This is a genomic window from Clostridium lapidicellarium, from assembly GCF_041224415.1.
Lineage (GTDB): Bacteria > Bacillota > Clostridia > Clostridiales > Clostridiaceae > Clostridium_B > Clostridium_B lapidicellarium.
Genome location: NZ_JBGFFE010000014.1, coordinates 1 through 57,671, shown reverse-complemented (window position 1 = coordinate 57,671; position 57,671 = coordinate 1). Strand labels below are relative to the sequence as shown.

The following is a 57,671-nucleotide window of genomic DNA, read 5'->3' as shown; positions in this document are numbered from 1 at the left end:
ACTGCTCATTACAGGCAGGGGATAACCTGACATTCTCGCTTCCGAAGCAGCAGACGTAATCGCTTTTGCATACTGCTCCACATTCGAATTATCATTAAACAGATGTCCTATACCTATTCCCAAATTCAACTTGAGGCCTATTTCACCCATTTTTTCATTCATACTTATTCCATCCTCAATGAATTTTATTTTCTCATAAGAAATATTGTCCACAAAATCTTTAAAATCCCTTATAGTAAATTCTTTAATTTTATCCCTTAAAGATGGTTTATCAGCACCTGCACCTTTACTGTCCTTTGAAAAAATTTGTCTTCCATTTTTTTCAACCAGCACTATATTCAAATGGCTATCTTTTATGATAACTCTGGAAGAGCCACTGCCATTCCTGGCAATTACCTCTATATACAGACCCATTGCATCTTTTTTTAATTTTAATTTAATTATATTTTTATCTATTATGGCAAGTGCACTTTTCAGGCTTTCATCTGAAACATCTTTCAATACCTGCAGTCTGTATTCCGACTTACCTATAACCAAAGAGAGGGCAGCTGCCGTCAGGATCCCCTTTTTATCTGTACCTGGTATTCCCACTTCTTTACCATTTTTAAATATATTTTTATCGACATATATATCCAGTTCATCCACATCTTCTTCCAGAACTTCCCTTGCCTTGGCAACAGCATAAGCTACTGCTACCGGTTCTGTACATCCTAAAGCCGGTACTACCTGATCCTTCAATATACTTACCAATAATTTATAATCTTTCACAGATAAAAACCTCCTCTTATAATTAATATTCATGTATAAACTAATATGTAAGCACTTTTCATGCCAATGCTTCAAGCCCAATTATCCAATATTAATTCTCAATAATGATAAAAGAATGAAAGCACGCTATTTTATATATATGCTTCCACTCTCCTGGCAGTTTAAATCTGCTTCATATATCAAAAATGATAACTAATTCTCATTTTTGATAAAAATCAGCTTTTATCCATTTTTCTGTACAAGGTGGCCGGACTTATTCTCAATTTCTTAGCTATAAGCTTTTTAGAATCGGTATCCGAGCCATATTTTTCTATAAAATTATTTATAATTCTTTTTTCATACTTCAACACCATATCTTTAAGACTATCACCTTCCAAAACATTGCTGCTGCCTTCACCAGTCCTTCTCCCTATGGTCTCAGAAGTTATCAAATCTTTTTTTTCAAAATTCATGGCGTATTCTATAAGGTTTTGAAGTTCCCTGACATTTCCAGGCCAGGAGTACTCCAAAAACATTTCTTTTACCTTTTGAGAAAACCCTTTTATATTCTTATCATATATGTTGTTGTACCTATCCAAAAAATACTGTGAAAGTTCCAGTATATCATTTCCTCTCTGCCTGAGAGCAGGAATTCTTATTGGAATCACATTCAGCCTGTAAAACAGGTCTTCTCTAAACTGGCCTTTTTCCACCAGATCATACAGATCCTTATTCGTAGCTGCTATTATCCTAGGGTTTACTTTTATCGTACTTACACCGCCTATACGCATAATCTCTTTTTCCTCTAACACCCTCAAAAGTTTTACCTGCATGTGTAAAGGCAAATCCCCTATTTCATCCAAAAATATAGTACCGTCTTTTGCTATTTCAAACTTTCCCATCTTTCCGCTGTTGCTGGCACCAGTAAAAGCTCCTTTTTCATATCCAAACAGCTCGCTTTCCATCAGCGTTTCAGGTATGGCACCGCAGTTTATAGGCATAAATACTTCATTTTTTCTATAGCTCTCATAATGTATGGCCCTGGCAAACAGCTCTTTCCCCGTACCACTTTCACCCAGAAGCAAAACGGGCATATCTTTTTTTGCCACCTGTTTTACCTGATCCTTAACCTGGGTAAAAATGCTGCTGCTTCCTATTATATCTTTAAATCTAAACATGGAGTTTTTACCATCTATTTTAAATACAGATTGCTGCAATTTATTAAAATCTTTAAAAGTTATTACCGCCCCATATATCTCCCCATTGGAAATTATAGGTCTTACAGACAATAAAAAATTAAATCTTGATTTATTAAAATCCAAAGTTACAGTTTCCTCTTCTATATAATAATTGCTGGGTTGAAATTTATCCACTATTCTCTTGGGAATTATTCTATCTACATCTTTATTTACAAGGCAGGTTTCTTTCAATTTAAATTTTTCCTTTATATACCTGTTTAAACTCAATATTCTATTATGATTGTCTATGGTTATAATTCCCTCATTGACAGAATCTATTATGGTTAAAAGTTCAGTAGACTTGCATTCTAATTTATGATGCATCTTTTTTTCTTTTATCCTAAAAGAAATAAGTTCCCCCATCCTCCTGTCAAAATTCTTATAGCTGTCTCTTTTTTTTAAAAACATATCCTTTTTACTTTCATCAAATATTATCATAGCTATGACGCCCTCTGCCCTGCCATCTATAATTATCGGGAAACACACTTCTGCCTTTTCATCACATTGGGTCTTTGTTTCACAGACTATACATTCACTGCAATTTCCTGGATTTTCAATAAAATATGATTTCCCACTTTTCAGACATTTTTCAAACACGGAATTTCTAGGCGCATTCAATCCAACTTTTTTTTTAAGTTTTCCGGTACCTGCTACCCTCAAAAGCTCTCTGTTCATAATAGTAATATCGATGTCAACTACTGCCTTGATGGTTTCCGCTATATCCTGCAAATCATTTTTTATCTGTTCTATCACAGAAAGTTTCCCTCCTCTTTTTGAACTCACTACCTTTATCCAATATCAAGGTTATCATACTACTATTTTATAACATATTAAAGAAGGATAAAAGTATCCATACAGCTTTTACCCTTCTTCAGATCAATTATTATCCTTGTATATATCGTGACCAAACCACTTTACAGAAAGTTTAGATAGAGTACCGTCCTTTTTAAGCTCATCCATTGCTTTACTTAAAGCCTGGTGCAATTTTTTGTCTTTCTTATTCACTCCTATTCCCACAGGTTCTTTAGTAAGCTTGTCTTTAAGTATGGTGTAATCTTTCCTGCCCTTTGCCACGTAATATTCACCAACTTCGGAATCACATACCAGGGCGTCAATTCTGCCTATATTGACCTCGTGAAAAGCTTCCGTTATTTTATCATATTTTTTAATTTCCTTAACGCCGTTTACGCTGCCAGCCGCCTGTTCACCAGTACTTCCAAGCTGAACTCCAATTATCTTGTTTTTCAGATCCTCTTTGGTATTTATAGATTTGTTTCCTGATTTAACTACAATTATCTGTCCTCCATTTATATACGGGCCTACAAAATCTATGCTTTTTTTCCTCTCATCGGTTATACTGAGCGTAGCCAATATGGCATCAAATTTCCCGGATTTCAATGCTAAAACTATTCCATTAAAATCCGTTACCACAGGATTATATTTCACTCCCAGCTTTTTGGCAAGCTCTTTCCCCAGATCTATATCAAACCCTTCCAATTCATTCTTGTCATTTCTAAATTCCATAGGCGGATAGGAATCATCCAATCCTATAGAAAGCTTGCCGGAATCCTTAACCCTTTGAAGTGAATTATCCACTCCGCTGTTGCCGGACGTACTAGATCCACAAGCTGTAAAAAGCGTAAATGCCATAATTACGCTCAGCATTATTATACCTATTCTTTTCATATTTTTCCCTCCAATTATTTTTAATAATTATACATTAAATATTATAAATATGCAAGAACAAATTTTTACCTTCCATCACTTGAAATTCTCACAAGATAACCATTATAATATTATATAGACAAAATTCTATCAAAAAATTATTATCAATACAATATTTGCTTTAAGAATACTATATAAAACATATCAAGGAGATAAAATATGAGTTCTATAAAAGATTTTTTTTCAAAAGAATCTACAAAGAGAATACTTTTTTTTATTGCTTTAATCATTTTTTTCTATTGGTCTAGATCCTTTTTTGACATATTTTTGCTTACTTTCTTATTTTCTTACATAATGAACAGTTTACAGAATCTTCTACTTAGGAAAGTCCATAAAGTAACTTCGGCAAAAGAAAAATTGACTACTTCAATCCTCTATATACTCTTGTTTTTATCCATAGGAATAATTATTGTGAAAATAGTTCCGCAGATCGTAAGCCAGACAAAATATATAATAAACAACATATCAAGCAGTATATCAAATACTAAAACAAATCCTAAGTCCAATACGATTGAAAGCTACATAATAAATATATTAAGTGAAATCGACATAAAAAGCTATTTGAAATCGGGAGTAAACATGTCCCTGCAACTTGCTGCAAATATTGGAAAATGGAGTCTCAACACATTCATTTCCATAATACTCAGCCTATTTTTCATGCTGGAAAAGCATAAAATTATTTCCTTTGTGCAAAAATTCAAATACAGTAAGGTATCCGGATTATATGAATATCTGTGCTTTTTTGGCGAAAATTTTCTAAACACTTTTGGCAAGGTAATTCAAGCTCAGATTCTGATAGCTTTTATCAATACCATTATCTCAGTAATAATGCTTTACATATTGAACTTTCCCCAACTGGTCACTATAGGTTTCATGATATTTATGCTGAGTTTGATACCAATAGCCGGAGTACTCATATCTCTCATTCCACTGTGTATTATTGCCTTCAGCATAGGTGGTATTACTAAAGTAATATACGTGTTGATTATGATTGCAATAGTCCACGCCATTGAGAGCTATATTTTAAACCCCAAGTTAATGTCTTCCAAAGTGCAGCTGCCTATATTTTTCACTTTTATAGTACTTATAGTTTCCCAGCACCTCATGGGCATATGGGGACTTCTCATAGGTATCCCCCTGTTCATTTTCATATTGAACCTGCTGGGTGTAAAAACAGATGAATAAAAGGACACGAATTTTTCAGGAAATAATTCTTGAAAAATTCGTGCCCTTATTTCTTAACTTTCTAATCAAACATATTATCTGGACAAAGCTATGGGATCTCCCTCTTGTATCCAGCCTTCCTTAATTACTTTTGCAAATACACCTTCCCTTGGCATGATACAATCCCCAACCTGCCTGCGTATAGCACATCCTCTGTGACATTCCTTCCCAATCTGTGTAATCTCTAAAGATACATCTCCCACTCTAAGCACAGTTCCTACTGGAAGTTTATATAAGATAATCCCCTCTGTTGTAATATTTTCCGCAAATTTTCCGCTGGATAGATTCTTTACTCCGAGGTTTTTCATCTTATCAATGCTTTCCTTTCCGAGCAAGCTTACCTGTCTGTGCCAATTCCCAGCATGGGCATCATTTTCCAGTCCGTTGTTTTTTCTAAACAATCCCCTGCCTATGGGCTTTTTTATCTCACCCTTTTTTTCACTAATATTTACTGAAACAACTTTAGCCATAGTACTACCCCCATTACCCAGAATATTTCTAAAGTTTTCTCTTAAATAAACCAGACTTACCCCCGCTTTTTTCAACAAGCATCACATCTGATATCACCATTCCCCTATCTACGGCTTTGCACATGTCGTATATGGTTAGGGCTGCCGTGCTGGCCGCCACAAGTGCTTCCATCTCAACTCCCGTTTTTCCGGAAATTCTTGCAGAAGCTTCTATGTCAATTTTAGATTTTTCAAAATCCAGCGTAAATTCTATATCACATCCGGTTATGTTGATGGAATGACACATGGGGATTATATTTGCGGTATTTTTTGCAGCCATTATTCCCGCCACCTGGGCTACAGAAAGAACATCCCCTTTTTTTGCCTTCCCTTCCGCTACAATGGAAAGAGTCTCCCTCTTCATATATATGGAGGCTGCAGCTGCAGCATGTCTATTGGTATCTTCCTTTTCACTTACATCTACCATTTTCGCTCTGCCCTGTTTATTTATATGAGTTAATTCCATAAAATACTTTCTTCCTTTCTATCACAATAGCTAACTTGTACACCTATTTTGCGCATTCAGAATCCCATCCCATCAATATGTCAATGCCATGGGGAAGTGCAGGCAGTATGAATTGAAGATTCTCCACTGCTCCCTTAGGACTTCCCGGAAGATTTACAATAAGGGTATTCCTCCTTATGCCGCACACTGCCCTGGAAAGCATTGCCCTTGGAGTTATCTCCATAGATCGCATCCTCATTGCCTCTGCTATTCCAGGGACATTTTTTTCTATAACTTTCAAGGTGGCTTCAGGAGTGACATCTCTATTTGAAAATCCGGTACCACCGTTTGTCAGTGCTAAATTCACCTTTAATTTATCACAAACATAGCACAATTCCCTTTTTATATCTTCAATTTCATCGGGTATTATCCTATAATACACGACTTCATATTTAGATTTATTCAATATATTTTCTATTTCAGGTCCGGTCTTATCTATCCTTTTTCCCTGGGAACCCCTGTCACTTATTGTAATTACAGCAGTTTTTATCATAATACAACCTAAAAGGTTTTCAATTCTCCTTTCAACAAAATTTTTAAAATCAAATTATTTTTTTACCTCATCATAATCAACATCTACAATTTTTTCCTGTGAAATGCCAAAAGGATGTTTCTTCCTTCTGGTAAAACCATTCATTCTTTTATTTTTAGGTTTATTTATTTTTCTATTTTTAAGATATTTTCTTAATTTAACGAAAGTAAATAAGGCAACTCCAGCCACTACAATCCACGGTATTATCCTTATGAATATAACCACAGCAATTAGCGCCAGTAGAATTTTACAAACCGTAGAAAATTTTTTAAATATAAAATCCATCTTATTCATCCCTTTATACCTTTGTATTTACTTCTATAAATTGATTATAACATAAAATAATTTTTAATAAAGTATTATTTTCTTTTCTATTTAGAACCTTTATTTAACACTGTCCTTGCATTTCTAAAAGCTGCAAAATCTTCAATCACATCAGGTCTCACATGCACAAAATCTATAAAATCCTTCAAATACATTATGGTCTGATTATTAATTGTATGTTCCACTTTTTCCGTCTGCTCCAGTACATCTTCTGATATGCCGATAACTTTTAGAAAACTCTCCACAATATTATGCCTCTTCAACAAATATTGCCCCATATTTTTGCCTTCCTCTGTAAGTATTATTATACCATATTTCTCATACTGTATAAATTTTAATTCGGCAAGTTTCTGAATCATCTTTGTAGCCGAAGGAGGTTGCACATTTAGAGATTTTGCCAATTCATGAATTCTTGTAAAGCCCTCTTTATGTGCCAATCTATAAACCATTTCCAAATAATCCTCCATAGATGCTGTTAAAACATCACATTCCCTTTTCATATACTCACTGAAAGTAAAGAAATCTCCGTCTGTCATATTATTCTCCTATAAATTGCTATTTTTTACGTATATTTTGTATTTCCTTGATAAACTCTTTTATATCGCACCGTATCAAAATCACTAAGCTGAAAGGTATAACACATATAAACACAATAAAGATTATCTGTAATACATTCTTAATTAACATTTTCGATTTCCCAGTTTCAAAAATGAAACTCCTCCCCATTACAGCTGGCTAAATAAAAGATTATATGTACTATATATAAATAATATGCTTTAAAATTTTCACATATACTAAATTCCAATAATACTTTTGAATAATGATAAAGGGGCTTTCGGCACTGTAACTGTCGAAAACCCCCATTACTTTTGATCAAGCTCCTCCGTTATCAAATTCCTCTATCAGATTATGATTCAGCAGATCATCGGAATACTGCAATTCTTTTGTATACTCATCCTTCTCTTTTTTAAGTTTTGGTGTTTCATTTACTTTAGCACCAGTTTGCATATTATAATAAGTATCGGACCATGATACATATAAATTTTCACCATCTATAAAGGAACCATTTCTGAAAATGACTTTCTGACTATCTCCATTTAGCATGTCCTTACCGAACATATATTTTCGAGGTAAATTATACATATTTGCCAGTGTAGGATATAAATCCATCTGACAAGTATATTTGTGATTTACCCCTGCATATTGGTCATTCGGAAAATGAAGCAGCAGAGGCACTTTTTGATACTTAAACCACGTATAGTCATTATTGCTTTCATTTTCAAATTTGAAGAGCTGCTGGGCATTGTCCTTAGGAATAGCAAAATGATCCCCATACAAAGCTATGATAGAATTTTGCATTATACCGTCTTTTTCAAGGTTATCCAAAAATTCTCCCAACTGCGCATCCGTATAATGAATGGCTTTTAAATAATTCCCAATAAATGTTCCTTCATATTCTCCCACATTGAAACTTCCATACTTATCTACTGCTTCAAATGGGAAATGACTTGTAAGTGTAACTATGAAAGAATAATAAGGCTGCTTGAATTTCTTCATTTTTTCCAGAGATTGATTTAGAAATGATCTGTCACTTAACCCCAGACCTATTTTTTCATCTATGTTAAAACTGTGTTCTCCAAAGAAATCATCAAAACTCTGAGCTTTATACATGACATTCCTGTTCCAGAATCCCTCACTGTTTCCGTGCAAAGCCGCAGTATAATAATTCTTATCTTTCAGGGCACTTGCCAGAGAATCATATTTATTGCCGCTGTATGTATAGTAGGCAGCTCCCGATTGCGCAGGGTAAACAGAATTGTTAGACATCAGTTCCGCATCTGAAGTGTTTCCCCCTGCAACCTGATAAAAGTAATTGTCAAAATACAGGCATTTGTTCACCCACCTATTCAAATTGGGCGTTATCTCCTGTCCATTCACCTTTTGATTTATTACAAAGCCCTGAAGTGCCTCAACTTGAATCACTATCAAATTTTTGCCCTCTCCTATACCCTTAAAATTGGTCTCATCCGTAGAATTATTATTTTCCTTTAAAAATGCCTTGATATCCTTTATTCTCTGTTCTGGCAAGGATTTTGAGTTTTTTATAGCAGTATTTATATAATTATAGGAGTCAACTAAGTGGAAATTTACATTTCCTATTATGTTGGTTAAATATATTCTATTGCTCATAGCTGTAAGCAAAGTAGGCTGTTCTTTGGAAACCCTGTAAAAAACGACAGCATTCATTCCAATTCCAACCACAAATATTACCAGAAAACTCACTAGCCTCCTGATTAAAGGCCTTGCACTCTTTTTCTTCCTCTTATAAATTTTCTCCAATGGAAGCAGTATAAATAAGTCCAAAAAATAATAAAGATCCTTTGCATTGGCGACACTACCCACACTGGAAGACACTCCCTGCAATAGCTTGGCATTTCTTATAGCAGCTACAGTAGTTATATCTTTAAAATACCTATAATACATCAAATCCGTCACAAGTATCGCACTTATTACAATATCAACTATATACAAAAAACTTATTCTGTTTTTTTCTTTAAAAAGTAATGAAAAGCTGAGCAATATCAATATTGATGCAGCTATCGGAAAAACCACAGCTTTGTTCAGGTAACCTGAAGATATGTCCTTTTCATAAGACATAAGTTTTACATAAATTATACAGCAAAATAGGATAATATCTATATTATTGAATAATAAGTGAAATATCCCATCGAATACCTTACCCTTCTTAGCATTTATAAACCTCATTTCTTTTCCTCTCTTCTAAACAATCACTTTATCTCAAAACTTTAAATATAAAACTTTAATTTTAATTTTACATCATTTACGTGACACTTAAATGACAGGTTTTTTAACATTCTGTTAACAAACCCATAATCTAATATTAATAAAGTGATTTTTAGATCCGTTGGATTTAAACGAAATTTATTCACCATGCCTTCATACTTTATCCATAATAAAATAAAATATAACTCCTCTTTCCGTATTTTTTACTCCATATTCAAATCCATGTAGCTCCAGTATATTTTTAACTATGGCAAGGCCAATACCAGTACCGCCCAGTTTTCTGTTCCGAGATTTATCTATCTTATAAAAATTGTTCCATATTTTAGTTATATCCTCCACCGGTATATTTTTCCCCGTATTCTCTACGGATACAATAATTTTGTCCTTTCTGTCCGCTATGGCAAAAATTATATTCCCACCTTTCTCTGTATTTTTTATGGCATTGGTGATGAAATTATCCATAACCTGCTCCATTTTGTCCCAGTCGGCATATACCTTGACCCGTTTTATCATTTTAAAATCGACTTTTATATTTTTATCCTTTATCACCTTTGAAAATTTTTTGAATACATAGGTTATAAGTTCATCCATAAAAAATATTTCTCTATCCAGTTTAATTATACCGGACTCAAGGTGGGACAATTTCAGCATATCCGATACTAAATTTGCCATTTTATTGCTTTCATCTATTATGACATCAATATAACTGTCCTTTTCATCACCTTCAAAAATATTATCTTTTAATCCTTCTGCATACCCTTCTATTAAATTTATGGGGGTTTTAAGCTCGTGGGAAATAGAAGCTACAAATTCTTTCCTGACCTTTTCTATTTTTCTTTCCCTTTCTATGTCCTTTTCCAGTTTCAAATTCGCCTTTTTAAGTGAAGTCAATGCTTTATCCAGATTATAAGACAGAAAATTCAACGTGTCAGCCAAATTTCCTATCTCATCTTCATTTTTTACATCACATTTTTCCGAAAAATCAAGAGAAGCCATTTTCTTTGCAGTGTTATTCAATTTGACCAAAGGCTTTGAAACCATATTGGTATATATGAGGGAAAGTAACAGTATCAATATGACAGCCCCTATGTAAAAATAAATATAAAATTCCCTTATTACAGAAGATGCCTCATCTACCGGCTGAAGAGAAGTGACTGCAAATATTATCTCTTCCCGTTTATTATCCGGGACAGCAGTGAGAATATTTTTTCTACCATGAATTTCCCTATCGGTAATTACAGTTACGGATTTGTTATATTTTATCATATCATCTAACGAGTTAAAATTTCTTACCCATTCCACTATAATATCATTTATTATTTTTATTCTTGCCGCATCATAACTTTCATTGTCTAATTTCGTGATAAATTTTATTTTCCCCTCTCTATTCATTATAACCAATTTAGCATTATTATTTTCTTCAAAATTCCTTATAATTTCTACTACTTCATTTTCATCTTTTGTCTTATTGTACATTGTTTTAAACTTCTGTGTTTCACTTTGAATATTTTTTTCCTTTTTATTTATGTAGAACTTACCAAAAAAAAGCGATTGGAAAACCAAAGTGCCGCTTATAAAAATTATAAAAACCAATGCAGTTATTATAAATAACTTCCAGGTTATATTTTTCCTTATTTTTAATAAAAACTTATTTTCCCATAAAATGTTTCCCTTTTTCATCATTTTTTACCTCAAATTTATATCCAATCCCTCTAACTGTAGTTATTAAATAAGCTTTGGCTCCCAATTTTTCCCTCAATCTTTTAACATGGGTATCAACTGTTCTGAGATCCCCACAATAATCCAGTCCCCATACAGAATCCAAAATTTTTTCTCTGCTCAAAACTATGTCTTTATTTTTTATTAAATAGTATAGCAATTCAAATTCTTTTGGTGAAAGATATACACTTTTTCCATCTACCTTCACCTCATGTCCCTCTTTGTCAATAAAAATGCCTCCATAAATATTCTTTTTTACAGTGCTGTCTTCATCATAAACTCTTTTCAGAAGTGCCTTTATCTTGGCCACCAAAATCTTAGGGCTTATGGGTTTAGTCACATAGCTGTCCGTACCAAGTTGAAATCCCAGAAGTTGATCTTCATCTTCAGCTCGTGCGGTAAGCATAATTATTGGAATATTTGAAATTTTTCTAAGTTCCCTGCAAGTTGCCCAGCCATCCATTATAGGCATCATTATATCAAGTACCACTAAATCCACATGGTTATTTTTAAATTTCTCAAGAGCATCCCGCCCATTTTCAGCTAAAATAACATTTAGCCCTTCATGCTTTAAATATGCCTCTATGAGAACCCTCATTCTCTCTTCATCGTCTACCATTAAAATAGTTCTACTCATCTACATATCTCCTATTGTAAAGTTTTTTCCACTTTAGAAATTTATTTATTCACATTAACATAATATATGAAATGCGGTGATTTGTACAGATTAATCAAGCACACCAAATTTAAAATAAAATTATAACAATATTGTGAAAAGATTGCCCCGAAATTTAATTTTGAGGCAATCTTCTTAAATATAAAACTTATCAATTTTTCTTATCAAGGTAATTATTATAAATCTGCTCAAGATATTTTTCAGGTTCAGGCATGGGATAATTCTTGCCTTTTTTCCTCAATTTCTTATGCTCATTATAGCGTTTGACTATCCTGTCCCAATCCTCCGGATAATTTTGCCTAAATGCTTCTGCAAAATTTTCCAGACTGGAATCTTCTTTCAAGCCAGCAAATATCTTATCAACTTTATCAGACTTATCCTTTATTAACTGTGACTTTGAAACATGTATTTTTCCCATAATATAATCAACCCCTTCCTACATTCTATATTCTCCCCAACTTTAAGCAAATCCTCCAATATTCATAAAATTTAAAAAGATGTTGAAATTACAAATCCAATTTGTTCTCTATAATATAAGCCGTAGCATAAAACATTGCTATAATAAAAATCAGAGATACAGAAATTTCCGCTATATTTAAACTAACACCCGAAATAAAAGGGTTATTGGTATTGACAATGGCATTTCCAAAATTTGTCCAGGATTGTCCGCCTTCATTATTAAATATTTTCAACATAAAACCCTGGGGAAATACGTTGGAAACAGCATTTTCTACTTTAACCTGTATAATGCAAAGTACTACAAATATTATAAATGTACCCAGTTTACCCAATTTCCTGTTTTTAATAGCAACTCTCCCCAATGCAAGAGATAAATACACGGTAAGTAAAAATGAAATATACACAATTAGAACCACAAATATTGAATATGCTATAAATTGTGGAGTTACAGCACTTAAAAGCCGGCCAAAAGTTATCTTCAAGCCAAATGTGAAACCCTGGGTAAGATTCAGCATTTCAACCAGTATAGCTGTAAACAGGAACAGGAAAAATAATACTATAAGGCATTGTAAAATAGCCGTTATTATTTTATTAATCAATATGTTCTTTCCACTTTTAGGTGTGGTGAAAACAAGATAAGCGCTGCCCTCATATATATCCCTGCTGAATAATTTTATATTCCATACTATAACAATTATCTCAGCTACAAAGCTTATAACAAGGTTTAAAAAAATTATGATATTTGAATCCCATAGATTTATTCTTGTGAGCAACAGTAAATTTAAAATTATTATTGTACATATCATTATTACAAAATCTTTAAAGCATCCCTCAAGATCATATTTTACAAATTTAAACATTACCTGAACACCTCTCTGTATATTTCATCTATGGACATCTTTCTTTCGGACCTCAATTCCTCTGCATTTCCAAACAATACTATCCTGCCTTCAGATATAAATGCAACATCGTCAAATAATCTTTCGATATCACTTACCAAATGAGTAGTTATGAGTATGGAACTCTCCTCGGTATAGTTTTTAAGTATCGCATCCAATATCTTTTCTCTGGTAGTAGGATCCACTCCTCCTAAAGGCTCATCCAGCACATAAAGTTGAGATTTTCTAGACAGCACTAATGTAAGATACAATTTTTCACTCATCCCTTTGGATAATTCTCTAACTTTGCTGTCTTCACTTAAATTCATAAATTTCAACATTTCTCCTGCCTTTTCCTTGTCAAAATCATCATACATGTCGTCAAAAAAATTTACAGCATCGCTTATTCTCATCCATTTGTAAAGATAATCCCTGTCAGGTAAATAGGAGACCTGGGCTTTTGTCTTTATTCCCGGCCTGTTGCCATTTATAAGTATTTCCCCGGAACTTGGCCTTAATATTCCCGCTATTATTTTTAGGAAAGTGGTTTTTCCACTTCCATTCGGCCCCAAAAGCCCCGTTATTCTCCCTTTTTTAATTTCCAAATTGAGTCCATTTAAAGCGGTTTTCCTAAAATAGGACTTCTTTAAATCAGTACACTTCAATATAGTTTCCATTTTTAAATATCCTCCCGTATATTTTCTCTTACAATTTCAACTATTTCTTTTGGTGAAAATCCCAGTCCCTTCATATCTCTCATAAAATTACAGAGCACATCCTGTGCCATTTCCCTTTTTAAATTATTTATAACCGATATATCGCCGCTTACGAAAGTACCCATACCTCTCTGTTTATAAGTGATACCCTGTCTTTCCAATTCCCGATAGGCTCTTTGAATAGTATTTGGGTTTACTTTGAGCTTTACGGACATCTCCCTTACAGAATGCAATTTATCTTCGGGTTTCAATTGCTCACTTACTATTCTTCTCTTTATATCATTCATTATTTGAACATATATTGGTATATTGGGTTCAAATTCACTGTCCATTTTTTCACCTCCACGTCTGAACTAATATCTTAGTGTTATATTATCATAATACACTAATTATATAGTAATATCAACCTCAATTTTTATGATGTTTGTCCACAAATCACCTATTCTATTCTTTTCAAAAATAAAAATAATTTTCAACAGATACTATACAAATAAAATGCTGTCGTTAACTATGTAAGAAATAACTCCCTTTTTGTGTCCTGGAAATATAACAGATCTTATTTTTATCTTTCCCACATTGATTTCATCTCCATCTCTAAGTTTTGCATAATTTGCATTTTCAATATGAAAACATATCTCTTTAGATCTTCTTATAGATATATCTGCCGAAAAATAAATATCGGCATTCTTAAACAAATTAATTCCTCCCATGTGATAGAAGCTGGGATACGTTAAAAATATACCACAGACAGACTGAGGATGAATATCTATTTTTTTCAATTCTCTATTTATAACAGACGGCATAAATCCAGCATTAAAACATATAGTGGTATCACAATCAGAATATATAAAGAAATTAGAAATCAATGTTCTCACTACATATATATTTCCCGTCAACTTTTGTGTTTTCCCCAATTTAAACAATATATATTCCCTCCTACTTACAATTCCATCATATCATTTTTACGCAATAAAATACATTCTTACTGTAGCATATCCTCCTTTTATTAATTTATACATCCACATTAAAAATCAAAAATCACATCTACAGTTGATCATAATATCATTATCAAGTAATTCTTAGTTTCAGGTGGAGTTTGCTTATAAGAAATACTTTTCTCCACCCGGACCTTATTAGCAGCATTCTTAGTGTCTTCAGTACTTAGAATACGTTATCCTTTAGGGGGAGAACTTATCCAGGCGCGCAAGCAGTGCTTATCTCCCGTTTTGAGAAGCCGGGAGTATTAGCAATGGTAGCCTTTGTATTAATTTAATAATTTACATGCAAAAGCCAAAACTTTATATTTTTATCACTCCAGCCTAGATCCCAAGGTACTCTATTTCTATCTGTATTATGGCAACTTACAAGAGAATATCCTCTGGAGTCCGCACCTGTAACCATGGAAATATGAGTTATATCCCCTTTTTTTTCATATGCTATAAAATCTCCCGGAAGAAGTTTATAAGAATCTCTATAGACCTTTTCATAACTTCCATGAGCTACAACCGATGCCCTTCCGCTGTATATCATATAATTTTTAAATCCATCTGCATTTAGCCAGGAGCTGGTTGCCCCCGAGCTGTCATAATTCCATGCGGAATTTTTTTTGAATTTTCCTCCCTCATGCAGTACCTGGGATGCAAAGTTGGCACAATCACCGCCTTGAGAATTATAATTTCTGTATTTTTTATTATAAGTATACCCATATTTTTTTTCCGAAGCTATACCGCAGTACCTATCTGCATATTCCACAGAAGATTTTCTTCTCTCCGTAATACCCGAAAAGTCCCTCCTGTTCTGCAATAATATATACCGTTTTACAGAATCCATTTTCAAATTATCCAAATTAAGGGAATCTGCAAAAGGATCTTTATACCACTCCTTTGTAATAATCCACTTACCGTTTTTCTTTTCCATATTAAGTACATGTAAAGTTCCTATTCTACAGCTGTTTACTAATTTGGGCGTATCTTCATATACATATCTGTATTCAGTTGAACAAATTAAATTTACAGAAAATTTATCACCCTTATCTTTTATCCTTTTAACTACGACATCCGGCAGAATTTCTACAAATTTTACCCCCTGTTTATCTTCCCAGTTCTTTAAATATTTCATTTTTTTCTCTTCATGGTCATAGGCCCAGGCTCCATATTTCGTACTCTTGTCATAATAAGGCTCTATAAATTGTAAATTTCCATTTAATATGGCTCTATTTCTATTTTCAAATATCTGTTTAGTAGAATTTATAATCTCATTTTTCACATCACTTTCTTCTCCCAGTACACCCTTAAAAAAGCATGAAAAAAATATGACTAAAATCATTATCGTGGACCTAAAAACCATTTTTGTCAAGGAATGTTTCATAAGCTATACTCCTCATATAATTTTTACAATTATTGTGCCCAATTGTATAAGCATTCATCCCACAGTTAAAACTGATGGACTTTCTACCAAGCTTTTGTAAATTCTAGTAGAAGTTTCATATTTATTTCAGAATCTTCCCTATAATGTTTTTTCTATAGCTTCTTGTCGATCCACTCAATATATTTTTTTACATCTTTATCACTGCAGGGAGCACCTTTGTACCAGCAATCTCCATTTTGTCTTTTACCGCCGAAATATCTGGCTTTTAAAATTATCTCAGGTCTGTATTCAAAATGCAAAGTATCAAAATGGCTCCATTTTCCACCCCACACAAAATTATTTTTCTCAAATACTTCTACAATTTCCCTCGGATATTTTTTTATTCGCAGACTTCCTTCCTCTCTTGACACCCACTTCCAATAATCTCTTCTGTCCCTGGCAAGGTCAATTGCTATCCCGAAAGAATGGGGACTCAACATATTCGTTCCCGAAATATATCTGTAATTGAAAGTACCGCTGCTGGGAAACAGACATTTTGCTATATTTCCCTTTTTTTGCGAGAGGGGAATAAGCTCTTTCATTGCCCTTTCAAGAGATAATGAAGCATTATTGTTTCCGTTGAATTGAAATCTTCTGTAGCCTAAACTGGCCATTTCCAGGTTTGATTCCACAGAATTCTTATCATTGCCATAGATTTCCTTCAAAAGAGAATAAACCCTAAACCTGCCAGGATCAAAATTTTTTTCCGCAGCTCCATTTACAGCCCCCAATGGATATGGCTGTTCCATCATGTCCTGTAGATCTGTATTTTGGAACTTTTCTTCAGAACTTTTCTCTTTTTTGTCATCGTATAAAATCCTTTTACCTGATTTCATAATTACATATACCCTGCCGCTATTATCCTTTTCCACATCCGTAATATATTCTGGATAGGCCATCATGAGACACAGAATGTCCTGCTTTAATACAGTATCGTAATCAGCAGCTCCAGCTTTTTCATGTATGCTAAGGCACATGCATGTCAATATAAAAAATACAATTATTTTTTTTCTCATAAAATAAATCACTCCAATTTTACAATTATCAACAATTATTGTATGTACATATATTGACTTTATGCATAGTAATTATAAGTATCACTATTTATCTTGTGCTATTTGCATATAAAATATATTTGCAAATAGCACACTTATCATGTAAAATTGGTATGAAGCTTATTTTAAAAACAAATTATCAATTTGGAGTGTTAAACTTGTCAAAAGAAGAAATTTATAAATTAAAAAAAGAATTAGAAAAGCTGATTTATCAAAATATGAGCAAAGACAAGATTAGAAAAACAAGCAGCAGACTGGATAGAGAGCTGGAAAAATTTTTATTTGAAAACTTAGGAGGCGCCGCAAAGCATAAAAAATAATCTGTTTTACTGGATTATTACACTGCATACAGCAGTGCCTATCGTCTCCATTTTTATGAAATTGAAGGCGATAGACATGATGCAAGCCTTTAAAATCAATCTGTTTAGCTGCATTTTACCATTTCTCTATATTTAACCCTCTTTCTCAAATATTCACTCATGGTTTTATATTCTATAATCTCACCGTTCTTTTCTACCATTATGGCATCTACATAGGCATTAGCAGTATCAATGCAGGTAAAAATCACTTTATCATGGGCCAGTGCAGTACGCCTCAGTTCAAAACCCTGTCTACTGCTGTCATATCCCTGAGTCGGTATATTGATAACCACATCTACCTTATTTTCTTTAATATATCCCGGTGCATCTTTTATGTCAACCTCAGTACATTTTATACCATTTTTATTTAAAAACTCACAAGTACCTGCAGAGCCTAAAATATCAAAGCCCAATTTATCATATTTTGCTATTATATGAAGAGAATCTTCCTTGTCCCGATCATCTATGGAAACATATAGGTTCCCACTGTGAAAGATTTTAAAACCCGCTGCTTTAAAAGCCTTATACACAGCTTTATTTTTATCAAAATCAATTCCAAGAACCTCCCCTGTGGATTTCATTTCAGGTCCGAGAGCTACATCCACACCTGGAAGCTTCTTGCTGGAGAACACCGGCATCTTTACGGCATAAATATCACTGAACTTATATTCATCCTGCTTGTAGCCAAAATCTCTTATCCTCTTCCCCAGCATGATCTGCACAGCTATCTCCACCATTGGAATATCCGTAACCTTGCTTAAGATTGGCACAGTTCTCGAGGCCCTTGGGTTTACTTCTATTACATATATCTTATCTCCATCATACGCATACTGTACATTTAAAAGTCCTTTCACCTTTAATCCTCTGGCTATTTTTACCGTATAGTCTTCTATCTTTCCAAGAACCTTTTCAGGAAGATCATCTGCAGGATATACTGCAATACTGTCTCCGGAATGTACTCCTGTCCTTTCCACATGTTCCATTACCCCCGGAATTATTAAATCCTGACCGTCGGATATTGCATCCACTTCTATTTCTCTGCCCAAAATATATCTATCTACGAGTACTGGATGCTCTTTTGACAGATTTACTGCATCTTTTAAATACTGGGATAATTCTTCATGGTTGTACACTACCTTCATAGCCCTTCCGCCAATCACATAAGAGGGCCTTACAATAACCGGATAGCCTATCTCATCAATTAACCTGTCTGCTTCTTTTAAACTGGTCACGGAACCGCCTATGGGGGAATTGATATTCAATTCCTTTAAAAAGACCCTGAATTTTTCTCTGTCTTCAGCCAGATCTATGGACTTAAAGGAAGTTCCAAGTAATTTTACCCCTGCATCACTTAATTTCTTCGATAAATTTAAAGCTGTCTGTCCGCCAAATTGTACTATAACCCCGTCCACTTTCTCTTCATTTATCACATTCATCACGTCATCTATATACAGCGGATCAAAATAAAGTTTATCAGAAATATCAAAATCCGTACTTACAGTCTCAGGATTGTTGTTCACTATAATCGACTTATATCCAGCTTTTTTTATGGCCCATACACCATTTACGCAGCAGTAGTCAAATTCTATTCCCTGTCCTATCCTAATAGGTCCGGAGCCTATTACAAGTATTTTTTTATCATCCGACACTGTGTTGTCATCTTCCAGATCATAGCAGGAATAGTAATAGGACGTCCTTGCTTGAAATTCACCGCTGCAGGTGTCAACCATCTTGTACACTACTTTTATCCTGTTTACTTCCTTGATCCTCTTTAAATCTTCTAATTTCATGCCCATAAGCTTGCATATATATTCATCCGTAAATCCCATAATTTCAGCCTGCTGTATGGTATCCACATCTGGAGCGTTATTTACTAGTTCATTTTCCATATTCACTATATTTTTTATTCTATATATAAACCACTTATCAATTTTGGTTATCTCATAGAGCTCATCCACACTCATTCCCTTTCGAAGAGCTTCCGCCACTGCAAACAATCTCTCGTCATCCTGCATCTTCAGTTTATCAACTATTTCTGGTACACTTAGATCTTCAAGTTTGTCCAGTTTGAGTCCTATTAGCTTTCCCTCCAAACTTATCACGGCCTTTAAAAGTGCACTTTCAAAACTCCTGTCTATAGCCATGACTTCTCCTGTAGCCTTCATCTGGGTCTTTAAAGTTCTATCTGCAGTCTTGAATTTATTGAAAGGCCATTTTGGCATTTTAACTACACAATAATCAAGGGTTGGTTCAAAAAGGGCACTTGAGTTCCCTGTAACATAATTTTTCAATTCATCAAGTGTATAACCCAAAGCAATTTTAGCTGCAATTTTGGCTATGGGATACCCTGCAGCCTTGGAAGCCAATGCACTTGATCTGCTCACTCTCGGATTTACTTCTATGACCATATATCTGCCGCTGTTGGGATCCAGTGCAAATTGTATGTTACAGCCTCCTTCTATCTTCAAAGTTCTTATTATTTTTATGGCAGATCTTCTGAGCATCTGGTATTCCCTGTCATTTAGAGTTTGAGAAGGCGCCACAACTATACTGTCACCGGTGTGAATACCTACAGGATCCAGGTTTTCCATGTTGCATACTACCATACAGTTGTCTTTTTTGTCCCTCATTATCTCATATTCCAGTTCTTTCCATCCTGCCAAACTCTGCTCCAAAAGTATTTGTGTTATAGGACTTTCTTCCAGTCCATTTTTACATATTTCCAGATATTCTTCATAATTGTTTGCAATTCCACCACCAGTACCTCCAAGTGTATAGGCAGGTCTTATTATAATAGGAAGGCTGATTTCATTCAAAAATTCCTTGCACTCATCTAAATTAGTGGCTATGGTACTCACAGCCACAGGCTCTCCTATTTTCTCCATAAGATTTTTAAAGCTCTTTCTGTCCTCTGCATTTTCTATGGATTTTACTTTTATTCCGAGTAATTCCACATTGTATTTTTTTAAAATTCCGGCCTTGTTAAGTTCCATGGCCAAATTCAGGGCCGTTTGTCCACCAAATCCCGCTAAAACACCATCCGGTTTTTCCCTTGCTATTATTTTTTCCAATGATTCAACAGTAAGAGGTTCTATATAAGTCTTGTCTGCAATATTTTTATCTGTCATTATAGTTGCCGGATTGCTGTTTACAAGAACTGTTTCTATTCCCTCTCTTTTTATTGCCTCACATGCCTGAGTCCCTGAATAATCAAACTCAGCAGCTTGGCCTATTATTATAGGTCCCGATCCTATTATCAAAACTTTTTTCAAGTTTTTCCTCAACGGCATTGTATCACTTCTCCTTGTTTATTTATACTATAGAGTCATATATCTTAAAAACTTATCAAATAAATAATCTGTATCCTTAGGCCCTGGAGAACCTTCCGGGTGAAATTGTACTGAAAATATAGGAAGGGTTTTATGTCTTATTCCCTCTACAGTATTGTCATTTAAATTCAGATGGGTCACCTCAATAATATCTTTATCCAGGCTTTCTCTTCTAACGGCATAGCCATGATTCTGAGACGTTATAAAGGATTTGTCAAGGTCCCTGTCATATACGCCATGATTACTGCCTCTATGTCCAAATTTCATCTTATAGGTATCTCCACCCAGTGCAAGAGCCAGTAACTGATGTCCCAGGCATATCCCGAATACCGGAATGTTTCCAATCATCTTTTTTATAGTAGGCATAATTTTACCTAAATCTTTGGGATTTCCCGGACCATTGCTCAAAAGTATACCCTGGGGATTTATCCTCTCTATATCCTCATAGGAAGAATCATAGGGAAATACGGTTATATCGCAATTTCTGCGTTTTAAATTTTTCATTATATTTATCTTGGCACCAAAATCCAGAAGTGCCACTTTAGGTCCGCTTCCTTTAATATTCTTTACAGATGGGGTACTTACCTGCTCAACCAGATTTTTATCATCACAGGAATCCAGCATATTTTTAATCTCATTTATAGGTTTGTTCTTATTGCATATCACACATTTCATAGTACCTTTTGACCTTATCTTTTTTGTTATGCTTCTGGTATCTATGCCGCTGATACCCACTATATTATTTTTTTTCAGAAAATCTGTAAAGCTCTCCCTGCTTAAATAATGGGATGTATCAGAATAGGCGTTTTTCAACACCACTCCCTTTACCTGTGCTTCTCCAGACTGGCTAAAATCCTGGTTGACGCCATAATTTCCTATATATGGGTAACAAAAGGTAATTACCTGACCTCTATAAGAAGGGTCTGTAAGTATCTCCTGGTAACCTGTCATTGAAGTATTGAAAACCAGTTCCCCTGCAGTTACACCATTTCTTCCTACAGCTTTCCCCATAAACACGGTTCCATCTTCCAAATACAATATGGAATTCATAATATTCCTTCTTTCTAAATATTACTGCATAAAATGATTCCTAGGCTAAAGTTGCCACCATGACTGCCTTTATAGTATGCAATCTATTTTCTGCTTCATCAAATACTATAGAATGTTCTCCCTCAAATACTTCTTCTGTAACTTCCAGTGCTTCATAGCCAAATTTTTGATATATATCCTCGCCCGTATTTGTCTCTCTATTGTGAAAGGCAGGAAGACAGTGCATGAATTTCACATCTTTATTTTCACAGGATTCAACAAGTTTACCGTTTACCTGGTATGGCATCAAAGCTTCAATTCTGCTTTTCCACAGATTTCTATTCTCCCCCATTGAGAGCCACACATCTGTATACAAAACATCTGCTCCTTTTACGCTGCCGTATATATCATCGCTTATGGTAATATTTCCTCCATTTTTTTTCGAAATCTTTTTACATTCCGCCACCAGTTCATCTTCAGGAAACAGCTCCTTTGGAGTTATAATTTTAAAATCAACTCCCATTTTTGCCGATCCAATCATAAGTGCATTTGCCATGTTGTTCCTTCCGTCGCCAATATAGATAAAATTTACATCTTCAAGTGGTTTATCAACATGTTCTTCTACAGTCAAAAAATCTGCTAGTACCTGGGTAGGATGATCTTCGTCTGAGAGTCCATTCCACAGTGGTACTCCTGAATATTCAGCAAAAATTTCCATATTTTTCTGTGAAAATCCCCTGTATTCCACTCCGTCAAACATCCTCCCCATTACTCTGGCCGTATCTTTCACCGATTCTTTTTTACCCATATGGCTTCCCGTAGGTCCTATATAAGTTACCGATGCACCTTCATCATATGCCCCTACCTGAAATGAACATCTTGTCCTTAAAGAATCTTTTTCAAATATAAGAGCAATATTTTTTCCCTGCAGTCTCTTTTTTTCTTTCCCATTATGTTTTTCTTCCTTGAGTTTTTTAGAAAGATCCAGCAGATATCTTATCTCTTCTCGTGAAAAATCCCTGAGAGTTAAAAAGCTCCTTCCCTTTAAATCAACCATAAATATTTCCTCCTAATATCATTTTTTATACGCATCAAATCCAAACCATTTTACCGAGAGCTTAGAAAGTGTTCCATCCTTTTTCATGTCCCCTATGATTTTATCCACTTCTTTTTTCAGTGAATCATCATTTTTTCTATAGGCTATTCCCATAGGTTCCCTGCTCAATTCTCCGGGAAGCATTTTAAACTGACCCTTTTTCTTCTGAATATAGTATCCGCCAACCTGCTTATCGATTATAGCGGCATCCACCCTGCCTATGGACATATCTTGAAAAGCCTCAGTTATCTTGTCATACTTCTTCAGTTCCTTTACTCCTTTAATTCCATCTGCAACCTTTTCCCCCGTAGTTCCCAATTCGCAAGCTGCAACTTTTCCTTTTAAATCATTTACCCCTTTTATATCCTTCCTTTCATTCTTTACAGTAATGATCTGTCCTCCATTTATATATGGCACAGAAAAATCTGTGTTTTTCTTACGCTCATCAGTTATACTTATGGAAGCAACGGCAGCATCAAATTTATTTGAATCAAGGGCCAATATAAGTCCGTTAAAATCCATCACCAAAAAATTTGCTTTGACTCCTAATCTTCTGGCAACTTCATTGGAAAAATCCACGTCAAATCCCACCAGTTTACCACTGCCATCTCTAAACTCCATTGGAGGATACCCTTCTTCCGTCCCTATAGTGATTTTACCGGACTTTTTAACTTTATTCAGCAAATTTGAATTTGCATCGTTCATATTAGTTTGCCCACATGCTGTAAATAATACAATACCAAAAATAATTACAACCGCAGCTGCCATTATCTTCTTCATTACCAATCCCCCTAAATTATAATCTATTGATATATTTTATAATTATACATAAATATTAATAATAATGCAATATGTTTTCATATATTTGATGAAATTATTTATTGTAAAAATTTAGGCTTGAAAATAGAAGAGGGCTTCCTCGTAAAATAAGATCTGCAAGGAAGCCTGTATCAGCTTAAATTCAACTATTATCTTTTAGAATATAATCTTTAAGTATAACTGCCTTTATTTTATCATAGCTTATACTGTCTGGCAGAGATTCTTTAACGGGCTTTAACCTGTCCATGCCTATCTTTTTTATAACCTGTACAATCATATTTTCTTCTTCTTTCGAAAACAGGCTGTCAAAATTCATTTTCACATTGAGTTTGTTTCCCTGTTCCACATACTTCATTATATGCGATAATATTGTAGATACGGTAAGACCTCTTTTACTGGAGATCTCATCTATTCCCATATTTTCATCAAGCATGTTTACGGTAATTTCAAAAGTTTTCAACTTGCCATTTTTTCTGCTGCCGACTTCTGAAAGATTCCCTTTAAAGTACCAGTTGGATTTTATATTGTTTTTTTCTACATATTCCCTGACAATTTTTAAGAATATGTCACCATATTTCTTGAGTTTCAATTCACCAACTCCGGATATATCAAGCATCTGCTTTGAAGTTACAGGGTATCTGCTGCTAATCTCCCTTAAAGTGGTATCAGAAAATATTAAATAAGGAGGTACTCCCTCCCCTCTGGCTATTTCCCTCCTGCAATTCCTGAGCAATTCAAACAAATTACTGTTTACAGTTATCTTTTCCACCTTCGTAGGTTCCTTCAAAACCACTTTTTCCTTTCCCTTCAGTATTTTCACAGAATTAGAATTCAATATCACTGTTGGATATTCTCCTTCTTTTAAAGAAATATAGCCCTGAGCTATAAGTGTGTTTATAAAATTTGAAAGTCCATTTTTCGAATAATTTTTCATTATCCCATAAGTGGATATCTTGTCAAATCCATATTGAAGCACCTTTTTCTGGGTAGAACCTCTTAAAACGTCCACTATCATATTTACACCAAACTCCCTCTTCATTCTGTAAATACAAGAGAGCACTTTCTGGGAATCCACAGTTTTATCTACATATTTTCCCTCTCTTATACAATTGCTGCAATTTCCACATTCATCATAATCGACATGCTCGCCAAAATAATTGAGTATATATTTCCTCAAACATCCATTATAATGGACAAAATCAACCATAGATTGGAGTTTTTTATATTCATTCATCCTTCTGGCCGGCGACTGTATACTAGTCTCTATCAAATACTTCTGGGTGATTACATCCTGAGGTGAAAACATGAGTATGCATTCACTTTTTTCGCCGTCACGTCCCGCCCGTCCTATTTCCTGATAATAGCTTTCTATATTCTTCGGCATATTATAATGTATCACGAATCTCACATTCGACTTATCTATTCCCATTCCAAAAGCATTAGTGGCAACTATGACGTCTACCCTGTCATAGACAAAATCCTCCTGATTCTTCTTCCTATCTTCAGCTGACAAACCTGCATGATACTTTCCAACTGATATTCCATTAGCTTTAAGTTTTTCATATAAATTATCTACTTTTTTTCTAGTAGCCGAATATATTATGCCCGACTGTCCCAAATTTGCCTTGATATAATCAAGTACATATTCAAATCTATTTCCAACTTTCAAACAGCATAACTTTAAATTTTCCCTGTCAAATCCAGATATGAACACAGCAGGATCTTTCATATGTATCTGTTTCACAATATCTTCACGCACTTCATCTGTAGCAGTAGCCGTAAATGCAGTAACCACAGGCCTTCTAGAAAAGCACTCTATGAACTTCCAGATATATGTATAACTTACCCTGAAATCGTGCCCCCATTGAGATACACAGTGAGCTTCGTCCACTGCCACCTGTGAAACAGGCAGGTTTTTGATAATACTGCAAAAATCAGGAGATTCCAATCTTTCCGGGGCTACATACAATATTTTTACACCTCCATTTTTTAAGGAAGAACATATATTTAAAATTTCATCCTGAGCAATGGAACTGTTTATATAAGCAGCTCTTATCCCAAGTGTCTTTATACTGTCCACCTGATCTTTCATAAGAGAAATGAGTGGGGATATTACAATGGTTATACCTTTAAAAAGAAGTGCCGGTATCTGATAGCACAGGGATTTACCTCCGCCTGTAGGCATTATAGCCATAGTATCTCTTCCATTCAATATGCTTTCAATTACCTCATTTTGATCTCCCCTGAAATTATCATACCCGTAATATTTATTTAAAACTTTCAAGGCGCTGTTATTCAATTATTTCACCTCTATGTATACTGTTATTTTTCAAACAAATTATAACATATAAAGCTGTTATCCGTCTTGAAAAATGTATATAAAAATATTATTTAATTTAACGAATATTATCTTGATATATGCACTATAATTCACTATAATGGATACTATGAATTGTAATCAAGAGGTTATTCGGCAAATGCACCTTTAAAGTATAAATTACTATATAATTGATAGCAATATTAATCTATTAACATCATATAAGATCTGCTTTGTTAACAGAGTCTTTCATCCCAAAAGGGACGGAGGGCTTTTATAGTGTCAATATTTTAAAATAGGGGGAGAGTGGAATGAAACAAAATGCATGGGATTTAGCTGTAATTTTATTTGGACTATTTTTAATTTCATTTGCTTTAAATGCCTTTCTTGCGCCGCATAAAATCGTACCAGGTGGAGTTTCCGGACTTGCAATTGTACTGGAATCTGTAACGCATATAAAGAAATCAATAATTATGGGTCTTTTCAATATACCAATTTTCATAATAGGGTTGTTGACACTTGGGAAAAAATTTGTACTAAATACAGCTTTAGGAGCCTTTCTTGTTCCGATATTAGTAGAATTAACCAGCAGCATTACTCCCTTTACACATGATATTCTACTGTCATCCCTATTGGGCGGGGTATTTACAGGGGTCGGCGTTGGAATGCTTTTAAGCAAGCAATCTTCCGTAGGAGGTACAGATACCATAGCTAAAATCATATGCAAATATGCCCATAAACCCGTAGGTAAAGTAATGATGAGCTTAGATATGTCCATAGTAATACTAACCTGTTTTGTCTTTGGTATAGAAAAAGCTCTATATGGCATGGTTACAGTATATTTAATCGGAAGGGTCACAGATATATATATCAAGGGATTTACTGATTCCAAATCCGTATTTATAATTTCAGATAAAACTGAAGAAATCAACGATTTAATCTTGACCAAGCTACATGGGGGTACTACCAAAATTGAGGCAAGAGGCGGATACACGGATGATAAACGTGATATATTAATGTGTCTCGTCACAAATACAGAACTTGTAAAGCTCAAGAGGATAGTGAGAGAAGTCGATGTAAATGCCCTGGTCCTAATACAAAATTCCTACGAAGCCTATGGAAAGGGATTTGGTGCTGCTTAATCAGAATATGCATTGGATAAGAGTGGACTTGTGTCCACTCCCTTATTTTAAGCCATACCTTGCATTATGAAATATTCAACTCAAAACCAGACTTTTTTTTAAAAACCTTATTCCATTTCTTATCTCCTCAAAACTCAGATGCCCATATCCCATCAACACCATATTATGCTTCTTATAATTATCTTTATCAAAATAGTAAAAGGATACAGGGTAGACTTTAACCCCTTTTTCCAGAGCTCTATCTATCAATTCAGGCTCATCAAACCTGCTTTTCACCTGAAGTACAACGTTGAGTCCTGCTTTATCACCATAGATAGCGGCATTTTCTCCAAATTCATTTTTTATACAGTCTGTAAGAAACTGCTGCTTTCTAGCATATATGTTTCTCATTTTCCTGAGATGAGCTTCAATAGTCCCTCCTTCATAAATTCTGCAATTGTCAGCTGATGAATTTTGGATGCAGTTTGATTTATAAAGCTTCCTTCTTCAATAAAAAGCTTCATTATGCTTTCAGGTAAAATCATATATCCAACATGCATTCCGGGAAAAAGAGTTTTTGAAAAAGTTCCAAGATAGATCACTCTATTTTCATTATCCAGGCTTTGAAGTGAAGGTATTGGATTTACATTATATCTAAATTCGCTGTCATATTATAATACTCACCAAGCAGGTCGCATAATATAGCCATCAAAGTCTGTGTCCCTGCACCTACAATTATCTGTTCAGAAGAACAAGCCACCCCTCTTGAACTTTTGACATAATCTGCAATCTGATTTCTCAATTCAAATTCACCTCTGGGATCCGAATAGGTCAATATGCCTATATTTTCTTTTTTCATAATACCCTGCTCAATTTTTCTCCAGCTCGCAAATGGAAAACTGCTGTGCTCCACCGAGCCGGGTTTAAAATTATAGGAATATGGCCTCTCATCTATATGAATACTTCTCAGCGGTTTGAGCTTTAAGGGTATATTTTCTCTCTTGACGGTTTTTATCTGTTTATCTATAGCTCCCACATAATAACCACTGCCCTTTTTACTATAAATATAGCCCTCACACAACAGCTGATTATACGCCGCCTGAACTGTGTTTCTGCTGATACAAAGCCTGTTCTTAAGCTGTATTATAGATTCCAATCTATCATCTTTTTTAAGTATACCTTCCAGTATAGCTTTTTTGTAGCATCCATATATCTGAATATACAGCGATTTTTCACTGTTCTTTTCAATGAACACCGGTATTTCCATAAAATCATCCCCATAATTTTTATAAAAATTATACCTTTTTATAGTAACAATTATATAGTAATATTGTATCAAATATATATCACATGTAAAGGAGAGCGTTTTATGATAAAAGAAATACTGTTACTTGGAAATGAAGATCTATATAAGAAAAGCCTTCCTGTTGCGAAAGAGGAAATGGATGCAGTAAAGGAGACTGTTTCGGATTTGCACGATACCTTAATTGATTTCCGCAAAAAATATAACGCAGGAAGGGCAATTGCAGCGCCGCAGATTGGAATATTTAAAAGGTTGATATACATGTATATCGACAAACCCATGGTTTTTATCAATCCCATACTTAAATTTGACAATAATGAGATGATGGAAGTTGTGGATGACTGCATGTCCTTTCCAAACCTGCTGGTAAAAGTCAAACGATATAAAAAATGTACCGTGATGTACAAAGATATAAATTTCATGGATAAAACAATAAAATTTCAAGGAGATCTATCGGAACTGATACAGCATGAATATGATCACCTCGATGGAATACTGGCAACAATGAGAGCCGTAAACAACAGATCCTTCTATCTAAAAAAATAAGGGAATATAAAAATGAAGTGCTGTAAAGCTACCCTGATGAGTAATTTTACAACACCATTTTTAAACTTCTATAAGGCCCTCATATTTACCACATCATCAAACACCCAAAAGGTTTGCCACCTTTGCCTCATTGAATCCCACAAGATACTGTCCGTCTATAACTATAACAGGAACGGATCTGTATCCCTTCTCCATGAGCTGCTTTCTTGCATTTGAATCCGTGCTTATATTGTGTTCTGTAAAATCTATATTGTTTTTTGTAAAAAACTCCTTTGCACTATGACAATATGGACAGGTACTGGTTGTAAATATATCAACCTTACTCATAAAATCATCTCCTTGTAATATTTCCCTTTCGGTTTTATAATATCACACCTGATAAAATCTATCAATAGATTTTAATAATAATTATTATAAAATATTAATTATGCTTTGTACAAATACTATATATCACTGGATTAATATATGATCTTATAGAAATTTATGAAACTATAATTTTAAAAATTTATTCAACTATCCGATTACTTGAAACCAATATTTATTTCTCCCGTAGATTTTTTTCTGCAATTTTCTGTCCCATTTCAAAAGCCTTTTGGCAATCTATCGGAAATTGCGCTTGTTTATATACAGCCTTTTCTGTCTCCGAAAATTTAGAGGATTCATATTTGCTGTAGTTTGAAAACTGGTAGGTATTATTTACATATAAAACTTCCGGTTTCATCCCCAAAATTTCTTCCGCAAATAATTGTCCGGCTTTTACATTAGTATCTATACCTGCCTTGTGCATACTTTCTGCGCTCATATTCATTGTATAGATAAAACCGCTTGGTATTTTTTGGGTATAGCCAGATACTATCTCTCTGCTGTATAAATCATACGGAAAGAAAAATCGTTCCAGAAACGCCTGCATTCCAGATGTTATATTATAAAAATAAATCGGTGTACCAAAAACAATTCCATCCGCAGCAGATAATTTTTCCAGAATAGGTGTTAAATCATCTTTTTGAGCACATTTACCGTGGAATTTTCCGCCTATCATTTTACACGCAAAACAACTGACACAACCCTTGTATTTCAAGTCATACAAGTTAACAAGCTCTGTTTCTGCACCTTGCGATGCGGCTCCTTCCGCTGCTTTCTTCAGTACAGTACCCGTATTCCATTTTTTCCTCGGACTGCCATTGACAAAATATATCTTCATGATTTTTTCTCCTTTGCCATTGAGATCTACAGTTTCAATTATAACACTTTTCGAAACACAGCCTATCAACTACATTACGGCCTGTAATTGCCCATCGTCTTTCCAAAACCCGTATTGCTTCAATAAAATAAAAGGGTTTCAGGTTTATCTGAAACCCTTTGCCTATGCAGGGTCGGTGTCCCACAATTAGCACCCTGTGCTAATCGCTTTGTCCATTTTGTATATGCAAAATAAGCACTGGTCAAGTGATTCTCAGGCTTAGATGGAACTTGCTTATGAAAAAAATTTTTTCATAAGCAAATCACTGCAAACCTAAGAATCACCTTATTCAGACGTGCGACAGTGCTTACCTCCCACTCTATGAAACGGGGAGTATCATCAATGGCAGCCTTCGGATAAATTTCCTAACGGAAGTCATGATCTGTATTATCATCCACTATATTTGCGTCACCATTTGTGTTTACACGAGCCTTTTCTCTTTTTAGTTTTTCATCCACTTTCCTTGTTTCTTTAACTTCACGTTTATGAGCAGATACCTCTCCAGTTACCACAGTGTGTTTACCTACATTGACCTGCTCTTCACTGACTGGAATGCGTATGGTTTTTTCATCACTAATAGGCGTATCACTGGATTTATTATCTACTGGTCTTCTTTCTATAACAACTTCTTCATGAGTAACTGGAACATCGACTGTTTTTGGTTCTTCAACAATTTCTTTGCTCAGCTCAACCTCACCCTTTGGAACTTTGCTTTTATTTATATCAAGCTCTTCCTTATGAAGCGTAAGTTTTTCCCTATCCTTACTTTTCTTCTTGTTATTATCGTCACTGCCATTGCCTAAAACATTGTCAAATAAACCTTTCATAAAATATTACCTCCTAAAATACATATTTTCAATTCATTAATATTTTATCCCCGATGAAGTAATATATCCTTTATGAAATATGGAGTTAAAGTAAATTGCTTACAATATTTTTGACGACAAAATGGCAAAAAATCAGTAGTTTAAAACCAATGCTAAAATTTAATAGTTTTAGATTTTTCTGTAAAAAAATAGATAACAGTAGTTGCTGTAACACACATCCAAATATTATTCAAATCTAAGGGCATCTATTGGTTTAAGGTTAGAGGCTTTATATGCTGGAAATATGCCAAATACAATACCCACAACCATGGAAAAGGAAAATGAAAAAATTACCACAGGTATTGAAAATGCTACTGAAACTCCAAAGGCAGCTACTGTCTTTCCAATTAAAATGCCAAATATCACACCTATTATACCTCCCAGTGAACTCAGAACCAGGGACTCTATCAAAAATTGAATCATTATATCTTTTTTTGTTCCACCAAGTGCCTTTCTTATTCCAATTTCCTTAGTACGTTCTGAGACAGATACCAGCATGACATTCATTACTCCTATTCCTCCCACTATAAGTGATATGGCAGCTATTCCCCCAAGCAAATAAGTCATGGTACTCGTTATTGAACTCATGGTATTCAGCAGTTGTTTCTGACTCATAACCCTGCTTATGCTATTATCTGCGGACTTGAAATAATTATTTAAGTAGGTATTTACTTCATTTGTAACCATCTCTACATTCTGATCACTTGAAGATTTTATATACACACTTTGCACATTTCTACTGCCAGCAAGACTTATGGCCGTAGATGAGGGTACAATCACCATGTCATCTGTGTTATTTCCCATAGAACTTCCTTGTGATTTCAACACTCCTATGACATTATAGGTATTTCCGTTTATACTGATGTCCCTGCCTAAGGGATCATTGAATCCATAAAGCTGAGCTGCAATATCAGATCCCAGAACTGCCACCTTATTTCTGTAATCTACATCCAGATCGGCTATAAATCTACCTTCTGAAAGTGTCATATTTCTCACATCCATAAAATTCGGCGTAGTCCCAGTTACAGAAGTACTTTGAGATTTTGTATTGACTTTAACTGCAGCACTGGCATTAATGGCAGGTGCCGCCTCGGCAATTCCCTGTAAATCCTGAATATTTTTTACATCCTCAAGGGTAAATTGCTTGGTTCCATTGTTGTTGGTAGTATTTGCCATAATAAGATTAGTTCCGAGAGCCTGAACCTGAGAAGTTATCTGTTTTGTAGATCCGCTTCCCATACCTACCAATACTATGACGGAAGAAATTCCTATAATTATACCTATCATGGTGAGAATGGATCTCAATTTATTGCTTATTATATTTTTTACAGCTAGCTTTAAAGTCTGAAATAATTTCATATATTAATCAATCCCCCTCCATGTATAATTTCCCGTCTTCCAATTTTCCATCTTCCATGCTCACAATCCTCTTTGCCTGCTTTGCAACTTTTAAATCGTGAGTTATCAATATTATAGTCTGACCATTTTTATGGAGTTCTTTCATAGTACCCATTATTTTCTCACTTGTCTTTCTATCCAAAGCACCTGTCGGTTCATCTGCCAGTATAATTTTCGGTCCTCCTGCAAGTGCCCTTGCAATAGCTACCCTTTGCTGCTGTCCACCTGAAAGTTGATTTGGCCTATGATACTCTCTTCCTTTAAGTTTTACCTTTTCAAGACACTCCATAGCCCTTTCCCTGCATTTTTTCTCACTTATTCCTCTGTACAAGAGAGGTACTTCTACATTTTCTACAGCATTCATTTTGGGAAGCAGATTAAAATTTTGAAATATGAATCCTATCTGCTTATTTCTTACGTCAGCTAATTCAGATTCACTCATCTCATTTATATTTATACCATTTAAAATATAGTATCCAGAATCACAGACATCAAGGCATCCAATTATATTCATAAGTGTAGACTTTCCGGAACCGGATGGACCAACAATTGAAACAAATTCGTTCTCAGATATACTCAAATTGATATTATCCAGTGCCTTTATTTTAGTATCTCCCATAGTATAGTACTTGCACAGATTTTTAATTTCTATCATAGAAGTTCTCCTTTCACGTGTATTCCGATTTTATCCCATAACTAATTTGTTCCTCTATTTTGGCTTGCACCATTTCCACCTTGTCTAGAATTACCTATTTCTCCGCTTCTCATCATTCCGAATCCACTTCTGCTTTTTGTTGAAGATTGACTTCCGCTTGAACTTTCAGTCTGAGGTAATTGAACTTTTTGTCCTTCTGTAAGCCCTCCGACTATTTGAACCATCTTTCCGTTATTAATTCCTATCTGAACTTGCTGCATTTTTCTTTTTCCATCGTCAGAAGACAGTATTACAAATTTTTTACCATTCATATCTCTTATTGCTTCTATAGGCACAGCAGGTACATTATTTTTTGATGCCGTTACTATGGAAGCTTCTGTAGACATTCCGGATTTTATGTTGTTTATTTTATCAAAATATATAATTACATTAAAAGTTGACACCCCATTTGAATAGGTTCCCTGCTGACTTATATCCTTGATAGTACCTGTAAAGCTGGTATCTGGAAATGCATTGACTTTTATATTGGCCTTTTGTCCAATTTTTAGATTTGGAACATCAGTTTCATCTACGGATATTGTGGTATAGAAATTCTTGTCATCAAATATGCCCAAAAGATCCTGATTTGGATTTACACTATCTCCTGCACTTACATTTACCTGACTTATTATTCCGTCATAAGGAGCTGTTATTGCAGCACTTCCATTTTCAAAAGCAACAAGTTCCTGTCCTGCAGTTACCGCCTGATCTTTGCTTACAAGTACCTGAGCTACAGTATCTGTTCCCCCGGCTTTAATTGTTCCACCATTCAGGGGCATAACACTTCCCGATCCGGAAACTGTGCTCTCAATATTCTGCTTAGTTACTCGAGCTTGTGAATACTGTAATTTATTGTTTCCGGATTTTTTTGTAGTATTTTTATATACTACAGCGCCTACTGCTATTATCACTATTATTATTGGAATAAGTATCTTTTTCACGATATAATCCCCTTCTTTCCATCAAATTTGTTTTTTATCTAAACTAAATATAAGTTTAGATTTCTTCTGTCACAGTTTTGTTACAATATTATTAATATTTTTTGACATAAAAATGCCCCTCCCAAGTAAACAAGTTTTTATTATTTCACCTGTCTACCTAGAAGGGAGCATTACCATTAATTGCACAACAGACTTACAATCAATTAAAGAGAGTGTTTTTTACAAGCTTTTAGAACAATTCCAACAAGGTCACGGATTATTTAAATAACTTTCCGCTTATTATCAATTTTTGTATTTCATTTGTTCCTTCGTATATCTGGGTTATCTTAGCATCCCTCATCATTCTTTCAACTTCATATTCTCTCATATATCCATTTCCGCCAAACAGCTGTACTGCCTCCGCTGTCACATGCATGGCCGCATCTGTGCAGGCAATTTTAGCTTTGGCTGCAGGTATTGAATATGGCTTTCCCTCTTGTTTGTCTATGGCTGCCTTGTATAGTATATATTTAGCTTCTTCTATCTCAAGATCCAATTCTGCCATTTTAAATGCCAGATACTGCTGCTTAAACAGCGGTTTGCCAAATTGAATTCTCTGCTTCATATACTGCTTTGCACGTTCAAAAGCTCCCTCTGCTATTCCAAGCCCCTGAGCAGCTACTCCTATTCTTCCTCCATCCAATGTACTCAATGCTATTTTAAGTCCCTTTCCTTCTTCAGGCACCAAATTTTCTGCCGGTACCCTGCAATTCTCAAATACAAGCTCCGACACCTGTGCTGCCTTTATTCCACACTTGTCCTCAATCTTACCTATTGAAAACCCAGGATATCCCTTTTCTACTATAAATGCCGACGATCCTCTGGGACCCTTGCTTTTGTCCGTTATTCCAAATACAAGGAATGTCTCCGAAAGGGGTCCATTTGTAATAAAACATTTGGTACCGTTTAATATATAATAATCTCCCTTTTTCTCCGCAGTAGTTGTTGCTGCAGACGCATCAGAACCTGCATTTGGCTCTGTCATTCCAAAGGAACCAAATTTTCTACCCGATAATAAGTCAGGAAGATATTTCTTTTTCTGTTCTTCCGATGCATTGTTGAATATTCCACCTGCACATAATGATGTTGTAACTGAATAAGATATTCCCATGGAAGCGTGCACTTTCGATATCTCTTCTACAGCCAGAACATATGAAAGATAATCTGCCCCGGAACCGCCGTATTCTTTGGGATAAGGCAATCCTATTAGACCCATTTCGCCCATTTTTTTATACTGTTCTACAGGAAATTCACTTTTTTCATCATTTTCAATGGCTATTGGCTTTAATTCCTTTTCAGCAAAATCTCTTGCTGTTTTTTGTACAAGTTCTTGTTCTTTTGATAATTCAAAATTCATCTGCTCTACCTCCTAAATTTATTTTTTCAATCCCATTAATTTGTCACAAAAGATTCTTTCATCCATAGTCTTTACTTTGTCCATCTTAGGCCTGAACCCCATTAAATCGAGTATATCCTTTTCAAGATCCACACCTGGAGCTATTTCTGTAAGATACAATCCATCGTTTTTCAATTCAAACACAGCTCTTTCAGTTATATACATAACCGGCTGTCTTATTTTTCTGGCATATTCCCCGCTGAAAGTAATCTGTTCAACTTTATCTAAAAACTTAGGTACTTTTCCTTCTTGAATTATTTTTAGTCTTCCATTTTCAGTCTCCACTTTTAAGCCGCCCGCAGTGAAAGTACCACAGAAAAATACTTTTTTGGCATTTTGGGTTATATTTATAAAACCGCCACATCCGGCTATACGTGATCCAAATTTGCTTACATTTATATTTCCACCTTTATCCGCTTGTGCCAGCCCTAAAAATGCCAGATCTGTCCCTCCACCATCGTAGAAATCAAATTGATAGGCTTCATCTATAATTGATTCAGCATTTATACATGCACCAAAAGCTGATCCGCCCATAGGCACACCCCCTATGGGCCCTGCTTCTACAGTCATCGTCATATATTCCCCAATTCCCTCTTCATTGGCTACGGCTGATATCACCTCGGGTATTCCTATACCAAGATTTACAACGGTATCCGGTTCAAGTTCCATGGCACCTCTCCTGGCTATTATTTTTCTGGCGTTTAACTTAGGGCTTTCTATATCTCCAAGAGGTATTCTAACTTCACCTGTTAAAGCAGGATCGAATCCGCTGCATCCGAAAAACTGTTCATGGTACTCAGGTTCAGCAACCACAACAGCATCGACGTATATCCCAGGTATCTTTACAAGCCTTGGATCCAATTGTCCTACATCTACAACCTTTTCAACCTGCACTACAACAGTACCTCCCGTATTCTTACATGCCTGTGCTATTGAAAGCACATCTATGGTAGCTACTTCTCTTTCCAGTGAAATATTGCCGTTTTTATCTGCATAAGTCCCGCGGAGGAAACATACATCAATGTCGAAGGACTTATAAAATAATTTTTCTTCCCCTTCAATATCTATAAGTTTTACTATATCCTCTCTAGTGACATCGTTTAATTTTCCTCCTTCTATTCTCGGATCTACAAAAGTATTCAAACCCACATGAGTTATAGTTCCTATTCTCTTACCAGCTATATCCCTATACAGCTGAGATATTGTACCCTGTGGAAGATTATATGCCTCTATCCTATTCTCCACTGCCATTTTTCCCAATTCAGGTGATAAGTTCCAGTGTCCCCCCACAACTCTCTTTACAAATCCCTCATGTGCAAAATGATCTACACCTTTCCCTTTGCCATCTCCTTGAGCTGCAGAATATACCAAAGTTAAATCATTTGGATGACCTGTCTTCTGAAAACGATTTTCCAGCGCTGTCGTAAGTGCTTCAGCACATAGACTTCCTACAAAACCGCTTGTGACGATCACGTCTCCCTCATTAACTAGTTCAGCTGCTTTGGAGGATTTTAAAAATCTTAAACCCATGATAAACCCCTCTCTTTATTTAACGATCTTTGAAATTAGCTTTTCTTTTCTCCAGGAAAGCATTCATGCCTTCTTTTTGATCTTCAGTGGAAAAACATAATCCGAACGAATTTGACTCATATTTGAGCCCTGCCTCCAGATCCACGTCTAATCCATTATTTATAGAGGCTTTTGCCAGCCTAACTCCCCATGGAGATTTACTCATCACCTTTTTGGCAAACTCTTCTGATTTTGATATCAATTCATCAGGCTCATAGACTTTATTGGCAAGTCCTATACGGTATGCCTCCTGGGCATCTATCATATCTGTGGAAAATATCAATTCTTTGGCTCTACCCTTACCTACCAATCTTGGAAGCCTCTGTGTTCCTCCAAAACTTGGAAGTATCCCAAGATTGACTTCAGGCTGTCCAAATTTGGCTTTCTTTGAAGCAAGCCTTACATCACATGCCATGGCGAGCTCACACCCGCCGCCTAACGCATAACCATTAACTGCTGCCACAATTAACTTAGGTAAATTTTCTATTTCAGAAAATACCTTTTGTGCAAGTCTTGAAAAGTTTGCTGCTTCCATCGAATTTAACTTACTCATTTCCACTATATCTGCACCTGCTACAAAAGATTTTTCTCCGGCTCCTGTTACTATTACCGCTTTCACATCCCGTTTTTGGGATATTTCACCTACAACTGAATCCAATTCTGTTAAGGTTGCACTATTGAGTGCATTGAGTGCCTTGGGTCTATTGATAGTAACATAAGCTATACCGTTTTTCTCCCTTAAAATTACATTGTCCATTATACATCCCCCATTTTGTGCCACATAATTGGCAATTATTTTTTACTTTGTAAACATTATTTATGTTAACGTTTAATTCAATTATACTTGTATGCAAATTATTTGTCAACAAATAATTGTAAAAAATTGAACTATTTATTTTTTTACAAACAATGAATAATTTTATTCTCAAATTACAATAGAAACCCATATATTACAGTAGCTGCCGCACATATGCTTCCTCCTACTATGGATTCATACGGGATAAGTTTCATACGATCAGATATATTCATTTTAACAGATTGTGCAGATACCAGGAAAAAATTCCCGTGAGGTAGATGGTCAACCACCACTGCCCCGGTATGGACCATAACTGCCGCACTTATTGGAGATATACCCATTGCCAAAATTGCCTTTCCAAATGATCCTGTAGCCAAAATAGCACCGGTAGATGTGGAAGCAGTAGCCGCACCCATCAATATGCCTGAAATCGGAGCCAATAATGTTCCTGAAATTCCAGATGATTTAATGATACCTACTATAACTGAGCTCAAATTAGAATTAGAAATAATACCTGCTATAGATCCTGCTCCAATTAATAAAATAGCCGTGCCAGACATTCTATTTAATCCGGATGTCGTATATTCAATAACTTTTTTGGTTTTTCCCATAGCCAACAACCCTATTAACCCTGCCAGAGGGAGAATTATCATAGAGTCTATACTTATCTTCTTTAGAAAGGATATATTCAAAATATTGCCAATAGGATTAATACCTAACAATACAATTGCCACAATAGGAGCAACCATAGCTTTTAAAAAACTCGGCCTTTCATTATCAATCGATTTTGTTTTCACAACCAAATCCGAATCCTTAATTTGAACACCCTTTTTACTAAGTAATGCACCTACGATGCAAGTCACTATTAATCCTATTACAGCCGGTATAAAACCAGCTATCATAACCTGAGTCAATTCCAGATTAAATCCTTTTGCCACAGCTATAGTATTCGGATTTGGAGATATCACGTTCCCGGCCTTTCCTCCACCCACCATGGTTAAAAGGACTGCAGTCTTTGAAATGCCAACCCTTTTAGCTACAGATAAAGCAATAGGCGCCACTATAATAATTGCAACAGTTACAAATACTCCTACAGCAGTAATTATCAAAGTTGCTACAGCAATAGCTAATAATGCTTTTTTCTCACCAAGTTTTTCAACTATTGTTTCAGCAATCTTTTCTGCAGCTCCAGATTCAATAAGCACTCCTGCCAGCACTCCGGCAGTTAGTACACGTACCACGGCAGGCATTACACTATTGGTGCCTTCAATAATAATTGTAACTGTCTTATTCAGACTTGCTCCTCCCAAGACCCCTCCTATAATAGATCCTCCAAATAAAGCATATACGGGATTTACCTTTTTAAGAATCAGTACTATGGCAAGCACTAGTCCAAATACGGCACCACCCCAACTAATAGCAATTCCAGTCATTTTTATTTACCTCCAATTTTTTATTTTATAAAAATTAACCTTAGGCCTATCCTGCATGCTTATCTAAACCTTTACAGTTAAATTAAAATTATCATTTTCCTACCAGCATCTAGTAATTTTATTTTAATTGTATACAAATAATTTGTCAACGAATTATTTGGCAAATTCAATTCTGCCATACAAAAAAAACGGCGATGAAATTCGTCGCGAAAATTGATTGGCAGTATAGAATTTTATTTTGAAAATAAAAAAAATCACTGTCTTAAACATCAATAACAGTAATTTCTATCCTTCATATTTATAAAAATATTAAAAATATAGTTTATCTCACCTATAAAAAAATTAACGCTTTGCAATTAACTTTAAAAATTTTTTTAATTGTTTCTGTTCATCATCTGTAAATATTTCAAGCATATAGTTATTGACTCTATCTACAATTTTTTCCGTAGATTTCTGAAGCTTAGAGCCCTTTTCAGTAACAATAACTTTAAGTGTCCTTCTATCTTGAGGATTTCCAGCTCTTCTTATAAGATCCTTAACTTCCATTCTATCAAGTATTCCAGTAATAGTAGAACCATCTAGACCCAAAACATCAGCTATCTGTTTGGGCGTTTGACTTTCTTTCCCCCAAAGACATTTTAGCACACCATATTGAGCAGGTGTTACATTAAATTCTGACAGCTCCGATTTGAGGCACTGAAATACATTACGTTGTGCTCTCGACAATAAAAAGTTGATACATTCATTGATCTCCATAATAACTGCTCCTCATATAAGGTATTGATTCTTTTGCCATTGCCTATTGTAAATAGTGTACCTACATTATAAAGCTTTGCTTTATCATTTGTCAAAAAATTATATGCTAATTTTGACTTAGCAAAATGCCTATTATATTACCTATCGTTGCAAGTGGAACAGTATCTTTTCTTGTGACAGAAACAGTAATAGCCCCTTCAATCATCGTTTCAATGGCCATACCCAATTCTTCAGCTTTCTGCTCTGTGAATCCATTTTGCAGCAATTTTTCAGCGTAAACATGACTCAGTGCCATAAATACATTTTTGCAAGCTTCTCTCAAGATCTCATTTGAAGAATATGTTTCCAATGCTATTAAACTTATCGAGATATCCTGAAGCTTATTTTCTTTTTTTAAGTCATTCATTATATTATTTATTAAATACTTTATGGCTTTAATAGGATCCGAATATTCATTTAGTGCAGTTCCCACCCTTTTTATTATAGATTTGTTTGCCAGTTGAATTGCTTCTAAAGCTAATTGTTCCTTACCATCTGGAAAATAATAATAAAGAGAGCCCTTAGGAGATTTGCTTTCCTTTAAAATTTCATTTAATCCAGTAGCATTGAATCCTTTGATTTGGAAAAGCTTAGCGGCAGTGTTGAGTATTTTTTCCCTCGAATTATTTTTAGAATTCATAAGATACGCCCTTCTACAAATAAAATTATTATAACTAGTCTATATAATAGATTATTATAATTTAACTTCTATGTCAATATGATTTTATTAAAAAAACCATGTTTAAATCTCTTTTAAAGTATATAATATACCTGGACGTACATAAATGGAGATGTTACAATGAAATACAAAAAAAATGCTTTAATAATTTCAATATCAATTTTGTTTTTATTTTCTCTTGGATTTATTTATGGAGCAGAATTATCTCATAAAAAGTCGAAGACAATATCGGCCAATAATTCTTCTGTGGAATCTCAAAAATATATGAATAAAAGGGAAAGTAATGTACAAAACATCAGTTTAAAAGATCAAAATAATTTTAATCCCTATAGATCGGATGGAAGAAAAGTTGTATATCTGACTTTTGACGATGGACCTTCTGCAAACAATACTCCTCAAATATTGAAGATATTAAAAAAATACAATGTAAAAGCTACATTTTTTTTAATTGGTAAAAATGCAGAACGAAATAAAAGCCTCGTAAAAGAAGAGGCTGCCGGTGGAAATATAATTGGAAATCATACTTATTCCCATGACATGAGATATATTTATTCAAACCCGAAGATATTCATCAGTGATGTAAAAAGATGTGATGGAATATTAAAATCCATATTGGGGAATAACTATAACTTAAAACTCATAAGATTCCCAGGAGGTTCTTTCGGGCAGAAATTGCAGCCATTTAGGGAAGAAGCTAAAAAAAATGGATATCAATATGTAGATTGGAATGATCTGACCGGTGACGCTGAACATAACGGAGTTCCCGTAGAACACCTGATAAATAAGGTCAAAAGATACTCCAACCATGATCACCTAGTTGTATTAATGCACGATGCACCCACGAAAGTTACTACTGTACAGGCATTGCCTCAGGTTATAGAATATTTTAAATCACAGGGTTATTCCTTTGAAACATTGAAATAATATATAGGGACTGCTGCAAAATTAATTGTGCGGCAGTCCCTACCCAATTGTCATCTTTATTCAATTTAAAACGTCAGAAAACTTTAACCCGATTGGTATAAATCTTTTAATTTCTGGAATGCATAAAAGGATCTTTTTATCATCTCCGGATCAACACAATAAGATATTCTTACATATCCAGGACATCCAAAATCATCTGACGGCACAATTAGAAGATTAAATTTCTTTGCATTTTCAGAAAAATCAACTGCATTTTCTTCCAATGACCTTACAAACAGATAAAATGCACCATCTGGTCTGACACATCGATAACCCATCTTGTTAAGCCCATCATACAGTAATTTTCTATTTGAATCATACAATGCTATATCCGACGTTTTCCCAAGGCACTGCATGATTACCCTCTGGAACAGACTCGGGGCACATACATATCCAAGGGAACGTCCTGCACCGCATACCGCCGTATACACATCCCGGGCATTTTCCACAAAACTTGGAATCAGGATATATCCTATTCGTTCTCCTGGAAGTGAAAGCGATTTGCTGTACGAATAACATATAATTGTATTTTCGTAATAATCAGGAATATAGGGCACCTGTATGCCGTCATATACAATTTCCCTATAGGGTTCATCCGATATGAGGTACAAAGCTTTTTTATATTCTTTGGATTTCCTCTTCAACAAACCTGCCAAAGACCTCAATGTCTTTTCTGAATAAACAACACCCGATGGATTATTTGGAGAATTTATTATTATTCCTCTTGTATGAAAATCAATAGCTTTTTCCAGCAAATTCACCTGAATTTGAAAATCTTCCGGATCCGCCGGTACTGCTATGACCTTTGCGCCTGCATTTTTTATAAATACTCTGTACTCCGGAAAATAAGGTGCAATAATAATAAATTCATCTTCGGAACTTACAGTAAGAGCTTTAAGTGTAATGGACAGCGAGGCCGCCGCCCCACACGTCATATAAAAATTCTCCGCCTTAAGCTGGCAATTAAACTTACCGTTCATATAATCAGCTATATTTTTTCTAACTTCAAAATCTCCCTGTGCAGAAGTATAACCATGAATCTCATCTGACTTTTTCGTCTTCAGCAGCTTTATTATAGATTCTTTTACACATTCCGGTGCCGGAACAGTCGGATTTCCAATACTGAAGTCAAATATATTTTCTTTCCCAACAATTGCAGCTTTCTGTTTTCCATATTCAAACAGATCTCTGATTACAGAACGTTTTGCTCCCAGTTCATACATTTCTTTTGATACCATCATGTCACTCCTTTCTTTTCATCTTTCATGCAATGCCATTTTTTGCTATTTAACGGCTGCTGCAGACAATACCAGAGACAGGTACTTTTCTTCGGCGGAGGACCCTCTTGATGTTAAAACAATGGGAACTCTGGCTCCGACAATAAACCCTGCCATTCTTGCACCTGCAGAACACAGGAGAGATTTTCCCAGTATGTTTCCTGCCGTGATATCAGGAGAAATTAAAATATCTGCATCCCCTACCACAGGACTGCTGTAACCCTTTAATTCAGCTGATTTTTTGCTCACGGCCAAATCATAAGAAATAGGTCCTTCTACAATGCAATTTTTGATTTTTCCACTTCTGTTCATTTTTTTCAATATATATGCATCAACGGACTCGGGCATCTTAGGATTAACCTTTTCAACGGCAGCCAAAACAGCAACTTTGGGATTTTCATACCCCATGGCAATAAGTGTGTTGACAGCATTTTCAATAATTTGCCTTTTTTCATCCAAATTTGGGTACATCATCATTCCACCATCTGTAGTTACCATTAATTTGTGATAATTAGGAACTTCATTAAAGACAAAATGAGACATAACATTCCCTGTTCCAAGTCCTTTTTCTTTATTTACCACTGCTTTTAAAATATCAGAAGTCTGGATTTTCCCCTTCATAATAAAATCCACTTTATTCTGATGTATAAATTCTACAGCCTTCTCTGCCGCAGCATTGTCATTTTCCACGTCAATAATTGTACTATCATCCAGGCGTTCTTTCAATTTTTCCAGAACTCCCTCTATTTTTATTTTGTCACCTATCAATATGGGCTCTGCAATACTGTTTCTTTTTGCTTTAAATACAGCCATCAAAGTATGCTCATCCTGTGCAGCAACTACTGCCACTCTTTTTCTTTTTCTAGAACCTTGAACACTTTTAATCAATTCTGCAAAATTCTTAAATACCATACTTCTCCTCCTTCAGCTCTCGTGCAAAACATTACTGGCAAACTATCTCACAATAACTGCAACGAGCAAATATTATACCAATGTCCACTTTATCATCAACCGGGCACTTTAGCTTTAAAAAGATCACAAAAAAACTAATAAAAGGGTCAATAGGTGCATTAATTCATCCTATTAACCCTTTTAAGTTCTCTGCCTCTTCAGCATCAAGTTTTTTAAGTTTCAAACATCACTTATCTTCTACCAGAATATTTACATAAAAATCTTCTGGATTTACATTTTTCTTCAAAAGTCCCTGTTTTCTAAACCAGTTTATATTGTTCTGCCATACACTTTTATCCTGACTCAGAAAAGGTTCATTTTTTGATTCCATTTTAGGCAGAAGTATGCTTAAACTTTTCTTTTCTACATTTTCCTTAAGGGGAAAACTCCCTTTTTGTTGGTTGTCCATAAGTATTTTCAAAGCCTTATCTGGATTATTCTTTGTATATTCAAAACCCTTTTGTGCAGCTTTCATGAATTTTTTAATGGTTTCAGGTTTTTCTTTAAGAGTCTTGTCACTAGTTACAAATACTTCTTCATAATAGTTAGGCACTCCATATTTAGAGGGATCAAAATAATTCACAGGATGATTTTCATTTTCCATCATGAGGACCTCGTGATTTATAAGACCTCCCGTAGTAGCATCTACCTTTTTAGTTACCATTGACGATAGGAGATCAAATCCCACATCTACCATTTTAACATTTCCCGGATTTCCGCCATCCTTTTTAACCATGGTTTTTACATATTCAGTGTTAAGTGGATTTCCCGAATAACCCACAGTTTTTCCCTGAAGATCCTTAGGAGATTTTATATTATTTGATTTTAAAGCTATTATTACATTCAAAGGAGTGTGTACTACTGCTCCGACAGATTTTACAGGCACACCCTGGTTGGCCCTTGCAATTATAAGATCCGGCTGATAATAAATCCCAAGAGTTGCCCTGCCCGCCGCCGGAAGGGTAAGCGGATCTGTAGGATCGGACGGAAACTTAATGTTTACTTTAAGTCCCTCCTCTTTAAAATACCCTTTTTCAATGGCCGCATATATAAAACTATGTATGGCATTCGGATACCAATCAAGCACCAAATCCACATTTTCCAATTTTCCACTGCTGCTCTGGGGCGATTTGCTGCCGCATCCTGTTAAGCTCACCACTATCAGGACTGACAGCATAAAAGCCAAAACTTTTGATTTCTTCAAGCTTCATTCCTTCCTTTCACTATTTTATTTTCAAGAATACCTATGATTTTAACCATAATAAGTGCGACTACAGATAATATTACAATAGGTGCAAAAACTCCAGCGCCGTCCAGCTGTGTCATCATCCTCTTGCTAAAATATCCAAGACCTGCCTGTGCCCCAAGCCATTCACTTATAGCTGCACCGACCACACTCAGCGGTACTGCTATTTTAAGTGCAGAAAAGAAATAGGGAAGCGATGCCGGGAATTTCAACTTTATAAATATGTCTTTTTTACTGGCACCATAGGTAAAAAGAAGTTCTTCCATATCTTTTCTTGTAGAGCGAAGTCCGTCATATACATTTATTGTTATGGGAAAAAATGTTATAAGTATTGTAACCAGTACCTTGCTCCATATTCCATATCCAAACCACAGCACAAATATTGGAGCAAGTGCAGTTATTGGAACTGTCTGAGTTACAATTACAATTGGATAGAGAGCCCTCTGTATTTTTTCGCTGATATTCATGGCAGCAGCAAGAAGTACACCAAATACTACGGATATGCCAAGTCCTTCAAGAGTCACACTAAGGGTTGCGGGCAAATGAACCAAAAATAAGATATCTTTTAATTCCCATATTTTTTTTATTATCACCGTAGGCGAGGGAAGTATATACATCGCATCTATATATCTGGCAATTCCCTCCCATGCTGCAAAAAACAATATGCTTATTATTATGGAGGATCTATATTTTTTCAAAATTTTGCCCCCTTTTTAAGTTCTTCTATAAGTTTTGATTTTACTTTCAGAATATCAGGAGTATCAATCATATCTCTTTTTCTTGGATAACCCAGATTCATCTTTATTTCCTTGAATTTTCTTATGGGGCTTCCATCCGTCACAAATATTCTAGTAGATAAAAAAAGAGCTTCTTCCACATCATGAGTTATAAACAATATGGTTTTATTCAGTTTTGACCACTTATCCAGAAGCCACTCCTGCATTGAAAGCCTCGTTATCGCATCTAATGCACTAAAAGGTTCATCCAAAAGAAGTACCTTAGAACCTGTAAGAAGAGTTCTCGTAAAAGACACCCTCTGGCGCATACCACCTGACAAATCCTTCGGAAATTTATCCTTATACTTTTCCAGGCCAAAATCCTGAAGCATTTTTTCCGCTTCATGCCTGGCCTTTTTTATATCTCCACCCTTGATTTCAAGAGGCAGTGAAGAATTTTGAAGTATAGTTCTCCAGGGTATCAAAAGATCATTCTGGGGCATATACCCTATATAGCCTCCTTTTAAAGTATTTATATTTCTGCCTTCCAGGAATATATCACCTTCAAATGGTTTCTCCAATTTGCAAATAAGCCTGAATATAGTACTCTTGCCGCATCCGCTGGGACCCACTATGCTTATAAATTCACCTTTATTTACCTTGAAACTCAGATTTTTTATTATGAAATCAGGGTCTTCGTCATATTTAAAACTTATATTTTTAAATTCCAGCATAATTACAAATTACATCCCCTTATTGTATGCCATATCCCAAAACATGCTTTCATATTTACTGGTATTTATAAAAATTTTCTCCAGTTCCTTAAATTTATTTTCAGATATATTCACAGTCAGCCTGTCGATTAAATCAATCAACCACTTAGTTTCTCTTTCATAGTCTTTTGAAGAGTACCCCCTTATCCACTGTCCATAAAAATTATTTTCAACAGCTCCTTTTATTTTGCTCAGCTTACTGCCAATTAAGAAATAACTCCACATACAGGCCAGCAGGGAAGCCGTTAAATTAGTCAAATCTCCCAGCTGTGAAACCGACAACATGTAATTCGTGTAGGAAATATTCTCCATACTAGCTTCGGTATTCTCTATATCCTTTCTTGTAATACCAAGTCTTCTCATATAGCTCCTGTGTATATCCATCTCGCCGTTCAATATATTGTCCACCATCTTTGAAAAGCCCTGCATAGTTCTCTCATCCTTGGCTTTGACTATTCCAAGTGCATATATTTTTACATAATCCAGAAGATATATGTAGTCCTGAATCATGTAAAACTTAAATTTATCCACTTTCAAACTTCCATCTGCCATTCCCTTTATAAAGGGATGTCTGTAATAAGAGTCCCATATAGTATTTACACTTTTGTATAATCTTGCAGATGTTTTCATATAACCACCCCATTTACAATTTACAGTTGATAATTAACAATTGACAACTATCAACTGCTAATTGTCAATTGATATTAATATTGTTCGGATAAAAAAGGTACAAACTCTCAAATGTTTGTACCTTTATTTGGCTAACTTAAAATGTAACCTCTTCCTACGCTGGCATTAACCAGATCAGGTACAATTTAGGGTCTAAGAATTAAATTCCTACTCTCAGCCAGTAACACCAGCACCCCCGGGATCATTGTAAAATTATTTGATTTTACACTTCCAAACCAACACTCATAATACTACAACAATTAAAATTAATCAATGCCCCCATTCAATCCAGTGAATAAATTATATCTCCCAGTTTGTTCGCCTCTTCCTTATCATGAGTTACCAATATAACTGTTCTTTTATTTTCCCTGTAGAGCAATAAAAACTTATTTATTATGTCACCCTTTAATCTACTATCCAGCCCTTTAAAAGGTTCATCCATCAAAAGCAAATCACTATCATAGGCAAAAGCTCTGGCAAGCGCAACCCTTCTCTTCATACCTCCGCTTAGCTCCCGGGGAAATTTATCTCTGCAGTCCCACAATTCAACCATATTCAAAAATCTATTTACGGTTGATTGGACCTTATTTTTATTCATATTGGACTTCAATACAAAAGCCACATTTTCATATACATCAAGATGTGAAATAAGCCTGTCTTCCTGAAAAACATAGGATATTTTATTGCTCTGCAAATATACCTCTCCATTATAATCTTTTTCAATTCCACTTATAATGTTTAAAAGAGTAGTTTTTCCACAGCCGGAAGGTCCAAATACAACCGTAATTCTATCCTTTAAAAAGTTGAGACTCAAATCCGTAAATACAGACAATTTGCCATAGGATTTATTCAAATTCCTAATTATAACTTCATATCTATCGTCATCTTTCATAAAAAATATCCTCTCTAGATCGCACAATTTTTGGATAAATAATACTTGAATATCTTTTCAAAAGTGAAACTCAGTATAACAACTACAATAGTCCATGCAAACAACTCGGGAGTTTCAAGGGTTGTCTTAGAATTTAAAATATTCAATCCTATGGAGTAATTAGGTGTACTCAATACCTCTGAGGCCACCGATACTTTCCATCCAATTCCAAGACACATCAATATGCCAGATACAATATAATTTTTTATGCTGGGAAGATATATGTCTTTCAGCAGATACTTCCCTTTGACTTTATATACATTTGCCATCTGAATCAAACCTTTATCCACCGATTTTATTCCCTGAATAACATTTGTGTATACTATGGGAAAACATATTAAAATAGCTGTAAAAATAACCACATGGGATGAAGTAAACCAAATCAAGGCTATAATAATTATTGACATAACGGGAGTTGCCTTCATTGTAATTATAAGAGGATCCAAAATCTCCTCTACAAGTCTATTCAAACCTGCAATTACCCCCAATACAATGCCTATGACTATTGATATCAAAATTCCTAAAATCACCCTCACTATGCTGCTAAATACACTTTTCCAGAAATAAGTTCCCCGTGCAAGAATAAAAAGTGTTTTTATAACTTCAAAAGGCGATGGGAGAATAAGCGAATTACCTATAAAAAGAGAGCAAAGCTCCCACACAAACAGCCAAAAAAGAAGTATGCATAATTTTTTAATTGCCGTTGTTTCCACTGTAATAGAAATTTTCATCTGGTATCTTTCCTCCAACGGATTTTGGATCGCTCTGGTATAAAACTTCATAAAATTTCTGAAGAATTTGCTTCCCATCTTTCGCATTTATAAAGACCATATTACTCCTCGGTATAGCCATTTCAGCAACTTTGGCCTTTGGTAATATACCATATTTTTGAATCAGTTTTCCAGCCTCTGATTTGTTTGAATTTACAAAATTAACGGAATCTTTATATTTACTTAAAAACTTATCTAAATCTTTTCCCCTTTTATCTATAAATGATTTTCTGAAAACAATAGTACCCATAGCCAGCTTACTTTGTCCACCCGAAGCTTTATTCCATTCTTCAGTTAAATTTATAGGTACCTGCAGGCTTTTGTCCTTCATTTTTACAGTAGTTACAAAAGGTTCCGGCAGTACTGCCAAATTGACTTTTTGGGACGACACTGCCGCTGCCAAATCACTGTGATTCATTTTATAATCTACAATTACATCTTTTCCCGGTTCAAGTCCATTTTTTCTCAATATGTAATTCAATATGAATTCAGGAGCAGCACCCTTATCACTGGAATAAATGGTTTTTCCTCTCAAATCCGCTATATTTTTCACTGCACTGCCATTTTCCACAATGTATAAAACGCCCAGGGTGTTTATGCCGACCACTTTAACCGCACCTTTAGTCTTATTGTATAAAATAGAAGCCAGGTTTGAAGGAACCGCTGCCCCGTCTAACTCTCCATTTATAAGTTTAGAGGTTATTTGATCCGGTGAATCATATAAAGTTATGTTATAATCCTGTTTGTCTTCCATAAGTTTTGCCATTCCCATTCCAGTAGGACCTTTCAGAGCCGCAATCCTTATGGCCTGATTTTTGGAATTGTCAGACGAAGTACTGTCCGTACTGCCGGAGCAGCCTGCTGCAAATAAAGTGGATATTACAAGCACTAAAGCCATAATGAATACGCCAATTTTCTTTTTCATAAAAATCCCCCTTAAAACAACTTAATATTATCATATTTTCTATTATAACATTATTTTTGAATTTTAATTGCAATTAAGCCTCAAAATTGATTACATTCCATGGATAAACAGTAAATAATATAAATTAAAAGAAAAATTTGTTGTTGACATAATAAATTTATTATACTACAATAAATTTACTAGCAATTCATGGCAGTGAATACTGATAATATCATGGTAATTTGAAACATTCTTAAATTCCATAACTTTAAATTCATATCTTAAACTGGTCCTCCATTATGTTATGCAGGGCACAGCAATAGTTATAAATGTTACCTGACAAAATACTATTCATGAATATAACATGCTTTCCATTAATATAATAAAGTTATGTGTGATAATTTAAATTTATTTGGGAAATAACATTCTTATTAAAACAAGCAGGAATGTTTATTCAATATAAGAAATTTAATTAACACAAGGGAGGAATCAATATGAAAGCATTACTTTTAGCTGGGGGTAAAGGTACTAGATTAAGGCCTCTGACAAACAAGTTACCAAAGCCCATGGTTCCAATTATGGGAAAACCGCTCATAGAGAGAGTGATAACAAAGTTGAAGGAATCAGGAGTTACTGAAGTAGTTCTGAGTACATGCTATAAATCAAATTACATTAAAAACTATTTAAATAACGGGTCAAAATTAGGAGTAAAAATTGACTACGTTTCTGAAGATATCCCACTGGGAACAGGCGGTGCTATAAAAAATTCCGAAAAATTTTTTGATGACACATTTATAGTTCTGAATTCCGACATAGTAGACAACATATCTTATAGAGATTTTGTAAAATTCCACAAGAAGAAGGGAGCTTCGGTTTCCATTGCAATGACAAAAGTTAAAGATCCTTCTCAATATGGAGTTATAGAATTTGGCCACGATAAATATATAAATGCCTTTAAAGAAAAGCCAAAAGCAGGAGAAACAGATTCAAAATGGATAAATGCTGGAGCTTATGTATTTGAGCCGGAAGTTTTTAAAGAAATTCCAAAAAATAAGGTAATTTCAATAGAAAAGGACATTTACCCGCTGCTGCTTGAAAAGCACTATAAAATGGCTGCTTATGAGTACAATGACTATTGGATTGACGTGGGAACTTTGAAAAAATATATACAGGCTCATATAGATATACTTCACAGCAGCTGCAATAAATTCAGAAAAACCAATAATATTTCAGATATAAAAAACATAATCTTTAAAAATAAAAATGTAAGAATATCACCAAACGCAAAAATAGTAGGGCCGGTATTCATAGGGAATAATTCCTCTATTGATGATGGCGCCCAAATAGGACCTTATACAGTTATAGGAAGCAATTGTCAAATAAACAAGATGAGTACTATAAGTAGAAGTGTCCTTTGGGACAGAATAAAGATAAACGAAAATGTAAATATAGCAAATTCCATAATAGGATCAGATTGTACTATAGACAAATATTGCAAATTGCTCAACACAGCACAGGTTTCAAATGATTACGATAATAACAATCTACTTGCTATATAAAAAAACTAAAGAGGTGAATACCATTGAGTAAAAATATAATTTTTTTAAGTACTTATCCTCCCCGAGCGTGTGGAATAGCCACTTTTACTGCTGATTTGATCAAAAATCTAAAAAACAAATTTCCTTCTGACAATTATAAAATAGCTGCCATAAACGATGAAAATTACAAGTACGGAAATGAGGTATCTTTTGTCTTAAATCAGTTTGACAGAAAATCCTATATACGTCTTGCAAATTCAATAAATAATTCCAACACGGATTTAGTGGTTATAGAACATGAATACGGAATATACGGAGGAGACTGCGGAGAATATTTACTGGATTTTATAAACAATTTGAAAATCCCATTTATAACAACTCTTCATACCATACTCTCAAAACCAAATAAAAACCAGCGAGAAATACTCAAAGTATTGGGCAGTAAAAGCAAGAAAATAATCACCATGGGAGAAAATTCCATAGGAATCTTAAATCAAGTGTATGACATACCGGAAAATAAAATTGCAGTAATACCTCACGGTGTACCTGATATTGCCGTAGAAAGTAAAAAGACCCTAAAAGAAAAATTAGACTGCAAAGGCAGAAATGTAATAAGCACATTTGGGCTTCTGGATCCCGGGAAGGGAATAGAATATGCCATTGAAGCCATAAGTCAGGTAGTTGAAACCCATCCTAAGGTACTTTATCTAATACTAGGTGAAACTCATCCCTGTGTACGAAAAGCCCATGGAGAAAGTTACAGAACCAAATTACAAAATTTAGTTTCAGAGCTTCATATAGAAGATAACGTACGTTTTGTAAATAAATATCTTACAAAAAAGGAAATAGTACAGTATTTAACACTGTCCGACATATATGTAACACCTTATCTGGCAACTGAACAAGCAGTAAGCGGTACACTGGCTTATGCCGCAGGATATGGAAAAGTAATAGTTTCAACTCCCTACAGATATGCCAAGGAAATGTTAAAGGATGGAAGGGGAATGCTTGCCAAATCAAAGGATTCAAGCTCTCTGGCAAAAGCCATATTATACCTGTTGAATAATCCAACGGCCAGGAAAAGTATGGAAAAAAAGATGTTTAATACAGGTAAAAAAATGAAATGGCCTTATGTAGCACAACAATATGAGAATCTGTTTTCAAACACAATTAAAACCAGTAAAATTACAAAGCAGGTGGTGTAAAAAATGCGTATTTTTGAAGAAGAAAACTCAGTACCACTTTTTATAGCAACGGATGATACGGGAATCATCCAGCACAGTGTATTTTCAGTGCCTGATCCAAACTCCGGCTACACTACAGATGATAATTCAAGAGCTTTAATTACAGCTGTAATGCTCTATGAAAAATTCAAAAGCAAAAAATATTTAAAATTATTATTGACATACAGTTCATTTTTGTTGTATGCCCAAAATAAAAAAGGTACTTTTAAAAATTTCATGGATTACAATAGAAATTTTATAGAGGAAGAAGGATCTCAAGACTGTTTTGGAAGGTGCCTGTGGGCGCTTGGATATACCTTCAAGTCGGAAAGTGTACCACAATCCATAAAATCTGCAGCTTTAACCATGATATACAGGGCGCTTCCCAATATAAATTCATTGACCAATATAAAGGGGAAAGTCTATTCACTGCTGGGATTAAACCTTATTTACAAGGTTTTGGAAAGGAAAAACAACTCTGGTGTTATGAAAGAACCTATGGATAGATATTTAAACGGTATTGAAATTTCAAAAGTCAACAATGTACCGGTAAAAAATATGGAAGATCTGATGAACATTGCAAAAAGTGAAATAATAAATATATGTCAGTATCTCATAGATAGTTTTAAAACTCATTCTGAAAATTCATGGCATTGGTTCGAAGACAGCCTGACTTACGGGAATGCAATACTTCCATGCAGCCTATTGAGAAGCGGAAACATTTTAGGCAATAAATACTATTTGGATATTGCACTTGAGTCATTGAATTTTCTGGAAAAGCTCTGCTTTGCAAAGGGATATTTCAAACCCATAGGCAGCAACACCTGGTTTAAAAAAGGAGATTCAGCTCCTTCCGAATTTGACGAACAACCCATAGAAGCCTGCGGTATGTGCATCATGTATACAGAAGCATATAAAATATTCAAAAATCAAAAATATCTTGACAAGGCATATGCCTGCTATGAATGGTTTTGCGGAAAAAATTCTAGAAACAAGATTTTGGTGGATGAATTTACCCATGGAAGCTATGACGGAATAATGAAAACACATATAAATTTAAATGAAGGCGCTGAAAGCATACTTGCAAAAATAATAACTGAACTCACATTGGATACCTTACAATAGTCTAAAGTCTAATTTATTTGTAGTCATAACATCATAGTCTACAAACAAATAACTGCCAGTTTCTGATTTAAATCAAAAACTGGCAGTTATTTATTATCCTACTTATACATTTTCCCGAATTCATCCGCAGTAAGTATTGCAGAATAGACATCTTCTTCTGTTACCTCAAAAGGCATATTTCCCATAGTGTCATTTTTGCCGCAGGAAATCTCCGCCACTTTCATTATATCATCCTTATTTATTTCATTGATTCCAAGATCCTCCAGCGTAATTGGAAGCCCTAATTCCACGCAAAAATCTATTACCTCCCCTATTTCCTCCGCAGGACTATTTTCAAGAATCAATTGAACTAAAGTCCCAAAAGCAACTTTTTCTCCATGATATAGATTATGGCATTCCCTGATTGCCGTAAATCCATTATGAATGGCATGGGCAGCTGCCAGTCCACTGCTTTCAAATCCAATTCCACTCAGATAGGTATTTGCTTCAATTATATTTTCCAATGCCTTTGTAGACACTTTATTTACAACAGATAATTTGGCCTTAAGCCCATCTTCAAGCAGCGTATCGTAGCACAGTCTTGAAAGTGCAAAGGCGGCTTTTGTAACTTTACCTCCTGCCATGGTAACTGCCCCGGATCTGACGCAGGCCCTGGCTTCAAAATAGGTTGCAAGGGCATCTCCCATCCCTGAAACAAGAAGTCTTACCGGAGCTTTGGCCACTATCGATGAATCCACAAGCACTATATCCGGATTTCTAGGAAGTACCAAATACTCGCTAAACACACCTTCATCCGTATATATTACAGAAAGCGCACTGCAAGGTGCATCAGTAGCCGCTATAGTGGGAACTATTACAACTGGAGTACCTGCATAATATGCCACTGCCTTTGCAGTGTCAAATATCTTTCCCCCACCTACACCAATTACCACATTGCTGCCATTCTGTTCCATTTTCTTGCGTAATCTATCTATTTCGCTTTTAGAACATTCTCCATTAAAAGATTCAAAATTCAATGAACAGTTTTTTCCCTTGAAACTCTCCTCTATCTTGCCTCTTGTCCTTTTGATACCATTTTCACTAGCTATTACAAAAAAACTGTCACCGAGTTCCTTGACATAATCTGCTATCTTATTGAGCTCTCCATTACCCTGTATATATTTTCCCGGAGAAATGATAATTCTGGACATTTTTAACCACTCCCTTAATTGTAGTTATTTTAACAATTACATTATACTATAGTAGAACATAATATAAAATACACATCTATCACGTTATTGTACAAATATTTTATCTTCCCCAACATAATTCAAAACTATACCATAAATAAAATCCATCATACTTTTAAAGTGCATCTTCGAGTAGGTACATACACCTTCCTGCACTTTAAAAGGATAAGAGAGTAAAAATGACTGAGTGTTCGATCTCATCATGTTTTTAAAATAATTCTTTGAAATTCTAAAAACTCCTATACTGATATCCTGTATTTTTTCTGCTGGAATAATTTTAAAAGTTTTTTCGATACATTTTTTATAATATCTATCCCAATTTTTAACATATAGTGCCGGATCAAAACATATTCTGACTTTCCATCCTCTGTCCAGAGCATTTTTTGCCGATTTTAGCCTTGAATCCAAAGTTGGTGCCCTGTGCTCATATTTTCGGGCAATCTCATCCGGTGAAATTGTCCACGCAAGTATCACATTATCTATAGGTTTGATATTCTCCATACTTTTAAAATTAGAGCTTTTTGTTCTAATTTCTACCTTTAAATTGTCTCTTTTTTCAGCAAACTTCAACCATCTATGTAAAAATCCAGTTATATTTTCAAAAGACATCATATCTGTATCATAGGATATGCAGATATATGCCGGGTGTCTCTTCAAGATACGGTCTACCTGGGCAAAAATATCCTCTATATTGACAAATATAACTATATTTGCCGAGGAATACATCCCCTGAAGATAGCAGTACTCGCAATCATAAATGCAATTTATAATAGAAGACGTATAATAAAAATATTTGTTTCCAAAATCATTACAGACTTTAGCTCCCTTATAGATTAAATTTCCATCATTATAGGCCAATATCAATTTGGCAGATTCTTTTTGAACCGAAAATGTCTGATTATGTCTGCAGAAAATATCCTTGTAATGTTTTATCCTTATTACCCTTGAATTTTTAAATTTTGAAAGAATAGCCCTGGTATTTTCATTTTGGAAGATTCTGTCCTCTACATAAATATGAGAAAACCTAGATGAAATTAAGCTGTTGTTCAAGTTTTTCAAAGTATACCTTCCCCTCCCTCTTAGTTTTACAGCAAATTTGTGTAAATGGCTCCAGGGCAAGCAGTAAATCACCATTCCTTATTTTATAGGCTCTGGCCAATTTTTTGAGTTTTTCCTGCATGGATACCGACAAACTGAGATTGGATATAATTTCATTTATATAATCCATATCTCTCTCATCAAGTACATTTTTAGGCTTTCCACACCCCCTGGCGACATCATACATCCACTTGCAGATTTCCTCTATATTTTTCCCAACCAAACTGCCTTTTTCTCTCTCCTCCAGAGTACCGCTGCTTAAATATCCCGACACTATTTTCAAGCAGTAAATTCTGTGAGCGGGCAGAAATATGGATGCGGATTGAAAAAAAGCGGCCCCTTCCTTATCCAAAATATCTCCCTTTGATTTTTCAAGTTTTTTATTATCCAAAACACCTGGGAAACTTTCCAGACACCCTTCTTCAAAAGGGTGTTTAAATATCATATCAGGATAAAAATCACTATTTGTATCACTATCCATTATCTTATTGCAAAGCACTGCAGTGCCTTTTTTCAAGTTTCTATTTCTGCTTACACACAGCCCCACATTTATAAAGATGTCATATTCATCCATGTCAAATTTACCTGCAGCATAAGCACAGGCGCTGGCAGCATTAACAGCACCTTTTTTACTCACTATGACTACAATCTCGTTGTTTTTAAAAACCTGAAACTTTTTTATATTCCTGTCTTTTTTCAAAGAAAATTTCTTTATAAAAGGCTCTGCTTCACAATGCAATACTGTCGATATAAAAATCAATATATTTACCTCCACTTTTATTCAATTCACAATTTACAATTTACATTAAGTTCTACTGTATATAATAAGAAAGAACCTGAATAAATTCAAGGTCCTTTCTTATCAAAATATTATTTTCTGTCAGTCTTTGCTTTAACCTTGACATCATCTTCCTGTATCTTGAACTTGCACGTCTCCTCATTCAACTTCTCTACAATCTTGTTAAGCTCCGATGC

At 34.9% G+C, this 57,671-nt stretch carries 58 protein-coding genes and 1 riboswitch (1 of these 59 running past the window's edge); of the genes, 8 read left to right on the top strand and 50 right to left on the bottom strand.

Features of this window, described 5'->3' with window-relative positions; all coding sequences use genetic code 11:
- The 3 genes from AB8S09_RS10320 to AB8S09_RS10310 form a co-directional block, all read right to left on the bottom strand.
- Positions 1-768: the 5' portion of an L-cysteine desulfidase family protein gene (locus AB8S09_RS10320; RefSeq protein ID WP_369869077.1), read on the bottom strand. The gene continues 504 nt to the left of window position 1, outside the view; only the first 768 of its 1,272 coding nucleotides appear in the window; its start codon is at positions 766-768; its stop codon lies off the left edge, out of view.
- Between the two features lie 215 nt (positions 769-983).
- On the bottom strand, positions 984-2,738 hold the full coding sequence (locus AB8S09_RS10315; RefSeq protein ID WP_369869075.1) for a sigma-54-dependent Fis family transcriptional regulator: 1,755 nt from the start codon (positions 2,736-2,738) through the stop codon (positions 984-986).
- A gap of 123 nt (positions 2,739-2,861) precedes the next feature.
- Complete coding sequence (locus AB8S09_RS10310) at positions 2,862-3,671, bottom strand: ABC transporter substrate-binding protein (RefSeq protein ID WP_369869074.1); 810 nt, start codon at positions 3,669-3,671, stop codon at positions 2,862-2,864.
- A 198-nt stretch (positions 3,672-3,869) separates the two neighbouring features.
- Between AB8S09_RS10310 and AB8S09_RS10305 the strand changes: the two genes are divergently transcribed.
- Complete coding sequence (locus AB8S09_RS10305; protein ID WP_294181739.1) at positions 3,870-4,895, top strand: AI-2E family transporter; 1,026 nt, start codon at positions 3,870-3,872, stop codon at positions 4,893-4,895.
- A 74-nt stretch (positions 4,896-4,969) separates the two neighbouring features.
- Here AB8S09_RS10305 and AB8S09_RS10300 read toward each other — a convergent pair whose 3' ends face one another.
- From AB8S09_RS10300 to AB8S09_RS10230, 15 genes are all read right to left on the bottom strand, one after another.
- Positions 4,970-5,404, bottom strand: a complete 435-nt coding sequence (locus AB8S09_RS10300; RefSeq protein ID WP_294181741.1) for an MOSC domain-containing protein — start codon at positions 5,402-5,404, stop codon at positions 4,970-4,972.
- A 28-nt stretch (positions 5,405-5,432) separates the two neighbouring features.
- Positions 5,433-5,909, bottom strand: a complete 477-nt coding sequence (gene moaC / locus AB8S09_RS10295; protein ID WP_294181743.1) for a cyclic pyranopterin monophosphate synthase MoaC — start codon at positions 5,907-5,909, stop codon at positions 5,433-5,435.
- Positions 5,910-5,952: 43 nt separating this feature from the next.
- Entirely contained in the window at positions 5,953-6,441 is a 489-nt protein-coding gene (locus AB8S09_RS10290) for a MogA/MoaB family molybdenum cofactor biosynthesis protein (RefSeq protein ID WP_294181745.1), read from the bottom strand.
- A gap of 54 nt (positions 6,442-6,495) precedes the next feature.
- Positions 6,496-6,765: a hypothetical protein gene (locus AB8S09_RS10285; RefSeq protein WP_294181747.1), complete on the bottom strand. Its 270-nt coding sequence runs from the start codon at positions 6,763-6,765 to the stop codon at positions 6,496-6,498.
- Positions 6,766-6,851: 86 nt separating this feature from the next.
- Entirely contained in the window at positions 6,852-7,340 is a 489-nt protein-coding gene (gene mntR, locus AB8S09_RS10280; protein ID WP_294181749.1) for a transcriptional regulator MntR, read from the bottom strand.
- A 337-nt stretch (positions 7,341-7,677) separates the two neighbouring features.
- Complete coding sequence (locus tag AB8S09_RS10275) at positions 7,678-9,570, bottom strand: LTA synthase family protein (RefSeq protein ID WP_369869073.1); 1,893 nt, start codon at positions 9,568-9,570, stop codon at positions 7,678-7,680.
- A 192-nt stretch (positions 9,571-9,762) separates the two neighbouring features.
- The gene (locus tag AB8S09_RS10270; protein ID WP_294181857.1) at positions 9,763-11,289 is read right to left on the bottom strand and encodes a HAMP domain-containing sensor histidine kinase; all 1,527 of its coding nucleotides are present in this window, start codon (positions 11,287-11,289) and stop codon (positions 9,763-9,765) included.
- Positions 11,258-11,965 (bottom strand): response regulator transcription factor, encoded by a 708-nt coding sequence (locus AB8S09_RS10265; protein ID WP_294181753.1) that lies wholly within the window; start codon positions 11,963-11,965, stop codon positions 11,258-11,260. The genes AB8S09_RS10270 and AB8S09_RS10265 overlap by 32 nt, the downstream gene beginning before the upstream one ends.
- A 190-nt stretch (positions 11,966-12,155) precedes the next feature.
- On the bottom strand, positions 12,156-12,422 hold the full coding sequence (locus AB8S09_RS10260) for a hypothetical protein (RefSeq protein ID WP_294181755.1): 267 nt from the start codon (positions 12,420-12,422) through the stop codon (positions 12,156-12,158).
- A gap of 88 nt (positions 12,423-12,510) precedes the next feature.
- Positions 12,511-13,323, bottom strand: a complete 813-nt coding sequence (locus AB8S09_RS10255) for a hypothetical protein (protein WP_369869072.1) — start codon at positions 13,321-13,323, stop codon at positions 12,511-12,513.
- A complete protein-coding gene (locus tag AB8S09_RS10250; RefSeq protein WP_294181760.1) occupies positions 13,323-14,018 on the bottom strand; it encodes an ABC transporter ATP-binding protein in 696 nt (231 codons plus the stop codon). Before AB8S09_RS10250 ends, AB8S09_RS10255 begins: the two co-directional genes overlap by 1 nt.
- A gap of 2 nt (positions 14,019-14,020) precedes the next feature.
- Entirely contained in the window at positions 14,021-14,389 is a 369-nt protein-coding gene (locus AB8S09_RS10245) for a GntR family transcriptional regulator (RefSeq protein ID WP_294181761.1), read from the bottom strand.
- A 150-nt stretch (positions 14,390-14,539) separates the two neighbouring features.
- Complete coding sequence (locus tag AB8S09_RS10240; protein WP_294181765.1) at positions 14,540-14,980, bottom strand: MBL fold metallo-hydrolase; 441 nt, start codon at positions 14,978-14,980, stop codon at positions 14,540-14,542.
- A gap of 346 nt (positions 14,981-15,326) precedes the next feature.
- On the bottom strand, positions 15,327-16,424 hold the full coding sequence (locus tag AB8S09_RS10235; protein WP_369869071.1) for an amidase domain-containing protein: 1,098 nt from the start codon (positions 16,422-16,424) through the stop codon (positions 15,327-15,329).
- Between the two features lie 152 nt (positions 16,425-16,576).
- Positions 16,577-17,479 (bottom strand): M15 family metallopeptidase, encoded by a 903-nt coding sequence (locus AB8S09_RS10230; RefSeq protein ID WP_369869070.1) that lies wholly within the window; start codon positions 17,477-17,479, stop codon positions 16,577-16,579.
- A gap of 197 nt (positions 17,480-17,676) precedes the next feature.
- On the opposite strand from AB8S09_RS10230, the gene AB8S09_RS10225 reads away from it, so the two are divergent.
- Positions 17,677-17,838 carry a hypothetical protein gene (locus tag AB8S09_RS10225; RefSeq protein WP_294181773.1) on the top strand — a complete coding sequence of 54 codons (162 nt, stop codon included), beginning with the start codon at positions 17,677-17,679 and terminating at the stop codon, positions 17,836-17,838.
- 104 nt (positions 17,839-17,942) lie between these two features.
- On the opposite strand, the gene carB is transcribed toward AB8S09_RS10225, so the two are convergent.
- The 5 genes from carB to recQ form a co-directional block, all read right to left on the bottom strand.
- Positions 17,943-21,167, bottom strand: coding sequence for a carbamoyl-phosphate synthase (glutamine-hydrolyzing) large subunit (gene carB / locus AB8S09_RS10220; protein WP_369869069.1), 3,225 nt, complete (start codon positions 21,165-21,167; stop codon positions 17,943-17,945).
- A 27-nt stretch (positions 21,168-21,194) separates the two neighbouring features.
- The gene (gene carA, locus AB8S09_RS10215) at positions 21,195-22,256 is read right to left on the bottom strand and encodes a glutamine-hydrolyzing carbamoyl-phosphate synthase small subunit (RefSeq protein ID WP_294181777.1); all 1,062 of its coding nucleotides are present in this window, start codon (positions 22,254-22,256) and stop codon (positions 21,195-21,197) included.
- A 40-nt stretch (positions 22,257-22,296) separates the two neighbouring features.
- Positions 22,297-23,292 (bottom strand): ornithine carbamoyltransferase, encoded by a 996-nt coding sequence (argF, locus tag AB8S09_RS10210; RefSeq protein WP_294181779.1) that lies wholly within the window; start codon positions 23,290-23,292, stop codon positions 22,297-22,299.
- Between the two features lie 18 nt (positions 23,293-23,310).
- Positions 23,311-24,111, bottom strand: a complete 801-nt coding sequence (locus AB8S09_RS10205) for an ABC transporter substrate-binding protein (RefSeq protein ID WP_294181781.1) — start codon at positions 24,109-24,111, stop codon at positions 23,311-23,313.
- Between the two features lie 181 nt (positions 24,112-24,292).
- Positions 24,293-26,449: a DNA helicase RecQ gene (recQ, locus tag AB8S09_RS10200; protein WP_294181782.1), complete on the bottom strand. Its 2,157-nt coding sequence runs from the start codon at positions 26,447-26,449 to the stop codon at positions 24,293-24,295.
- A 329-nt stretch (positions 26,450-26,778) separates the two neighbouring features.
- Here recQ and AB8S09_RS10195 point away from each other — a divergent pair, with 329 nt between their 5' ends.
- Entirely contained in the window at positions 26,779-27,609 is an 831-nt protein-coding gene (locus AB8S09_RS10195; RefSeq protein ID WP_294181784.1) for a YitT family protein, read from the top strand.
- A gap of 75 nt (positions 27,610-27,684) precedes the next feature.
- Here AB8S09_RS10195 and AB8S09_RS10190 read toward each other — a convergent pair whose 3' ends face one another.
- The 3 genes from AB8S09_RS10190 to AB8S09_RS10180 are packed head-to-tail and all read right to left on the bottom strand — an operon-like array spanning position 27,685 to position 28,855.
- Positions 27,685-27,999 carry an aminotransferase-like domain-containing protein gene (locus AB8S09_RS10190; RefSeq protein ID WP_294181786.1) on the bottom strand — a complete coding sequence of 105 codons (315 nt, stop codon included), beginning with the start codon at positions 27,997-27,999 and terminating at the stop codon, positions 27,685-27,687.
- Complete coding sequence (locus tag AB8S09_RS10185; protein WP_369869068.1) at positions 27,996-28,190, bottom strand: hypothetical protein; 195 nt, start codon at positions 28,188-28,190, stop codon at positions 27,996-27,998. Before AB8S09_RS10185 ends, AB8S09_RS10190 begins: the two co-directional genes overlap by 4 nt.
- A gap of 41 nt (positions 28,191-28,231) precedes the next feature.
- The gene (locus AB8S09_RS10180; RefSeq protein ID WP_294181790.1) at positions 28,232-28,855 is read right to left on the bottom strand and encodes a GntR family transcriptional regulator; all 624 of its coding nucleotides are present in this window, start codon (positions 28,853-28,855) and stop codon (positions 28,232-28,234) included.
- 102 nt (positions 28,856-28,957) lie between these two features.
- Here AB8S09_RS10180 and AB8S09_RS10175 point away from each other — a divergent pair, with 102 nt between their 5' ends.
- Positions 28,958-29,437: a peptide deformylase gene (locus tag AB8S09_RS10175; protein ID WP_294181792.1), complete on the top strand. Its 480-nt coding sequence runs from the start codon at positions 28,958-28,960 to the stop codon at positions 29,435-29,437.
- Between the two features lie 96 nt (positions 29,438-29,533).
- On the opposite strand, the gene AB8S09_RS10170 is transcribed toward AB8S09_RS10175, so the two are convergent.
- The 12 genes from AB8S09_RS10170 to AB8S09_RS10115 all read right to left on the bottom strand — a co-directional run bounded on the left by AB8S09_RS10170 (position 29,534) and on the right by AB8S09_RS10115 (position 41,244).
- Positions 29,534-29,764, bottom strand: coding sequence for a glutaredoxin family protein (locus tag AB8S09_RS10170; RefSeq protein ID WP_294181794.1), 231 nt, complete (start codon positions 29,762-29,764; stop codon positions 29,534-29,536).
- A 211-nt stretch (positions 29,765-29,975) separates the two neighbouring features.
- Positions 29,976-30,638, bottom strand: coding sequence for a flavodoxin family protein (locus AB8S09_RS10165; RefSeq protein ID WP_294181796.1), 663 nt, complete (start codon positions 30,636-30,638; stop codon positions 29,976-29,978).
- Positions 30,639-31,042: 404 nt separating this feature from the next.
- On the bottom strand, positions 31,043-31,504 hold the full coding sequence (locus AB8S09_RS10160) for a YsnF/AvaK domain-containing protein (RefSeq protein ID WP_294181798.1): 462 nt from the start codon (positions 31,502-31,504) through the stop codon (positions 31,043-31,045).
- A 225-nt stretch (positions 31,505-31,729) separates the two neighbouring features.
- Positions 31,730-32,902, bottom strand: coding sequence for an ABC transporter permease (locus AB8S09_RS10155; protein ID WP_294181799.1), 1,173 nt, complete (start codon positions 32,900-32,902; stop codon positions 31,730-31,732).
- A 7-nt stretch (positions 32,903-32,909) separates the two neighbouring features.
- Positions 32,910-33,596, bottom strand: coding sequence for an ABC transporter ATP-binding protein (locus AB8S09_RS10150; RefSeq protein WP_369869067.1), 687 nt, complete (start codon positions 33,594-33,596; stop codon positions 32,910-32,912).
- 41 nt (positions 33,597-33,637) lie between these two features.
- Complete coding sequence (locus tag AB8S09_RS10145; RefSeq protein ID WP_369869066.1) at positions 33,638-34,576, bottom strand: efflux RND transporter periplasmic adaptor subunit; 939 nt, start codon at positions 34,574-34,576, stop codon at positions 33,638-33,640.
- 256 nt (positions 34,577-34,832) lie between these two features.
- A complete protein-coding gene (locus AB8S09_RS10140) occupies positions 34,833-35,972 on the bottom strand; it encodes an acyl-CoA dehydrogenase family protein (RefSeq protein ID WP_294181805.1) in 1,140 nt (379 codons plus the stop codon).
- A gap of 18 nt (positions 35,973-35,990) precedes the next feature.
- A complete protein-coding gene (locus tag AB8S09_RS10135; RefSeq protein ID WP_369869065.1) occupies positions 35,991-37,541 on the bottom strand; it encodes an acyl CoA:acetate/3-ketoacid CoA transferase in 1,551 nt (516 codons plus the stop codon).
- 19 nt (positions 37,542-37,560) lie between these two features.
- Positions 37,561-38,337 (bottom strand): enoyl-CoA hydratase-related protein, encoded by a 777-nt coding sequence (locus tag AB8S09_RS10130; protein WP_369869064.1) that lies wholly within the window; start codon positions 38,335-38,337, stop codon positions 37,561-37,563.
- 173 nt (positions 38,338-38,510) lie between these two features.
- Positions 38,511-39,809, bottom strand: coding sequence for a GntP family permease (locus AB8S09_RS10125; protein WP_294181811.1), 1,299 nt, complete (start codon positions 39,807-39,809; stop codon positions 38,511-38,513).
- A gap of 342 nt (positions 39,810-40,151) precedes the next feature.
- Positions 40,152-40,565 carry a MarR family winged helix-turn-helix transcriptional regulator gene (locus tag AB8S09_RS10120; protein WP_294181812.1) on the bottom strand — a complete coding sequence of 138 codons (414 nt, stop codon included), beginning with the start codon at positions 40,563-40,565 and terminating at the stop codon, positions 40,152-40,154.
- A 106-nt stretch (positions 40,566-40,671) separates the two neighbouring features.
- Positions 40,672-41,244, bottom strand: a complete 573-nt coding sequence (locus AB8S09_RS10115; RefSeq protein ID WP_294181814.1) for a TetR/AcrR family transcriptional regulator — start codon at positions 41,242-41,244, stop codon at positions 40,672-40,674.
- Positions 41,245-41,403: 159 nt separating this feature from the next.
- On the opposite strand from AB8S09_RS10115, the gene AB8S09_RS10110 reads away from it, so the two are divergent.
- A complete protein-coding gene (locus AB8S09_RS10110; RefSeq protein WP_294181816.1) occupies positions 41,404-42,207 on the top strand; it encodes a polysaccharide deacetylase family protein in 804 nt (267 codons plus the stop codon).
- Between the two features lie 83 nt (positions 42,208-42,290).
- Here AB8S09_RS10110 and AB8S09_RS10105 read toward each other — a convergent pair whose 3' ends face one another.
- The 9 genes from AB8S09_RS10105 to AB8S09_RS10065 all read right to left on the bottom strand — a co-directional run bounded on the left by AB8S09_RS10105 (position 42,291) and on the right by AB8S09_RS10065 (position 50,504).
- On the bottom strand, positions 42,291-43,484 hold the full coding sequence (locus AB8S09_RS10105; protein WP_294181859.1) for a pyridoxal phosphate-dependent aminotransferase: 1,194 nt from the start codon (positions 43,482-43,484) through the stop codon (positions 42,291-42,293).
- 45 nt (positions 43,485-43,529) lie between these two features.
- The gene (locus AB8S09_RS10100; RefSeq protein ID WP_369869063.1) at positions 43,530-44,435 is read right to left on the bottom strand and encodes a bifunctional enoyl-CoA hydratase/phosphate acetyltransferase; all 906 of its coding nucleotides are present in this window, start codon (positions 44,433-44,435) and stop codon (positions 43,530-43,532) included.
- 226 nt (positions 44,436-44,661) lie between these two features.
- On the bottom strand, positions 44,662-45,678 hold the full coding sequence (locus AB8S09_RS10095) for an ABC transporter substrate-binding protein (RefSeq protein ID WP_294181820.1): 1,017 nt from the start codon (positions 45,676-45,678) through the stop codon (positions 44,662-44,664).
- Positions 45,675-46,418 (bottom strand): ABC transporter permease, encoded by a 744-nt coding sequence (locus AB8S09_RS10090; protein WP_294181822.1) that lies wholly within the window; start codon positions 46,416-46,418, stop codon positions 45,675-45,677. Before AB8S09_RS10090 ends, AB8S09_RS10095 begins: the two co-directional genes overlap by 4 nt.
- The gene (locus tag AB8S09_RS10085; protein WP_294181824.1) at positions 46,415-47,170 is read right to left on the bottom strand and encodes an ABC transporter ATP-binding protein; all 756 of its coding nucleotides are present in this window, start codon (positions 47,168-47,170) and stop codon (positions 46,415-46,417) included. Before AB8S09_RS10085 ends, AB8S09_RS10090 begins: the two co-directional genes overlap by 4 nt.
- A 9-nt stretch (positions 47,171-47,179) precedes the next feature.
- Positions 47,180-47,839: a thiaminase II gene (gene tenA, locus AB8S09_RS10080; protein WP_294181826.1), complete on the bottom strand. Its 660-nt coding sequence runs from the start codon at positions 47,837-47,839 to the stop codon at positions 47,180-47,182.
- 134 nt (positions 47,840-47,973) lie between these two features.
- Positions 47,974-48,086: riboswitch (TPP riboswitch) on the bottom strand.
- 75 nt (positions 48,087-48,161) lie between these two features.
- On the bottom strand, positions 48,162-48,770 hold the full coding sequence (locus tag AB8S09_RS10075) for an ABC transporter ATP-binding protein (protein WP_294181828.1): 609 nt from the start codon (positions 48,768-48,770) through the stop codon (positions 48,162-48,164).
- Positions 48,771-48,784: 14 nt separating this feature from the next.
- Complete coding sequence (locus tag AB8S09_RS10070; RefSeq protein ID WP_294181831.1) at positions 48,785-49,540, bottom strand: ABC transporter permease; 756 nt, start codon at positions 49,538-49,540, stop codon at positions 48,785-48,787.
- Positions 49,503-50,504 carry an ABC transporter substrate-binding protein gene (locus tag AB8S09_RS10065; RefSeq protein ID WP_294181833.1) on the bottom strand — a complete coding sequence of 334 codons (1,002 nt, stop codon included), beginning with the start codon at positions 50,502-50,504 and terminating at the stop codon, positions 49,503-49,505. The genes AB8S09_RS10070 and AB8S09_RS10065 overlap by 38 nt, the downstream gene beginning before the upstream one ends.
- Before the next feature lie 473 nt (positions 50,505-50,977).
- Here AB8S09_RS10065 and AB8S09_RS10060 point away from each other — a divergent pair, with 473 nt between their 5' ends.
- Genes AB8S09_RS10060 through AB8S09_RS10050 form a run of 3 tightly spaced genes read left to right on the top strand, consistent with a single transcriptional unit; the run spans position 50,978 to position 54,369 of the window.
- Positions 50,978-52,042 (top strand): nucleotidyltransferase family protein, encoded by a 1,065-nt coding sequence (locus AB8S09_RS10060; RefSeq protein WP_294181835.1) that lies wholly within the window; start codon positions 50,978-50,980, stop codon positions 52,040-52,042.
- Between the two features lie 23 nt (positions 52,043-52,065).
- A complete protein-coding gene (locus AB8S09_RS10055; protein WP_294181837.1) occupies positions 52,066-53,226 on the top strand; it encodes a glycosyltransferase family 4 protein in 1,161 nt (386 codons plus the stop codon).
- A 3-nt stretch (positions 53,227-53,229) separates the two neighbouring features.
- Positions 53,230-54,369 (top strand): glycosyltransferase, encoded by a 1,140-nt coding sequence (locus AB8S09_RS10050; RefSeq protein WP_294181839.1) that lies wholly within the window; start codon positions 53,230-53,232, stop codon positions 54,367-54,369.
- A gap of 98 nt (positions 54,370-54,467) precedes the next feature.
- On the opposite strand, the gene AB8S09_RS10045 is transcribed toward AB8S09_RS10050, so the two are convergent.
- From AB8S09_RS10045 to AB8S09_RS10035, 3 genes are all read right to left on the bottom strand, one after another.
- A complete protein-coding gene (locus AB8S09_RS10045; protein ID WP_294181841.1) occupies positions 54,468-55,559 on the bottom strand; it encodes a glycerol dehydrogenase in 1,092 nt (363 codons plus the stop codon).
- 84 nt (positions 55,560-55,643) lie between these two features.
- Positions 55,644-56,657 carry an SPL family radical SAM protein gene (locus tag AB8S09_RS10040; RefSeq protein WP_294181843.1) on the bottom strand — a complete coding sequence of 338 codons (1,014 nt, stop codon included), beginning with the start codon at positions 56,655-56,657 and terminating at the stop codon, positions 55,644-55,646.
- Positions 56,623-57,456 (bottom strand): hypothetical protein, encoded by an 834-nt coding sequence (locus AB8S09_RS10035; RefSeq protein ID WP_294181846.1) that lies wholly within the window; start codon positions 57,454-57,456, stop codon positions 56,623-56,625. The genes AB8S09_RS10040 and AB8S09_RS10035 overlap by 35 nt, the downstream gene beginning before the upstream one ends.
- Positions 57,457-57,671: the final 215 nt, after the last annotated feature.

What these genes read in the sequence shown, in the direction of transcription:
- AB8S09_RS10085 (WP_294181824.1), bottom strand. Translation starts at nt 47,170, where the DNA reads ATGCTGGAATTTAAAAATATAAGTTTTAAATATGACGAAGACCCTGAT.
- AB8S09_RS10270 (WP_294181857.1), bottom strand. Translation starts at nt 11,289, where the DNA reads ATGAAAAAGGGAAACATTTTATGGGAAAATAAGTTTTTATTAAAAATA.
- AB8S09_RS10205 (WP_294181781.1), bottom strand. Translation starts at nt 24,111, where the DNA reads ATGAAGAAGATAATGGCAGCTGCGGTTGTAATTATTTTTGGTATTGTA.
- AB8S09_RS10250 (WP_294181760.1), bottom strand. Translation starts at nt 14,018, where the DNA reads ATGGAAACTATATTGAAGTGTACTGATTTAAAGAAGTCCTATTTTAGG.
- mntR (WP_294181749.1), bottom strand. Translation starts at nt 7,340, where the DNA reads ATGACAGACGGAGATTTCTTTACTTTCAGTGAGTATATGAAAAGGGAA.
- tenA (WP_294181826.1), bottom strand. Translation starts at nt 47,839, where the DNA reads ATGAAAACATCTGCAAGATTATACAAAAGTGTAAATACTATATGGGAC.
- argF (WP_294181779.1), bottom strand. Translation starts at nt 23,292, where the DNA reads ATGGTTGATTTAAAGGGAAGGAGCTTTTTAACTCTCAGGGATTTTTCA.
- AB8S09_RS10180 (WP_294181790.1), bottom strand. Translation starts at nt 28,855, where the DNA reads ATGGAAATACCGGTGTTCATTGAAAAGAACAGTGAAAAATCGCTGTAT.
- carA (WP_294181777.1), bottom strand. Translation starts at nt 22,256, where the DNA reads ATGAATTCCATATTGTATTTGGAAGATGGAACCGTGTTTATGGGGAAA.
- AB8S09_RS10075 (WP_294181828.1), bottom strand. Translation starts at nt 48,770, where the DNA reads ATGAAAGATGACGATAGATATGAAGTTATAATTAGGAATTTGAATAAA.
- AB8S09_RS10235 (WP_369869071.1), bottom strand. Translation starts at nt 16,424, where the DNA reads ATGAAACATTCCTTGACAAAAATGGTTTTTAGGTCCACGATAATGATT.
- AB8S09_RS10050 (WP_294181839.1), top strand. Translation starts at nt 53,230, where the DNA reads ATGCGTATTTTTGAAGAAGAAAACTCAGTACCACTTTTTATAGCAACG.
- AB8S09_RS10150 (WP_369869067.1), bottom strand. Translation starts at nt 33,596, where the DNA reads ATGATAGAAATTAAAAATCTGTGCAAGTACTATACTATGGGAGATACT.
- AB8S09_RS10275 (WP_369869073.1), bottom strand. Translation starts at nt 9,570, where the DNA reads ATGAGGTTTATAAATGCTAAGAAGGGTAAGGTATTCGATGGGATATTT.
- AB8S09_RS10170 (WP_294181794.1), bottom strand. Translation starts at nt 29,764, where the DNA reads ATGAGTAAGGTTGATATATTTACAACCAGTACCTGTCCATATTGTCAT.
- AB8S09_RS10135 (WP_369869065.1), bottom strand. Translation starts at nt 37,541, where the DNA reads ATGGGTTTAAGATTTTTAAAATCCTCCAAAGCAGCTGAACTAGTTAAT.
- AB8S09_RS10175 (WP_294181792.1), top strand. Translation starts at nt 28,958, where the DNA reads ATGATAAAAGAAATACTGTTACTTGGAAATGAAGATCTATATAAGAAA.
- AB8S09_RS10120 (WP_294181812.1), bottom strand. Translation starts at nt 40,565, where the DNA reads ATGGAGATCAATGAATGTATCAACTTTTTATTGTCGAGAGCACAACGT.
- AB8S09_RS10310 (WP_369869074.1), bottom strand. Translation starts at nt 3,671, where the DNA reads ATGAAAAGAATAGGTATAATAATGCTGAGCGTAATTATGGCATTTACG.
- AB8S09_RS10300 (WP_294181741.1), bottom strand. Translation starts at nt 5,404, where the DNA reads ATGGCTAAAGTTGTTTCAGTAAATATTAGTGAAAAAAAGGGTGAGATA.
- AB8S09_RS10155 (WP_294181799.1), bottom strand. Translation starts at nt 32,902, where the DNA reads ATGAAATTATTTCAGACTTTAAAGCTAGCTGTAAAAAATATAATAAGC.
- AB8S09_RS10305 (WP_294181739.1), top strand. Translation starts at nt 3,870, where the DNA reads ATGAGTTCTATAAAAGATTTTTTTTCAAAAGAATCTACAAAGAGAATA.
- AB8S09_RS10105 (WP_294181859.1), bottom strand. Translation starts at nt 43,484, where the DNA reads ATGGTATCAAAAGAAATGTATGAACTGGGAGCAAAACGTTCTGTAATC.
- AB8S09_RS10245 (WP_294181761.1), bottom strand. Translation starts at nt 14,389, where the DNA reads ATGGACAGTGAATTTGAACCCAATATACCAATATATGTTCAAATAATG.
- AB8S09_RS10290 (WP_294181745.1), bottom strand. Translation starts at nt 6,441, where the DNA reads ATGATAAAAACTGCTGTAATTACAATAAGTGACAGGGGTTCCCAGGGA.
- moaC (WP_294181743.1), bottom strand. Translation starts at nt 5,909, where the DNA reads ATGGAATTAACTCATATAAATAAACAGGGCAGAGCGAAAATGGTAGAT.
- carB (WP_369869069.1), bottom strand. Translation starts at nt 21,167, where the DNA reads ATGCCGTTGAGGAAAAACTTGAAAAAAGTTTTGATAATAGGATCGGGA.
- AB8S09_RS10100 (WP_369869063.1), bottom strand. Translation starts at nt 44,435, where the DNA reads ATGGTATTTAAGAATTTTGCAGAATTGATTAAAAGTGTTCAAGGTTCT.
- AB8S09_RS10045 (WP_294181841.1), bottom strand. Translation starts at nt 55,559, where the DNA reads ATGTCCAGAATTATCATTTCTCCGGGAAAATATATACAGGGTAATGGA.
- AB8S09_RS10125 (WP_294181811.1), bottom strand. Translation starts at nt 39,809, where the DNA reads ATGACTGGAATTGCTATTAGTTGGGGTGGTGCCGTATTTGGACTAGTG.
- AB8S09_RS10060 (WP_294181835.1), top strand. Translation starts at nt 50,978, where the DNA reads ATGAAAGCATTACTTTTAGCTGGGGGTAAAGGTACTAGATTAAGGCCT.
- AB8S09_RS10165 (WP_294181796.1), bottom strand. Translation starts at nt 30,638, where the DNA reads ATGAAGATATATTTTGTCAATGGCAGTCCGAGGAAAAAATGGAATACG.
- AB8S09_RS10070 (WP_294181831.1), bottom strand. Translation starts at nt 49,540, where the DNA reads ATGAAAATTTCTATTACAGTGGAAACAACGGCAATTAAAAAATTATGC.
- AB8S09_RS10230 (WP_369869070.1), bottom strand. Translation starts at nt 17,479, where the DNA reads ATGAGAAAAAAAATAATTGTATTTTTTATATTGACATGCATGTGCCTT.
- AB8S09_RS10110 (WP_294181816.1), top strand. Translation starts at nt 41,404, where the DNA reads ATGAAATACAAAAAAAATGCTTTAATAATTTCAATATCAATTTTGTTT.
- AB8S09_RS10255 (WP_369869072.1), bottom strand. Translation starts at nt 13,323, where the DNA reads ATGTTTAAATTTGTAAAATATGATCTTGAGGGATGCTTTAAAGATTTT.
- AB8S09_RS10140 (WP_294181805.1), bottom strand. Translation starts at nt 35,972, where the DNA reads ATGAATTTTGAATTATCAAAAGAACAAGAACTTGTACAAAAAACAGCA.
- AB8S09_RS10285 (WP_294181747.1), bottom strand. Translation starts at nt 6,765, where the DNA reads ATGGATTTTATATTTAAAAAATTTTCTACGGTTTGTAAAATTCTACTG.
- AB8S09_RS10260 (WP_294181755.1), bottom strand. Translation starts at nt 12,422, where the DNA reads ATGGGAAAAATACATGTTTCAAAGTCACAGTTAATAAAGGATAAGTCT.
- AB8S09_RS10160 (WP_294181798.1), bottom strand. Translation starts at nt 31,504, where the DNA reads ATGAAAGGTTTATTTGACAATGTTTTAGGCAATGGCAGTGACGATAAT.
- AB8S09_RS10195 (WP_294181784.1), top strand. Translation starts at nt 26,779, where the DNA reads ATGAAACAAAATGCATGGGATTTAGCTGTAATTTTATTTGGACTATTT.
- AB8S09_RS10265 (WP_294181753.1), bottom strand. Translation starts at nt 11,965, where the DNA reads ATGAGTAGAACTATTTTAATGGTAGACGATGAAGAGAGAATGAGGGTT.
- AB8S09_RS10115 (WP_294181814.1), bottom strand. Translation starts at nt 41,244, where the DNA reads ATGAATTCTAAAAATAATTCGAGGGAAAAAATACTCAACACTGCCGCT.
- AB8S09_RS10065 (WP_294181833.1), bottom strand. Translation starts at nt 50,504, where the DNA reads ATGAAAAAGAAAATTGGCGTATTCATTATGGCTTTAGTGCTTGTAATA.
- AB8S09_RS10130 (WP_369869064.1), bottom strand. Translation starts at nt 38,337, where the DNA reads ATGGACAATGTAATTTTAAGGGAGAAAAACGGTATAGCTTATGTTACT.
- AB8S09_RS10190 (WP_294181786.1), bottom strand. Translation starts at nt 27,999, where the DNA reads ATGAGAAACATATATGCTAGAAAGCAGCAGTTTCTTACAGACTGTATA.